This window comes from Polaribacter sp. NJDZ03, assembly GCF_019263805.1.
In the GTDB taxonomy this organism is placed as follows: domain Bacteria; phylum Bacteroidota; class Bacteroidia; order Flavobacteriales; family Flavobacteriaceae; genus Polaribacter.
This window is the reverse complement of sequence record NZ_CP079195.1, coordinates 3,385,415-3,443,085: the sequence shown is the minus strand read 5'-3', so window position 1 is coordinate 3,443,085 and position 57,671 is coordinate 3,385,415. Positions and strand designations below refer to the sequence as shown.

The following is a 57,671-nucleotide window of genomic DNA, read 5'->3' as shown; positions in this document are numbered from 1 at the left end:
TGCAACTAATCTACATAAACCATATTTTTCTTCTTTGATTGATAATTGCTCATACATATCTTTCATAGAGTCAAAAACAACTATATCATATTTCTCAGGAGTATAAAAACTTTTGTTTTCTCGTTTAATATTTAGCAAATCGTCTACAAATGTGATGTAATCATTACCACCATTAGAACGCATTTGAGATTTAAGTTCTATTTCAATGGTATTAGGTTCATTTAATAATTTATCAAAATGAGAAGAAGGAATATCAGATGGTTTAACTGATTGTGCTGAATCGTAAAAGAATATTTGATTTGTACTATTTGCAATTATCCAATCTAATTCAGTCCCAGTATTATCTAGACCCAGTTTTTGATTATTTTTCTTGAAAACCCCCATCCATCCAATATTTTTATATTGTCTTAGACGATGAGCTTCATCAATAATTAGTAAATCGTACTTTTTCCTGAAAGTATCTGAAGGACTAATTATCATTGATGATTTTAATTCTGGTATTTTCCTAAATACATTTTGCAAAGTCTTTCGTAAAGAACTCATTGCGACAACAAACCCAATTTCTGCTTTTGGGTACTTGATTTTATATGCTCGTAATAGATTTATTTCTTGAATTTCATTATCACTAAAATCATCCATATTAGTGTCAGAAATATCAGAGCCAAGGAGTTTTATTAAATAGGTGGCGAGAATTGTTTTTCCTGTTCCTGCACTTCCTTTAATGAAAATTTTACTAGATTTTTTCTTTGTTAGAGCTTCAATAATTTCTAATACAGAATTATATTGGTCTTCATTAAGTGATTTGTATGGAGAATATTTAAATAGTTCTGTGTTTTCAATTTCTTCTAAAGATTTGCTGACAATTTTATTCTCTATTAGTTTGCCCCAAATATCTTTGAATAGGTTTTTATATAAGTCTTGTTGGTAATAATTATGATTAATTAATCCGTGATTTCCGTTATGTAATTCATAAGTACCTTCAGAGGAAATGTATTGAATCAATTTTGATTCGATATCAAGTGTCGCTGATTTATTAAATTTATCAGAACCAATTATTGATATTTGATTGAATGCATTAGCTTTTTTAGGATTTGCTAAATGATTTTTAATTCGGTTTGAAAAATTTGTTGATTCACCTACATAAGCAACTCGTTTTCCTTCATTCTGTATAAAATAGACTAGAGGCCATTGGTTTTTCACCCAAGGATTTTCATTTATTTTATCTAACGATTTTTTATTGAAATCATATCGTTCAGAAACTTCCACTGATAACTCAAAGGATAAATTCATAGATCACTATACTTTTTAGCAGTTCCTTTTGCTTTATCAATTGGGTATTTTTTTCCGTTACTTTTTATTTTATCAAGAACTATTTCTTTAACATCAAAATCAAATTTTTCAGCAAGTAAAAAAGCATAGGCAAAGACATCTGACAATTCTTCTTTTACCCTATCTTTTTTTGCATCTTGATAGCTCTTCCATAAGAACTCTTCTAAAAGCTCCCCAGCTTCAATATTTATAGCTAATGCTAAATCTTTTGGATTATGAAATTGTTCCCAATCTCTTTCATCCCTAAACTTTAAAAGTGCATCAGTTATTTCTTTAATATCTGACATATCTACTTTTTTTTATGTATTGTTCTAGCTAATTTATATTCTTCATCATAAGGTAAATGTAACTGTGAGAGCATTTCGGGTATAGCTAAAGACCAACTAACATAATAATATGAAAGAATATGATAACCAGAAAACAACTTACCTTTTATAGCACTAATACGATAATCTTTATTTTCGGGATTATAACCTTGAGTTCCTTGCATAGCAATTTCAAACGCTATTTTCTTAATTTCTTCTTTAGACTGATTTTCAAAAAACTGAAGAGCATCTACCATAAACATAACAACAGCCATGTTTAAACCTATATCAGCCTGAGATTTTTGAAAAGTTTCCATTTCACTAACTTTTTCGGAGTTCTCTTCATTAAGACCAAAAGGATCTTTTTCTAAATCATCAATAAAATCATCTACATTATCACCTTTACGATATTTAGTCTCTTCCACTAATTCAAAGTTTTTTTCTAACTTCAAATCTTCTGCCCAATGCAAAAGTAATTCATACTCTTCACCAGCTTCTTTATCGTCTTTATACTCTAAAAACTCTTTATAAAAATCATTAGCAAGTGTTAACTCACTTTTAGATGCTTTAAAATCCTTAATTAAATCTACACCATATAAAGATTTGAACTGTATTGCATTTAATAAATTGTAGATTTTACTTTTTGAAATAATATGAGAGGGAGAAACTTCTAATACCTTTTTGTCAGTAACCGCTTTAACACTTTCTTGAATCATATTAAAAAGTGATAAAAACTGATAAGGTCTTAATTCTGCGAATTCCTCATAAAGAAAATTCTCAATAAACAAATCTATTGGTGTATTAAATGTTTGACTATTAATACCATCAAAAAGACCTGAACAATAATTTGAAATATTTTCTTTAGAAACCCCCATCTTAGTTAATTTTCTACTTGTTGCACCTATATCATTTATAAAATTAGATTTATGATTTTGATTAGAAATAAAAAGTTGATTTACATCTTTTTTTCTAGCTTCAATTACAAAATCTAAATGAACTAATTCATGCATAATAAGATGCTCAATTGCAGGGTAATTAGGTTTGTACTTTACAATATGTTTTGCTCTATTATAGTTTTCTGCAAATTCAAATTTCGCAGCAGTAGGAATATTAGAATCAGCAATAACTCCAATTTCTTTACCTCCATCAGATACTAGTTTAGCTAAATAATCTTTATAAATATTTGAACCTATATCTGATACAGCAATTTTATTTGCTATTGAAAAAGCTTGTTTGACAGAGTTTTGCAAAAGTACATCCTCAGCTTTATTTAATTTAATTGCTTGGATTGTACTATAAAAAGCAGAAGAAAAATCTTCTTCTTGTTCTGCAATCATGCCTAATGCAAAATGAGAATTTGGATAATTATTATCAATCCTAAGTGCTTCCCAAAAATACTTTTTCGCTTCTTCTAATTTACCTAATTGCATAAGGTTAGCTGCAATATTATTTATTGTAATATTCTCATTAGGGTTAACAATTAGAACTTGATTATAATACTTAATAGCAGTATCAATATCTTGTTTATATTTTGAAAAAATATTCCCCATCATTAATAAGGCATATTCATTCTTAGGATTCCACCTTAAGGCATCTATTAAACAATTTATTGCTCCTTCTTGATTACCTAGTTCTGAAAGAATTTGCCCTAGAACTCTATGATATTCAGATATATTTGGTGATTTCTGTATTAGCTCTTGAGCCAAAGATTTAGCTTCTTTAAAGTTTCCTTTTTCACATAAATTTACCAATTTTTCATATAATGGTTTGTCTTCAATAATTTTGCTTGTGTCGACATCAATGGTAATTAAACTCTCAGACACTTCAATTTTAGGTTCAAAAGGACCATCTGTATAAAAATTATTTAAATATTCTTTTAACTGAACTAAGTTATTTTTTTCAACAGGAAATAACTCATATAGGAATTCATTAATTTGAAATATTATAGTCATAGAATCTTTAATATATTATTGAGTAAAAATATAAATCTTTTTGTAAACAAAACAATAACCGCGATAGAAATACATTTAATTCGTGTATAAATGCTAGTGAATTGTCTGGATTGTCTTTTTTAATTTCATCGAACAAGCGCGCCATTTTAACGGCTGCTTTAACATCTGCAGGGTTTTCTTCTTGATGTGCTGCTTTTTCCATTCCTGCCCAAGGCAAAAAGAAATCGTAATTTTTAGGAAGGTCTTTAAAAGGAATATCAAGTCCTGCACCTGTTTTGGTATCCATTGCCAAAAAGGTTTTATAATCGGTAACAATTACAAACCGCTGGTCGTGCTTTATTTTTTTTGTTATTTTAGAAATAGTAAGATGTAAATCTTCTTTATATTCTTCTCTAAAAAACAACTTTTTCTTTAAAGAGACTTCGCCTTCATTTTTAGATAAATTAGCCGTTCCTTTTTGCAATCTTGTAATGGTTGCTTTTGGCAAATTATACACTAACAATAACTTGTATATAAAGGTTTCTTTGTTAAAGTTACTAATTAAGTCTAGAAGTTTCTTTTCTATTTCTGATGCGTTCATTAATGTCTAAATAATAGTAACTATAAAAATATAACTATAATTTGGTTTTACATTATGGTTATCCGTATTTCTATTAGGTTTCTATCTTAAAAACAAACCTTAGCTGCAAGCAAACAAAGATTATATATTTATGTAAAACATATTGCTATTTTTTTACCTAAATTGAGTAAATAAAAAAGACCTTGAACAAATGTTCAAGGCCTTTTCGTCTAACCAAACTTAGTATAAAACTAACTACTACTATCTTTAAGGATCTTTTTAGAACCGTATATTAAACCTAAACTTATTAAAAATGACAAACCAATTAAATTATCTATAGGTAAACCTGGAGGTGGTGGTGGCCCTGCAGGAGCAGGTACATTTTGACCAAACACAATAACCGGAATAATAATAAAAAGTACTAATAGAATATTTTTTTTAACCATCATTTATTTATCTCTTATCTATATGACACCAATTTGTTTAAAAGGTCACTGCAAATAAAAAATAAAATAGGTATTTCTAAAAAATTATTCGGTAAGAGGTACTTTAATGAAGATACTGCTTAATCATTATACGGTGAGCGGGAATACTTTTATCGTAGTTTTCTACTAATAACTCTAATATTTCTGGTGTATTCACTCCAATATCTTTTTTGTTAAGATATCTTGATACATATAAATTATATGCATCATTATTTTTTTCAAAAATTAAAAAATGAGTATCATTTAATTCAGAATAACAAATTTGATGTCCAGAAAAACTATCTGATGTATCTAAAAAGAAAGGTGAAAACTCGTAATACTTAAAAACATTTTCCATAAACTACAATTTTTCAATTATACTAATTCTGCAGACAAACCTAACTGTAACAACTTAGAACATCTTGGTTCTAAATCTTTAAGCTCACCAGATTTAACAGTACATTTTCCTTTATAATGTACTAAAGTTGCACATTGCTCTGCTTGCTCAAATGAGTGCTCACAAACATTTACAAGAGAATCTATTACATGATCAAAAGTATTAACATCATCATTATGTAACACTATTTCATGCTGAAAAACTTCTTGCTCTAAAACATCAACGTCTTCTTGTACTTTTTCTTTTGTGCTCATAATTACAAAATTACAATTTATTGTATTTTAATGCAACCCAATTATTCCTTTCTATAACAGTATCTAATTTTAAATTGTACTTAGAAACTTCTGCATCTATAATTGGTATATCTTCTTGGTAAAAACCACTTAATAAAAGCACTCCATTATCATTTAAACAATTAGTATACGCCTGCATATCCATCAACAAAATATTTCTATTGATGTTGGCAATAATAACATCATACTTTTTATTGATTAAAAGTGCCGCTTCTCCTTCAAAAACAGAAATATTTTTACAATTATTTCTCTCAACATTCTCTATAGAATTTTCATAACACCAATTATCAATATCGATAGCATCAATAGGGTTTGCTCCTTTCATTTCAGCAAAAATTGCTAAAATACCAGTTCCACATCCCATATCTAATGTTTTTTTACCTTCTAAATCTAATTGTAATAAATGTTGTACCATCATGTGTGTAGTTTCATGATGACCTGTACCAAAACTCATTTTTGGCTCAATTACAATATCATACTTTAAATGAGGATTTTCATGAAATGGTGCTCTAATGCTAACCAAATCTTCCACCTGAATAGGTGAAAAATTCTTTTCCCATTCTGCATTCCAATTTGTTTGTGCTATTTCGCTATGGTTGTATTCAATAGAAAACTCTTCAGAATTTAAAACAAAGATGTCCTCTAAAACGCTAGCGTTCCAATCATCTTTTTGAATGTAAGCGGTTACTCCGTTTTCATTTTCAACAAAACTCTCAAAACCAACTTCTCCTAATTCTGCAATTAAAATTTCTGTTCCAGGTACTTTTGGTGTAACTGTAAAATTGTATTCTATATATATATTGTCCATAAACTTCTTGTAAAAAAAATGCATCGAGATTTTAAAATCTCGATGCAAATTTATTGTAAATATCTTTAAGTACGATGCTTAAATAGCTTTAATAATTCCTGTAAAATCATCTACATTTAAAGCAGCTCCACCAATTAACCCACCATCTACATCTGGTTTAGAGAAAATTTCTTCTGCGTTTGCAGGTTTTACACTACCACCATATAAAATAGAAACAGCATCTGCAACTTCTTGATTGTATTTTTTAGCTACAATACTTCTAATAAAAGCATGCATTTCTTGCGCTTGTTCTGCACTTGCAGTTTCTCCCGTACCAATTGCCCAAACTGGCTCGTAAGCTAAAATAATGCTTTTCCAAGCATCTGCTCCTAAATGGAATAATGCATTAGAAATTTGGCTTTCTACTACTGCAAAATGGTTTTCAGATTTTCTGTCTTCTAATAATTCTCCAAAACAAAAAATTGTTTCTAAATCATTTTCTAAAATAGCATCTACTTTTGCTGCTAATGACGCATCTGTTTCATTAAAATAAGTTCTTCTTTCCGAGTGTCCTAAAATAACCGTTTTAATTCCGATTGCTTTTAACATATCTGCAGAAATTTCTCCTGTATAAGCACCATTTTTAGCTTGGTGCATATTTTGAGCAACTACCTCTATAGCAGAATCTTTCGCTGCTTTTAAAGAAGCTGATAAGTTTACAAAAGTAGGAGCAACAATAACACGAGTGTTTTTTAATTTCTCATTTTTAATTGCTTTTTTTAAATCTTTGATAAGTTTTTTACTTTCTTTCTTATCATTATTCATTTTCCAGTTACCTGCTACTATTTTTGTTCTCATAATTCTTATTTTATCACCTAAAAGGTTCTTGTTAATGTTTTTATTAATTTGGATGTAAATTTAAGAAATGGAAAGACAAAAATCACCTAGAAAAGCAAATAGTTACGATAACGTTTTATATGTTTTTTTTTAATGGTATAAATAGGCCTTTAAACCGCTATCGCTGATAAAAAAAACACACACTCAATTATGATTACTATTAAAGTATTTATTCTTTTAATGCTTCAATTATATTTTCATCAGAAGCATCTGTTGCATTAAATAACGCTATTTTTCCGTTTTCATCAACTACAACATATCTAGGAATCCAATTAAGGTTTAAGAAATTAACCAAATCTCCTTTTTTCATTCCTTGTGGTAAATTGTAGTGCTCACCAATAACATCATAACGCTTTACACCTCTTTTCCACGAGCCCTTTTTTTCATCAACCGATAAAAATAAATACACAACTTCTGGAAACTCCTTTTGCAGTTCTTTTACTTTTGGCATTCCTACCAAACAATCTCTACACCAAGAAGCCCAAACATCAATGAATATCTTTTTCCCTTTATGTAGATTAATTACTTCTTTAAACGTACTTACTTCGTCGTTTAAATTATATACTTTTTCATTCAGTGCTTTTTCTGAAAATTCAGATTGAGATTCTAAACTACAACTCGTTAAAAACGATACAAAAACTAAGATTATTATTTTTTTGAACATTACTTATTTTTTCTTTTTTGTCATCTAAAAACCCCAAAACTTACAATTAGACGCTTTATTTAAAAACAAAAATACCTACTTTTGCGTAACTTTTAGAAAACAAATGACAACACAAGAACTTATTGCCCAAATTAAACAGAAAAAATCATTTTTATGTATCGGATTGGATGTGGATTTAAACAAAATTCCGCAGCATCTTTTAAAAGAAGAAGATCCTATTTTTGCATTTAACAAAGCAATTATCGATGCTACGCATCATTTGTGTGTTGCCTATAAACCAAATACCGCTTTTTACGAAGCATACGGAATAAAAGGATGGCAATCACTTGAAAAAACGATTCAGTATTTAAATACAAATTACCCAGAAATCTACACAATTGCAGATGCAAAACGTGGCGATATTGGTAATACCTCAACTATGTATGCAAAAGCATTTTTAGAAGATTTAGCATTCGACTCTGTAACTGTTGCTCCTTATATGGGTAAAGATTCTGTAGAGCCTTTTTTAGCCTTTAAAAACAAGCATACTATTATGTTAGCATTAACATCTAACGAAGGTGCTTTCGATTTTCAGACAAAAGAAGTAAATGGTAGAGAATTATATAAAGAGGTTTTAGAGACTTCTAAAGGATGGAAAAATTCTGAAAACTTAATGTATGTTGTAGGCGCTACAAAGGCAGAATATTTTACAGAAATTAGAAAAATTGTTCCTAATTCTTTCCTACTAGTTCCTGGTGTTGGCGCTCAAGGAGGTAATTTACAAGATGTTTGTAAATATGGTTTATCAGAAAATATTGGTTTATTAATCAATTCGTCTAGAGGAATTATTTACGCTTCTAAAGATGAAAATTTTGCTCAAAACGCTGCTTTAAAAGCCGAAGAATTACAACAAGAAATGGCGACTATTTTAGCGCAATAAGTTCATGGAATTTCAAGATCAAATAGGGCGGATTTTAACGTTTGATAAAACGCCGAAACGTATTATTAGTCTTGTACCAAGTTTAACAGAATTATTAGTCGACTTAGGTTTAGAAGACTCAATTGTTGGTGTTACAAAATTTTGCGTTCATCCCAATCATTTAAAAGAAACTAAAACGATTGTTGGTGGTACAAAAAATATTCACATTGATAAAATAAAGGCTTTACAGCCTGATATCATTCTTTGTAATAAAGAAGAAAATACTAAACAAATTGTTGGGAGCTGCGAAAAAATTGCGCCAACACATGTTTCTGATATTTTTACAATTGATGATAATTTAGAACTGATAAAACAATATGGAATGTTGTTTTCCGTAGAAAATAAAGCCTCAGAAATTATTCTAAAAATTAATTCTGAATTAGCAATTTTTAAAGAATTTATCAAAAATAAAAAAGCAAAAAAAGTAGTTTATTTTATTTGGAAAACTCCTTGGATGGCTGTCGGAAACTCTACGTTCATAAATCATTTACTGCTTTTAAACAAGTTTGATAATATTTATCAGCATAAAGAACGTTACCCAGAAATTGATTTGGAAGAAATGAAATTACATGAAGAACTAGATTTCGTGTTTTTATCTTCCGAACCTTATCCTTTTAAAGAAACACATCTTCTAGAAATAGAAAAACATACCCAACAAGCAAAAGCAGTTCTTGTTGATGGAGAAATGTTTTCTTGGTACGGAAGTCGGTTAATAAAAGCATTTGACTACTTTAAAACGCTTCATTAAAAAAAGAACTTTTAAAATAAAATCACAACAAAAAAAACTCTTTGCTTTACAAACAAAGAGTTTTTTAATATCTATTAAGCTTTAATCATAAAAAACCACCTTAAAAAAGGTGGTTTTAAATATTTAATAAAGTTAAAAATAACTTCTTAATTTTGATCTGCTTCCGTTAAATTTGGGTTTGCATCAATTTCATCTTGTGGAATTTTCCAAATCCAAGCATCATTTAAAGAAGGCTTTTCTTGAATAAAACCATCTCTATATAAATTATCATCAGCTCCAGAATTTGTTAAATCGATTCCTTCATCCCAACGGATGTGATCATGGAAACTAAATCCTTCTCCATAAAGCTCTACTCTTCTTTGCCATTTAATATGCGCCATTAAAGCTTCTTTAGAAGTATATACAGAAGCATCATAAGCAGTATCTCTACTAGCTCCAAAAACCTGAAGAACAGCTTGTGCTCCAGTTACATCATCTAACATCGCCTTAGCCTCTGCTTCTATTAAATACATTTCTGAAGAACGCATGTAAAGAACATCATCTGGATCTATTGATCCTGGATTCTTTTGTAAAAATTTAACTGCCATATACGGATGAGTATTATGTGCAGAAGTCATACCATATTTCTCTAAAACTTCTGTTTTAGCTGCAAAAAACTCTTCTGCTGAAGTATAATTTGGATCAGTCTCAAAACTACCACCTTCTCCGTTAGATGCAGAAGAATTTGTATTTGGAGCCAATGGTAATGCCATGTTAACTCTAAAATCTGTAGACGGTATTGCATCGTAAACCTCTTTATTAATTAACTTAGGGTTTGATCTATTTTGACTACCATTAAAAGTTGGTCCAATAAAATAAAATAAAGATTGAAAAAAGTTTGATTCTGCCTCAATAACAGTACCTCCCCAAATTACTTCAGAAAGTTCTACCGTATTAAAACCAGATAACCATTTAGTTTCATCTAACAATGGAAAACCTTCACGTGCTGCTATTGCAGCATCTGCTGCACCTTGCCACTTACCTTGCGTTAAATCTATTCTAGCTTTTAAACCTTGAGCTGCATTTATAGATAAATGAGATTTATTATCTGGTTTAGAGGCACCATCAAAAAAGCTTATAGAATTTGCTATATCTGCATTTATTTGATCATAAACAACCTGAACTGTAGATCTAGGAGCACTTGTATAAGGAGCTCCAGTAATTAACAACAAAGGAACACCAGCATCTGTAGCAGGACTACCTATTAAATACCCTTTTGCAAATGTTGAAATTAATTGATGATATGCCCAAGCTCTATACGCATACGCTTGACCTAGAATATTTCTTACATCTTCATCTGATTCAGAAAAACCTTTTTCTTCAATTAAATTAATTAGATTGTTAGAAGTAGCTATAATATGGTAACGCATATACCAAAAGTTATTTACTGTTGTAAAGTTTGCGTTTGTATGTGTTAACCACCTTAATTCACTTCTCATCCAACCATTTCCTGGTGATGAGTGAATCATTTGTCCACCCATAGCATCTAAAGCCGGGATATAAAAACTCTGTCCACTTCTACTTGATGTCCCTCCTGATATAGGATTTTGAGCATACATTACTCTATGCAAACCATTTAACACCAAAAACATATTGTCTACATTTGCAAAAGCTTCTACTTCTGCAATAGAATCTGTTGGTGTTGTTTCTAAAAAGTCATCTTCACAACTGGTAATTAGCATTACTAGTAATCCTAAAATTAATAGGTTAATTTTTCGTAACATAATATAATGTTTTTATTTAATAATTTATATAATTTAATGACTTCTAGAAAGATAGATTTACTCCTAAAGTTACTGTTCTAGAAGGACTATAGTCAGATGCAGTTTGTGTTCCTGATAAACTATATTGAGGATTTAACCCAGTTCTTTCCGTGTTGATAAAAATATTCTCACCAGAAAGAGAAACGCGTAAATTACTTAAACCTAACTTCTCTGCAACATCCTTATCAAAACTATATCCTAGGTTTACATTTTTTAAAGCCACATAAGATGCATCTGTTAAAAAACGAGTAGAACCTGCAACTGTTTGGTTAGGGTTTCCGTTTTCTAAACGAGGTACATCTGTAACATCTCCAGGAACTCTCCAAGCATTTTTTGCATCTACATGTAAAGCATTCCCAAAAGTTCCTGGGTGCATTAATGAAGTATATCCACTATCTAAAATCTCTCCTCCAATACCAAAAGTAAATAATAAGTCTAGTGTAAATTGTTTATATCTAAATGAGTTAGAAACAGACCCTAATAAATCTGGAATACTACTAGTATCTGTAAACGCCTCTCCGGCATCCTGAAAATCGTTAGTAGTGGCTTGTGTACCATCTGCGTTTAAAACAGCTACTCTTCCACCATCAACTGCATCTTCAAACATATAATATAGTGCATCTCCATTATCTACATCTACTCCTGCATAATGATAAATATAGTAATCATATATAGACCTACCTTCTTCCCAACGTTTTGAATCGTTATCTGCAGGACTATCAATTTTTGTAATTTCATTTTTAAAAGTACTAGCCTGTACACTTAAATCCCAATTAAAATCTTTTGTTCTTAATAAGTGACCTGTTAAACTAACCTCTATACCTTGGTTGTAAAGATCTCCTAAATTTGTAGGGAATACATCTAATCCTTCTGAAAGAGGAATACCTAATTCATATAATAAATCTTGAGAAGATTTTTTGTAAAATTCTACAGAACCATCTAATACATTATTAAACATACTAAACTCTAAAGCAACATCCCAACTAACTTGGTTTTCCCACTCTAAATCTACATTCCCTGTATTACTCCAAATAATACCAGGTGTACCAGCATTTGGTATTATTTCATATAATGCTTGAGAAGCATAAAAAGAACCTACTCTTTCATTACCAATTTCACCGTAAGATGCTCTTAATTTTAATCTATCTATAAAAGAAATATTTTCCATAAATTTCTCTTGGTCAATTCTCCAAGAACCACCTACTGAATAAAAAGTTCCCCAACGTGCATCTTTAGAAAACCTAGATGTACCATCTCTTCTTGCAGAAGCACTTAAGTAATATTTGCTATCAAAGTTGTAGTTTAATCTTGCAAAATAACCTTCAATTCTATGATCTGTACTATTTCCATTTACATTATCTCCTGCAGCAAAATTATCAAATTCATAAATGCCTGCAGCAGCTTGCGTATTAGCAATACCTCCTAATGTAGAAAAACTTCTATCAAAACTTTCATGACCTAAAGTAACATCTATATTATGAATATCCTTAATAGAAGTATTATAAGTTAAAATTTGATTAAAATTCTCTACAACTCTCCTAAATCTATCTTCACTATATCTACCTGTTGGTGCTCCATCTCCTACTGTTTCGTTTTCATAACCTTTAGTGATGTTATCTTGAATATCTCTACCGTAAGTTACCTTAGCCTTTAATCCTTCTGCAAGTTTTACTTCAAGGTAGTTTCTAAACCCATATAAGTTTAACTTATCTTGATCTTCATTTAAAATTAACTCTGCAATACCATGTCTTCCTGGATTATAAGGTCTTGTTTGAATATTACTATCTGGGTAACCTTCTCCTAAATCATATAAAGGATTACCTGATATATCATTTAATATTTTACCATCGATACCTACTTGATAAACTGGGTAAATAGGACCTAAATCATTAGCCCAACTAAAAGGATTTACTGTAGAGTTATCCCCTCCACTAGTTGGTCCATGAGAATTTGTAGCTGTAATATACACACTACCACCAACAGTAATATTATCGGTTGGAGAAAAATCTGCATTTAATCTATTCGTTACTCTTTCATAATCACTTTCTATAACATAGCCTTCTTCTTTTAAATAAGATGCAGAATAAAATATAGAATGATTTTCGCCACCAGAGGCAACATTTACAGAATGACTTTTTCTACTACCAGATCTTTCTAAATAATCGAACCAATCTAAAGACTCATACTTAAGTTTTGCATTAGGGTTTAATTTACCATCTGTACCTACAATTTGATCATTTGCAACATTAAATGGATTATAACCTAATTGATTAAATATTTTTGCAGAAGCTTCAATTTCTGGATTTGCACCACCAATTGTATTCTTATAACCTTCCCACATTAACTCATAATAAGAACCAGCTCCTACTCTATCATAATTAGGTACAGATCTTGTAATAACACTGTATTGAGTTGATGCACTTACAGTTGTTTTATTATTTCTTCCTTTTTTTGTTGTAATAATAACTACACCATTTGCTGCTCTAGAACCATACAATGACGTTGAAGCTGCATCTTTTAAAACTGTCATAGAAGCAATATCATCTTGATTGATAGAACTTAATGAACCATCAAACTGTATTCCATCTACAATGTATAATGGAGTTGAACTACCGTTAAGAGTACCAACACCACGAATTACAATTTCTGGAGAAGAACCTGGTTGACCTGATGCCGCAACAAACTGAACACCAGTTGCCTTACCTTCAATAGCTCCAATTGGTGATGTTACAGATCTAAGTGCTAAATCTTTTGCACCTACAACATTTGCAGAACCTGTAAAAGCTTCTTTGGTTGTTGTACCAAAGGCCACAACTATAACCTCTTCTAAGACACTACTATCTTCTTGTAAAACTACATTAATAACAGCCGAAGCTCCTACTTTCTTTTGTGTAGACTTGAAGCCTAAGTAACTAAATACTAACACGTCTCCACTTTTACTAGCAATTTTGTAGTTTCCATCAAAATCTGTTTCTACTCCTGTATTAGTACCTTTTACTAAAACACTTACACCAGGTAAACTCCCTGACTCATCTGAGACTGTCCCAGAAATAGTTTTCTTTTGAGCAAAAGTAACTTGCACAATCAACCCCAAAAATAGTATGAGGGATACCTTAAAAAATTTTTTCATTGTAATATCTATTTGAATTAATTATGTTCCAAAAATCTTAAAATTTTCTTAATATAAAAAAGAAAGATTAACATTTATTTATTTTTTAAATAAAAAACCATAATTTTATTGAATAATATTCAGTATATTAAACAATACCTTAAACATTACTTAACAAATAACTTTTTTTATTTAACAATAACTTAACAGATTTCACAATATTTTTATAAGAAAAGTAAGTAACCAATAATTTTAAAGTTAATTATTTAATGAATTATCGGATTGAGTATTATTATTTTTAAAACCATTAACTTCATTTTTCTCAATTAAAGCAAAAATTTCATGAACATCTTTTTTATTTCATTTTGCTAATTTCTTCTTAAACATCACAAAAAAGACTAATTAGGTTAATACTAAACAGTAACCTACTGAAAATGATAGTATTAAAAAAATATACCCCTTTTAAAATTCATTTTTATAAAGTTGAAACTAAAAGTGCTTTTTCTTTTATTATCACGAAAAAATAGAGAAAACCGCCTAAAAAACTCTTTTTAATACTTTGAAAATTAATGATATTTAGTAAAATTTAGTGATAGAATAGGCACATTATTTACAGGAAAGAAGATAAATAATAAATATGAAGAAAAAAAAAAGACTCACTATTTATAAATAGTGAGTCTTAAATGCCTTTAAAAATATAAAGGGGTATTGTTATTTATTGTCTTGTAAAGCGAATACTTGTTTTAATAAAGTAGTACTACGCAAACCTACATTTTCTCTAATTCCTTTTTCTTCTATTTCAATCATTGTATAAACTCCTTTTAAAGCTTCTGCAGTTACATACTGTGTTAAGTCTGGGTTTACACTTTTTACAAAAGGAATAGAATTATATTTTGTAATTAAATTACTCCAAATTTTATCTGCTCCTACCTTAGAAAAAGAATTTTTAATTACAGGGCTAAAACTTGCTGTTAAACTAGTAGTCGTTTTGGTTTGTAAATACGTAGTTGCTGCATTTTTATCTCCTAAAAGAATATTTTTAGCATCTGCAAAAGACATGTCTTTTACTGCATTTACAAAAATAGGCGTTGCCGTTTTAACGGCATCTTCTGCCGCTCTGTTTAAAGCTTTAATTCCTTCATCTGCTAAATTACTTAAACCAATATTACGCAAACCTTTATCTACAGCTTGTAACTCTTCTGGCAACATAATTTTTACCAACTCATTTTTATAAAATCCGTTTGTTGCAGTTAATTTAGAAACTTGATCCTTTATTCCTTTATCTAAAGCCGCACGCAAACCATTACCAATTTGTTCTTGACTTAAACCTGTACTTTGAGTTACTTGGTTTGCTACTTTTTGTAATTCTGCACATCCTGCAAACTGAATTGCAATCATTAAAATTAAAACTTTTTTTATCATTTTTTCTAAATTTATCTATTCTTATGAAACTCTTTTCTACAGAAAGTCACCTTTTTATTTAAAAGTATCTGTTTTTTTATCATATCCATAAGGACAATGTTTACAACCGCTTTTACAGCAATGACCTCTTTTTAGATGAAACTTTTCTGTAAACACTTTATAACCTTGTTCGTTTACATAAAAATCACCTTCTTCTAATGCTACTCTTTTATTATACACACTGCAAAAATAGTTTTTAATCCATTAAAAAAGCGTTCCTAAGAACGCTTTTTTAACTTTTATTTTTCTCTCTTTGGTGGAAATCTAGAAATAATCTCTTTTACAAACTCTTTAATTCTAGCCTCTTTTTTTTCTCTATTTTGAAGCTTTAAAGCTCCTGTTCCAATTCCTTGCCAAATCAATTCTTTTTGCTGTTTATCAATAAAATCTACAAACAACGTACCTTCTGTATATTGAGAAACACTTATGTTATTTCTTCCTCCCATCATCCAAGGGTTCCAGCCCCAACCGTAACCATAGCCAAAATTTCTATTCTGGTTTACGTCTACTTTTTCTCTAGATTTAGTAAAAATACTCACTAACATATCTGGATTCTCAGATTTTGTGAATCCTTGTACTAGTAATTCTGATTCTATGGCACGTAAAATTCGTTTTTTATCTAAATCAGAAATCTCTGCTTTATCGATTCCTGGTTTATAAAAAGCAAACGTTTTATATTGAGTAAAATCTACTTTATTATCATAATCGGTTGTAACCTTTATAGCACTACAAGATGCTAAAAGTACAGTACTAAACAAAAGTAAAAATGTTTTTTTCATGAGATTTGTTTTATATTATTAATTCAATTAAAGCACTGTCTGCAAAATTAAAAAATAGACCAAACAAGTGTTTTACAACTTGCATTACCTTTCAAATGATGTACAAGACTACTTTTTTTTCACCTAACATCTTCTTAATACCACATTGTTTCCTTTCAAAAAAAATGTAATTTCTAAATGCTTCTACACTTCTTATAATCTGCAATAAACATGCCAAAAGAATCGTAAAACTCTTATTAACAAGCAAAAATGAATCTTATAACAAATAGAAATACATTCATTGTAAAAAAAATCTGCTTCTAAGTTTGATTGATAATTGCAAAATAAGATTTAAAAAACTCCTTACTTCATTATCTTATGTGAAGAAATTTATCCAAATATATTTACTTTGTAATGAATATTGTTTAACTTTAATTAATGATTCTAATTGCTAAATATTTAATACCAAAAGGTTTTGTGGGCATCACTTTGTTTCCTTTTATTTTTCTAAAAAAGAAAGATTTAAAAGATGATCAAGTTTTAGTAAACCATGAAAAAATACATTTAAAACAGCAAGCTGAATTGTTACTGATATTCTTCTACATTTTTTATAGCCTAGAGTGGGTTTTTAAAATTTTAAGACATAAAAACAGTTACCTTGCTTATAAAAATATAAGTTTCGAACGTGAAGCTTATCAAAATGAAAATAATTTTAACTACATAAAAAAACGGAAATTTTGGGCATTTATAAAGTACCTTTAAAACTAATAGGTATTCTTTTTCTCTTCGGATGTTTTAATGGTTGTAAGCCTACACCAAAGAAAATTGCAATACAAACTACTGAAGTTGTTGAGGAAAAAAAATCCATTCCTATATATCCAAAATATCTAAACACAAATTATGTTTTAGGAAAATTTAATTACACAGAAAATTCAGATTTTACAACGGTACCAAAAGAAAACTCATCAAAAAAAATATACTTAAGAAAAGACGTTTTAGAGGCTTTTTTACAAATGAATAATGCCGCTTTAAAAGAAGATATTTCATTTACCATACTATCAGGAACCAGAAATTTTAATCATCAAAAACGTATTTGGGATTACAAATGGAATGATAAATATAAAAGTTTACCTCCATTAAATAGAGCAAAAAAGATTTTAGAATTTAGTTCTATGCCTTCCACTTCTCGTCATCATTGGGGAACGGATATAGACATTAACAGTCTTAATAATGCTTATTTCGGAAATGGAAAAGGACTAAAAGAATACAATTGGTTGTTTCAAAATGCACATATATTTGGTTTTTATCAAGTGTATACTTCCAAAGAAAATGGAAGAACAGGTTATAGTGAAGAAAAATGGCATTGGACTTATTTACCACTGTCATCACTCTATTTAACATATTATAATGCAACAGTTCGCCTAGAAAACATCAATGGATTTGAAGGTTGTTCTTATGCAAAGGAACTGAACGTAGTTAAAGAGTATGTAAATGGAATTAACTCTAAAATCCTTGAAAAACAATAATACATTAAAAAAATATGTATTTTTTTAATAATTCACTAAATTGCAGTACTAATTTTATATAAATTTTACGAATGAAACAAATTACATCTTATAAACCAAAACACAAAGTACGTATTGTTACTGCTGCTGCTCTTTTTGATGGGCATGATGCTTCTATAAATATTATGCGTAGAATTATTCAGGCCACAGGTGTAGAAGTGATTCACTTAGGTCATGATAGATCTGTGGAAGAGGTGGTAAATTGTGCCATACAAGAAGATGTTAATGCCATTGCAATTACTTCTTACCAAGGAGGACATAATGAGTATTTTAAATACATGTTTGATTTATTGAAAGAAAAAGGTGCTGGACATATTAAAATTTTTGGCGGCGGTGGTGGCGTAATCCTTCCTAAAGAAATAAAGGAGCTGATGGATTATGGAGTAACAAAAATTTATTCTCCAGATGATGGTAGAGCTTTAGGTTTGCAAGGAATGATTAACGATTTGGTACAAATTTCTGACTTTGCTGTTGGAGATGAATTAAATGTGGATCTAAAAGAATTAGCAAATAAAGAAATTGGTAAAATTGCAAGAGTAATTTCTTCTGCAGAAAATTTTCCTAAAATAGCAAAAGAAACTTTAGATAAAATTCATATTAAAAATAAAGATTCTAAAACTCCTGTTCTAGGAATTACAGGAACTGGTGGTTCTGGAAAATCTTCTTTAGTAGATGAATTAGTTCGTCGATTTTTAATCGATTTTCCAGAAAAAACTATTGGTTTAATTTCTGTAGATCCATCAAAAAGAAAAACAGGTGGTGCACTTTTAGGTGATAGAATTAGAATGAATGCTATAAATGATTCTCGTGTATATATGCGTTCTTTAGCAACAAGACAATCTAATTTAGCTTTGTCTAAATATGTAAATGAAGCGGTACAAGTTTTAAAGGCTGCAGAATTCGATTTAATTATTTTAGAAACTTCTGGTATCGGACAATCCGACACCGAAATTATAGAACATTCTGATACTTCTTTATATGTTATGACACCAGAATTTGGTGCAGCAACTCAGTTAGAAAAAATTGACATGCTAGATTATGCAGATTTAGTTGCCATTAATAAGTTTGATAAACGTGGTGCTTTAGACGCCGTTAGAGATGTAAAAAAACAATATATGCGCAACAATAATTTGTGGCATATTCATCAAGATGATTTACCTGTTTATGGTACCATTGCTTCTCAGTTTAACGATCCTGGTATGAATACTTTGTACAAAAGTATTATGGACAAGTTGGTTGAAAAAACAGGTGTAGATTTAAAATCTAAAATGGAAATTACCAAAGAAATGTCTGAAAAGATCTTTGTAATTCCGCCTGCAAGAGTTCGTTATTTATCTGAAATTGCAGAAAGTAACAGAGCGTATGATAAAAAAGTAGACGACCAAGTTGTAGTTGCTCAGAAGTTATACGGAATTTATCAAACGATACTTTCTTTAGGAGAAAATGTCTGGTCGAGCACAGTCGAGACCTCTTTATTAATAAAAACAGGACTTGATAATGATGAGATTCTGAAACAAGTTCAGAATGACAAGTTAAATGTCATTCCGACAGAAGGAGGAACGACTGACGAGGAAACTAAAACATTCTTCTTAAAACTACTACTAGCTCAATTCGAAAAAGTAAAATTAAATCTAGATCCTTATAATTGGGAAGTTATTTTGAATTGGCAAGAAAAAGTTCAGAAATATAAAGACCCAATTTACACGTTTAAAGTGCGTGATAAAGAAATTAACATAGAAACACACAGCGAATCGCTATCGCATACACAAATTCCTAAAGTTGCGTTACCAAAATATAAAGCTTGGGGAGATTTATTACGTTGGAATTTACAAGAAAATGTCCCCGGAGAATTCCCGTACACAGCAGGTTTGTATCCGTTTAAAAGAACAGGTGAAGACCCAACAAGAATGTTTGCTGGTGAAGGTGGACCAGAAAGAACAAACAGACGTTTTCATTATGTAAGTTTAGGAATGGACGCAAAACGTCTTTCTACGGCGTTTGATTCTGTTACATTATATGGTAACGATCCTGGTAAAAGACCAGATGTTTATGGGAAAATTGGTAATGCAGGGGTTTCAATTTGTTGTTTAGACGATGCTAAAAAATTGTATTCTGGTTTCGATTTAAGTCATCATATGACTTCTGTTTCTATGACTATAAATGGACCAGCGCCTATGTTGTTAGGTTTCTTTATGAATGCTGCCATTGATCAAAATTGTGAGAAATATATTATAGAAAACAAGTTAGAAAAACGTGTTGAAGCTACTTTTTTAGAAGTTTATGATTTAAAAGGATTAGAAAGACCAACATATCAAGGTGAATTGCCTGAAGGAAATAATGGTTTAGGGTTAATGCTTTTAGGTTTAACTGGGGACTTAGTTTTACCATCAGATGTTTATCAACAAATAAAAAAAGACACACTAGCACAAGTTAGAGGAACGGTACAGGCGGATATTTTAAAAGAAGATCAGGCACAAAATACGTGTATTTTTTCTACGGAATTTGCGTTGCGTTTAATGGGTGATGTACAAGAATATTTCATCGAAAAACAAGTAAGAAATTTTTATTCAGTTTCTATTTCTGGATATCATATTGCAGAAGCAGGTGCAAACCCAATTACGCAATTAGCCTTGACATTGTCTAACGGATTTACTTATGTTGAGTATTATTTAAGCCGTGGAATGGATATTAATAAATTCGGACCAAACTTATCTTTCTTTTTCTCAAACGGAATTGACCCCGAATATTCTGTAATCGGAAGAGTTGCGCGTAAAATTTGGGCAAAAGCGATGAAAAATAAATATGGCGCAAACCCAAGAGCACAAATGTTAAAGTATCATATTCAGACTTCTGGTCGTTCTTTACACGCGCAAGAAATCGATTTTAATGATATTAGAACTACGTTGCAAGCATTGTATGCAATTAACGATAACTGTAATTCTTTACACACAAATGCGTATGACGAAGCAATTACAACACCTACAGAAGAGTCGGTAAGAAGAGCTATGGCTATTCAGTTAATTATTAATAAAGAATTAGGTTTAACGAAGAATGAAAACCCAATACAAGGTGCATTTATTATTGAAGAATTAACCGATTTGGTTGAAACTGCAGTATTAGATGAATTTGATAGAATTACAGAACGTGGTGGTGTTTTAGGAGCCATGGAAACGATGTATCAGCGTTCTAAAATACAAGAAGAAAGTTTGTATTATGAAACCTTAAAACACAATGGAGAATTCCCAATTATTGGTGTAAATACTTTTTTAAGTTCTAAAGGCTCTCCAACGGTTCAGCCTGCAGAAATTATTAGAGCAACGGAAGAAGAGAAACAATTTCAAATTAAGACGAAAGATTTATTGAATAATGCAAACCCTACTGAAGTTGCTGCTCAAATTGCAATTTTACAGGAAGCTGCAATTCAAAATAAAAACTTGTTTGATATATTAATGGAAGCTACAAAAGTTTGTACTTTAGGGCAAATTACAGAAGCGTTGTTTAAAGTTGGCGGACAATATAGAAGAAATATGTAGAAGGCCATTTTTCTATAATTTATAAAAATCCACATATAATTTATGTGGATTTTTTGATTTAAATAAATAAAATAAATCTGCCATTTTTGTTGATAGTATGTTCAGCAGAAAATTACTCAAACAAGAAGTTTCAGTCGATTTAGGGTTAAAAAAAAGGCAGTAATATAAAATCACCACCTTTCTAACTAACTGTAATAAGGATCCCCCAACCCTTAAACAGTGTTTATTAATTATGTATTAAACTCATTATGCATCATCAATAATAGGGTCTATAACAACCAAAATTAAATATATTAGAAGCATAAAAGTCTTTAAAAAAGGCAGTAATATAAAGTCACTACCTTTCTAATTAACTGTAATAAAAGTTCCCCAACTCTTAAACAGTAACTATTTATTTTTTATTAAATACCTTGTGCATCACCAATAACACGATCTATGAAATCTGTATTGATATATAAAAGCCTTGCTAAATTGTACAAAACATTTACTTCACTATCATCTATTTCTCCATCAGCATAAGAAATAATAGATAAATCTCTTAAAATGTTTAACTTTTGCATCACAGATAACACAACATCTAAGTCTTTAGTAAGCTGTTGTACTTCGCTAATCATTTCATCTTCTGTAAGCCCTTTTATGGTCATCATACAATTGGCAAAAACTTTAGGAGCCACAATACTACTTAAAGCTTGTATTTCAGAATCGTCTACTACACCATCTGCATTCGAAATTAAATATCCTCCTAAAAACATTAAACGTTGTATTTTCTCAGAATGTTCACCTTCATCCTCTAAATTCTCAGGTTCCATTAAAGACATAATTCGCTTAATTTCTACCTCCATTGCTTCCTCTGTAATTTCACCAGAAATAGACTCATTAAAAGCTGCATACGTTTCACTTTTATTAAAAAGCTCTAAAGCTTTAATTCTTAACGGACTAAAAGGGTGAGTACTATACCAATCTGAAGGATCTAAATTAGAATCGTTTAAAACCTCTTCTAAATCTACAAACTGTTCTATGTAAGCATTTAATTGAAAATCTAATGAATCTGTAGTTACGCCGGATGATAATTTAAAGAAAGTACGACCAACAGCTTCAAAATTCTGGCAACATAACAAGCCTGCTCTATCTGCACTTATTTCTGCATTTCTATTCCAAGCATACAATTTCATTGCGTGAATTGGCGCTAAATCATTTTCACCGGTATCTAAAATTTGTCTTACAGGATAATCAAAATGTTCAAAAAGAACATGTCCTATTTCATGACCAACAACAAAAGTTAATTCCTCTTTAGAGAAACGCTCTAAAATTCCGGATGATAAAATAATGTATAATTTATTATCGTCTGGCGGATAACAAGAAGCGTTAAAAGTATCTCCTTGATACACAAAAAACTCTATATCTGCTTTAAGCTTTAATGTTTTTTTACAATGCTCTCCTATTTCATGAAGCATTGGTGCTAAAGTCTTTGTCAACCTTAAACTAGATTTTAACAAATGCTTTCTAGACTTAAATTTACCACTATTCTTATTTACTTTTTCTAACGTTTTTTGTATTAAATCGTCTTGTTGAAAAGCGATCACATAATCTCTATCACCATCATAAACTAATAGGTTTAGGTCGATATCAGCTCTATTATTTGTATAGATTCCTTCTACGGTTTCTACTTCTGCTTTATGATTTAAAGCATTTATCTCTTCAATACGTTTGGTATATTCTGCCGCTAGTTCTGTTGTTAAATTTTGAAAAACAATACTAGCTTCTTGTATTTTATCGAAATTTCCTGATGCTTGTGCATCATTTAAATCGGTTAACATTTTTTCTTGCGCCGTATTTAAAGCCGCTTGATGTTCTTTTTCTAAATCTGAAAGTGTTTCTGCTATATATGACATACTTTTTAGGCTTGAACTGTTATTTTTGAATTAGAAACTTTCATCAATCGTCCTTTTAAATCAAATATTCCTAAAATTTGATCTTCTCCTTTTTTCGCTACAAGATTATTACCTGGCAACGCTACATCGTAACCTTTAGCTGTTAGATAAAAGTACAGGCTAAACTTCTGCGGAAAAGTATATTCAGATGTTACCTTTAAAATATGAGAACATATTGATTCTGCTGTATTTTTAGCTTTACTATCTGCTTCTTCAGATTTTATGGTTACATAAACTATTACACCTTTAAAAGCTAAGGGTACATAGCAGCTTTCACCTATAGATGCAGTTGCGATGGTAGCGAAAAAAGCACCAGGATCACTTTCCACCTCAAACTTAGGAGTAGTAAAATCAGTTATATTTAATGCTTTACCAAATGCTTTTACTGCTAATGAGGTCTGTAAAAATGTTTCAGATATTCCGCTTTGGGTATTTGCCCATGCCCACATCCAACTTTTTTCATTCTCAGAATACGTACCAAATATTTGAATATCAAACACCTTATCTTCACCGAAAGTCAGTTTACCTTCAGCCATATCACAGCTCCAGTCCAACCCTGATACCATTTCGTTAAAAATCTCTTGTTTCTCCTTTGATGTTACAAAAGATCGGTTGTACATTTCATTAATGTCGATTGTTTTCTTTTGAGAACTTTCAGTGGTTTTATTTTCTGAGCTCTCGGCAGATTCCGAAGTAGTATTTGTACTTCCATTCTCAGCAAATTCCTCTAACTTATCTTCTAATAAAGAAATAATACGAGCAGATCTACGATCTACTTGATCTGCATTAACAACAGGACTATGGTCAATTTTTAAAACACCATCTTCAAAAGTAATTGCACGCTCTAAATTATGTTCGTCGTTTTCATTAACGATAATCACTTCTTTTAATCCAGCTTTTAAAAGCTCCACTCCCATATCATCTACACAAATAGCTTTAAAAGCTTCTATTAATGGCAGAAAATAGATTTTAGGAAACGTATCATTATATAAATGAGAAAATCGATCTTCCATTAAAGTGTTCCAAGAAATATTTAAAGGAACAGAAAAACCTGCTGCCGTATTAATTTCTGTTTCTAATGCTGGAAATAATTCTTTTTGAAATGCTTGGATAATTCTTTTTTCTTTAAGTCCCATAATTGTATTGTTTTAATTTTATTAATTTTTTATTTACTTTATAATATTTGAAGTAGTTTTTCTTCTAAAATAGTCGCTAATTTTTCTGGTAAAGCTTTATCAATATTTATTGATATGGTTAGTGTTTCTCCCTGATATTTAAGACCTAATTTATCTGCTTGTTGTAGAATAATAATTTCTACACCTTGCCAAGCTTCTTTACCTAATTCGTCTGTTATAACTTGATGTATCGCACTTTTTAATGCTGTAAAAACATCCTGAATATTCAGTCTGGTATTTATTTCACTTAGAGAAATATCATTTATATCAAATTCTTTTATATGACTTCCAAGTAAACTTTTTTCACTTTGCAACCAACGTTTTAGTTGCAAAGCAGTTAAATCTTCGTTTTCTGATGATAAAGGCCTGCTTATAGTTCCTTTAGATAGTTCTACAACCATTTTTTTAGGTTGTTTTACAGTAATCATTGTAATATTATGCAGGTTAAAAAAACTTATTTCTTCCTGCTGAGAAAGCATACAAACCGATTTTTGATGGTTATTGTCTTCTTTAAAATCTAGAATTATACCTTCTACATAGCCTCCATTGTTTAATGAAATAGCAATTAAAATGTCTTCTTCTTTCTTAAAAACAGAGCGTAAGATTTCCTCTGGCGTCTGGGCTACAAACGCTTTATAGTATTGTGTGTGTTTCATGATAAAAAAGGGTGTTATAAATCTGCTATGAGATATTGGTAATCTTGTGGTAATTGTTTTATTAAATAAAGGTAAATACCATCTCTATCTGTAGTTTTGTAATCATAATAGGTTAAAGTTTTCTTTTTTAAATTAGGGTAATTCATTTCAATCAAATACATACCTACTACTTCAGTTAAAGACTTATTTTTTTCTTGAATTTTTCGTGGTTCATGCTTTTCGAAAGCGATGTAAAAAGAATTTAAATCTTTTTGATTGACCCAAATGTTACTTAAAAAAACAGGTGAATTTGGTTTCGAAAATTCTTTTCTTATAACATAATCTATAGTTGCTGCTTTTTCAGATCCATAATTATTTGCAACAATAGCATTTTGCTTATACCTAAATGATTCTATACTGTCATTAAAGATACTAGGCTTTACAATCAATTCGTAAAAACCCTTTGACTCTCTTTCAATTTTAAAATCTACATGCGCTTCTCTTGTCCAGGTATTTGGATATTTATCTAAAACACTACCTATTTTATTTGAAAAATATTGAAACTTATTAAATGTAGGTTCAGATTCTAAACCAATACTAATAGAGTGATTAAAGACATTTACATCCATACTAAAAACATCATTATCTAACACTTCGTACAGTTCTTCTCTCAATACAATTTCTTGTTTTTGATAATCTGTTAACGCCTCAATACTCCTATCTTCAGAATCATGAAACGGAAGATAAACTGATTTGTCTTTAGCATTCCATTCAAAATTAATAACAATTTTAGAATTTTCTTTAAGCGCTAATTCTACTCTGTATAAATTAGGATTCATATTGGCAGTATTAAAATTTCTTTTAAAAGTTAGAATTTCATACTTGTTATTATGGTGCTCTCTTAAATACGTTACAAACCCCTTTTTTGCGTTCGTATTAGAAACTCCACAACCAACAAACAAAAATAAAATTCCGATGAAAACACTATATAAAATGATTTTATACATACCAATATCTTTTACCAATTACACTAATTTTAAACGCTGCTTATAAATTATTCTCTAATAACTCTACAAGCACTTTAATTCTACTATTAACGTCTGGTGCATTTATAATAGGACTATGATCTATCGTTAAAACTCCATTAGAAAATGTAAATCCATTAGCAGGATTGTGGTGGTCTTTGGTATTTAATATGTGTATTTCTTTTAAGCCTTCAGATAAAGCTTCTTTTCCCATATCGTCTGTAGCAATAGACTTAAAGGCTTCAATAATTGGTAAGAAATATATTTTTGGATACGAATCTGCATAAAGATGTAAAAAGCGATCTTCAAACAAAGTACTCCATTCAACATTTAAAGTAACATCGAAACCTGCAGCTTCATTTATTTGTGCTTTTAATTGAGGTAATTGTTCTTCTTGAAATGTTTTTGTAAATCTGTTTTCTTTTAATCCCATGATATTTTAATTTAAAGGTTATTTCTTTGTATACCTCAAAACTAAGATTTGATTAGGATGTTTTTAAAACCGTTTTACATTTGCTATTTTTCGTTTTGTATTTGCACTTATAAGGTGTCTAAAACCTGTTTTAAGTACGATTTTTTACGGGTCGCAACAGGAATTATTTCACCGTTTGTTAAGTAAACAGTGTTGTTGGCGTTAATGGTTTTTATGTATTTTATATTTACTAAATGCGATTGATGTATGCGCACAAAGGTGTGTTCACTTAAAATATTCTCGTAATATTTTAGATTACGAGCACTCATTATTTTTTTATCAACCGTATGAAAAATGGTATACGCACCATCAGACTGACAACGAACAATGTCTTTTGTTTGAAGAAAATATTGTGCATCTGCGGTTTTTATCAATAAGGTTTTATCAATTTCCTTTTTATTAATTTCAGACACTTTGTCTAATGCATTTTTATAAATCTGTTCTTTTTTAAAACCAACTCTAAAACGATCTATACACTCTGATAATTCTTCTGAATCTATCGGTTTTAGTAAATAATCTATCGTATCAAACTTTATTGCTTTTATTGCAAACTCATCATAAGCAGTTGTAAAAATTATTTTAAAATCGATACTATCTAAAGCTTCTAATATCTGAAATGCATTACCACCAATCAACTCTATATCTAAAAAAACTAAATCTGGCGTCTGCTCTTTTAAAAATGAAATAGCATCTGTAACATTGTCTATTTTAGCCACAACCTCAATGTCTTTTTGAGTATAGGTAATCAATTTATCTAATGTATTTAATGCATTAAATTCGTCTTCTATTATAACTGCTTTTATCATTAAATTTTTAATTTAAATACTACTTTTGTTCCTGAAGGTGTGTTGTTTTCATCAAATAAATCTTGGAGTTTAAATGATTTTTCTTCTCCCTTTTTTCTCATTTTTAACCGCTCTTTAAAAATAGTTGTTGCATGCAGATCTTCCGTAACCTCTTCTTGTTTTGCTTTTGCAGACCTACCTACTCCATTATCTAAAATAACAAATAGTAATTCTTGTGCATCCTTTTCTATTTTAAGTTGAAGTTTTCCTCCTTCTTTTTTCTCTTTTAAACCATATTCAATTGCATTTTCTAGAAATGGCTGTAACAACATTGGTGGTACTTGAATTCTAGAAGTATCAATTGAATCATCAATTTCTACGGAATACGTAAAAACATTATTAAAGCGTAATTGTTGTGTTTCTATATAGTTAGAAATCATAGAAATTTCTTTATCAAGTGAAATAGATTCTTTTCTAACATAATCGAAATTTTGTCTAATCAACTTAGAAAACTTAGCAATATAATTAGAAGATTTTATAGCATTTCCTTCTAAAGTTATATTCTGAATAGCAGCCAATGTGTTAAATATAAAATGAGGATTCATTTGAACACGCAACAAACTTTGTTCTAAATTTGAGGCTTTATTTGCCGCTCTTAATTTGGTGTTATATACATAAAAAGCCGTTGCAATACCTAATAATACAAACAACAAAATAGTACTTATTAAAAGCCATTGATTTCGTGTATTTATTTCTTTTTGATGGTTAATTTCTGTCTCCTTTTTCTTTACTTCATAATTAACATTCGAAAAATTTAAAAGTCTATCTTTTTCTAAACGACTCACTTTTAACTGCAAACTATCTCTAATTATCTGGTTATCTAATGCTTTCACATAATCTTCTTCTAAAATAGAAATAGCAATAAGCTTATCTCTAACCTCTATTTCGTCTTTTACATTTTTATTAGCAACATAAATATCTAAAGCCTTTTTATAATTAACTGCTGCAGAATCATATTCAGATTTCAATAAAAATAAATTCCCTAAACCTTTATATGGAGCAGCATTTATTGCTTTAATATTCTTATTTAAAGTAGCAGCTCCTCTTAAAAATTTTTCTGCATTTTCATATTTTACTGCATCAATATAAGTGTAACCTATATTATTTAAAATACTTGCTAATAAAACAGGGTTCCGTATAGATTGACTTAAACTCATCGCTTCAGAATAACTATTTAAAGCTTTGTTATAATCCTTTAGCTGTAAATAAACACTGGCTTTGTTATTTTTTATTGAAATAATAGAAGTCGTATCAATTCCTTTAGAAAACAAGCTATCTGTTATTTTTATATAAGACAAAGCTTTGTTGTAATCTTTTAATTTAAAATGAAGATTAAATAGTTGATTATAAGCTTTACCTTCTATTCTTTTATCTTCTATTAACTGTGCCAAATGCAATGCTTTAAGCGCATATATTTGAGATGTTTCTACATCTCCCATATGCAGTGCGGCGCCACTTAATGTTATTAAACTACGCCCTTGATTATAAACATCTTTTAAATCAACAAATAAATTATAACACTTTAAATGCGTATTAAATGCTTCTTGATATTTAAAATTTAGATATAAAACCTCTCCTTTTTTAAACAGCACCATAGCATGTTCTAAGGTTGTTAAATCTTTACTCTTTTGTAACAAACTATCTAATTCTAAAAAAAAGACTTCTGGTTGCATTGGCGCAATACTATCTAAGCTAGCAAGTTTATTTTTTATATTCGGGTGAATAATATCTTGTTTAGAGCAGGCTAAAAACAATAGTAATAAAGACATCGCAAAACTTAATTGCCATAATCTTTTCTTTTTTAAAATCATAAAAGCTAAAATAGTAAATGTTAGAATAAGCTAAAATAAGCAATCGTCAATACTCTAATAAAAAAATCGTTTTATTTTTGTAAAAACGAACCATTTTATTGGAGCAAAATTGGCTTGGTAATAATAGTTTTTTGTGATTTTCTGCATCTTTATAAATAATGCTTTGTCTATTAGAAAAACATGAGGCTTCAAAAATTAAAATCAGAATTCTATAAACAATTAAACATCGCAAAAATAGCACTAGCTAAAAAGGAATATAAAACAGCTTTTTATCATTTAGAAAACGCACATGTTTTAGGTCAAAATAATTTGTACAAACATACTTTAAGCCACTATTACATGCTTATATTTGGTATTAAAACCAAAAACAGTAAAGAAATTATTGGGCAAGTCTTAAGAATATTTGCAGCTATTTTATTTACAGTAATCTGGGTTCCAAAAGGTAACACAGGGGGCACCAATATATCTCCTGTAAAAATAATACCTATTAGAAAAGAATTAAAAAAATTTTATTAAATTAATGCATCTTTTTAAATAAAACTCAGTCTATTAGATGAACATTAAAATATAATATTATGAAAAATACAAATTGTAACTGTAATTGTGATGGTTGTAAAACCGGAGATTGTAAGAATTGTACTTGTACAAACTGTACATGTAATAATTGTAACTGTTAAATAATAGTCATTCCGAATTAATTTTGAGAAGGAATTTCATCAAAAAAACTTCAATCATTCTTTAATTCGGAATGTCTTTTTAGAAATTAAAACACTGCATGACTACAAAAGAAGTTTGGACTTTATATTCTGAAGATTTAAAACGATTTATTATCAGCAAAGTAAAAGACACTGCTATTACTGATGATATTTTGCAGGATACTTTTATTAAAATTCACACAAAACTGCATACTTTAAAAGATATTACAAAACTAAAACCTTGGTGTTTTACAGTGGCTAGAAATTCTATTTTAGATTATTGGAAATCTAACAATAAAACTTTTGAAATAGCCAATTTTGAAGCAGAAACGACTATTCTAAAAGAAGAACATACAGAAAAAGATTGTTTAAGAGGCATACTAGAACATTTACCAAAAAAGTACAGAGATCCTTTATTTCTTTCGGATATAAAAGGGATGAAACAACAAGAAGTTGCAGATCAATTAAAACAATCTTTACCAACTACAAAATCTCAAATTCAGCGTGCAAGAAAATTAATAGCACAAGGTTTTATGGATTGCTGTGGTTTTGTTTTAAATGAAAAAGGTAATTTGGTTGGTGAAATTAAAGAAAAAGGAGATTGCAAAGTTTGTAAGTAATTTAACGACAAATTTCATCTTATTATTTATCTTAGTTGAAATTATAATAGCAAAAAACGTACAAAATGGCAGCACTTAAAAAAGAAGATATTAGTCAAGAAGTATTTGACTTATATGATGATTATGCGCATAACAAAATAGACCGAAAACAATTTCTAAAAAAATTATCATTATATGCTGTTGGGGCAATTACATTACCTGCTTTATTAAGTTTTATTTCTCCTAATTATGTAGATGCTATTTTAGTATCCCCTACAGACCCAAGATTAACTTCAGAAACCATTCATTACGAATCTCCTAAAGGTGGAAAGAAAATGACAGGTTTACTCTCCATTCCTAAAGATGCCAAAGGTAAATTACCTGGTATTATAGTTGTTCATGAAAACCGAGGCTTAAACCCATATATAAAAGATGTTGGTAGAAGAGCTGCCTTAGAAGACTTTATAACCTTAGCACCAGATGCACTTTCTCCAATGGGAGGATATCCTGGTAATGATGATGATGGTAGAGATATGCAAAATAAAAGAGACCAAGGAGAAATGTTAGAAGATTTTATTGCTGGCTACAACTACCTAAAAACGCATAAAGATTGTAACGGAAAAGTAGCTGTTGTTGGTTTTTGCTTTGGCGGATGGATTTCTAATATGATGGCAGTAAGAATACCAGAATTAGCAGCTGCCGTTCCATATTACGGAAGACAACCAGAAAAAGAAGATGCTGCAAAAATTAAAGCTCCACTGTTACTTCAATATGCCGCATTAGATAAAAGAGTAAATGAGGGGTGGCCAGATTTTGAAGCAGTTTTAAATGAAAATAATATTGAACACGAAGCTTATTTTTATCCAGATGTAAACCATGGGTTTCATAACAATACAACACCTAGATATAACGAAGCTGCTGCTGATTTATCTTGGAAAAGAACCATCGATTTTTTTAACAAGCATTTAAAAGGATAATTTTATCATTGCTAGCAATAATAGCAAAGCAATATATTTATACACAACCATTTCTCAATTTATATTGAGAAATGATTGATACCTCTGTTTTTTAAATAGATTTCTCTTCATTCTTTCTTTAGAATGACAATTTAATGTTTATAATTATTTACTTTTATCTTTTAAACATTTAAAGTGAAAAACAAAACTCTTATCAGTAAAGAATTAGACAATTTTTACAACAAAGCATCAGAAGAAACCAGACTAGAAAAAGGTATGGGTATTTTTGAATTTGAGCGTATAAAAGACCTCATACAGTTACATATTTCTAACCCAAAATCTAAAATTATTGATGTTGGTGGTGGAACCGGTAAATATTCTGAATGGTTGGCAAAAAATAACCATACCGTTCATTTAGTAGAACCTGTTTTAAAGCACATAAAATTGGCCGAAAAAAGATCCAAAAAATTAAAAAATCCTTTTTCTGTTGCCATAGGTGAAGCTAAAAATTTACCTTTTGAAGACAATGTTGCAGATTTGGTAATTTTACACGGACCTTTATATCATTTACAAAAAAGAGAAGACAGAGTTGCAGCTATTATTGAAGCGAAAAGAGTCTTAAAAAAAGGCGGAATTATTTTAGGCTTTGCTATTAACGCAACAGCTTCTACTGTTGTTGGTCTAATGAATGGGATGATACATGCCAACTCTTTTTTTAATATGTGTAAAGAAGAATTGACTACAGGAGTTCATGATGCGCCAAAAGATTTTCCTTTTTTATTAGCTGATGCTTTTTACCACAAACCAGCAGGACTAAAAGCAGAGTTTTTAGAGCAAAACCTCAACTTTATAAACCTTTTTGCTGTTGAGGGAATGATCTGGTTAGACAATGAGTATTTTGCAAATATGTTAGATAAGAAAAAATCGAAAACATTAAAAGCATTGCAAAATCTTACTCAAAATGATGAGTATTTACTACCTTTTAGTCCACACATGATGATTGCTGTAAAAAAATAGTGGAAAGTACTGAACACATAAATAATTATTGGAATACTTGCAAAAACTGTAAAGGCACAGGTAAAAAAAGGAAAAGTCTTCCTAAAAAAACACGACTCATTTATAAAAACTCATTAGAACAATTTGAAAAATCTAATGGAAAAATACCCACTCCAGTTTTACCTAAGGGACAACTACAAACGTGCGGTAAATGTAAAGGAACCGGACTTATGAAATCAAATAATCTTCCGGTTGTTGACACAAAAAACTACCCACATATAGCTATTATTGGTGGTGGAATCGGAGGCGTTGCACTCGCTGTTGCATGTTTACATCGAGGAATTCCTTTTACACTTTATGAACGAGATGTTAATTTTGATACTCGCTCACAAGGTTACGGACTTACTTTACAACAAGCAAGCAAAGCAATGGCAGGTTTAGGTATTGTAAATCTAAAAGACGGAATTACATCTACCAGACACGTAGTTCATACTACTAAAGGAGAAATAATTGGCGAATGGGGAATTAGAAAATGGGGACGATCAGAAACAAAAGTAGCACCAAAACGAACCAATATTCACATTGCAAGACAATCTTTACGTTTGGCTTTGCTAGAGCAGTTGGGCAATACCGATAGCCTAAAATGGGGACATCAATTATTAGATTACAAAGAGCAAGAAGATGGAAACATTCTTCTAAACTTTAACGTAAATGACAAAATTATAACAGAAAAAGCAGACCTAATTGTTGGTGCAGACGGAATTAGAAGTACTGTAAGAAAACTGTTAATTGGTGACAATATTTCTCCTTTACGCTACTTAGACTGTATTGTTATTTTAGGCATTTGTCCTCTAAAAAATCTATCAGGAATTGAAAGCCCTTTATTAGATTCCGCTACCGTTTTTCAAACGGCTAATGGTAATGAGCGCATCTACGTGATGCCTTTCGATTCAGAAAGTATTATGTGGCAACTTAGCTTTCCTTTATCAGAAGAAAAAGCAAAAGAACTTAATGTTAAAGGAACAAAAGCGTTAAAGGAAGAAGCGTGTAAAAGAACGCAATGGCACAGCCCTATTCCTCAAATTGTTGCTGCCACGAATGAAGCTCAAATATCTGGTTACCCTGTATACGATAGAGAATTACTAAATGCTAAATTGTTAGAAAAAGAAACTAAAGTAACACTAATTGGAGATGCAGCTCACCCAATGAGCCCCTTTAAAGGACAAGGTGCAAACCAAGCTTTGTTAGATGCACTTTCACTTGCAAGAAGCGTTACTAAAAACTGCAAATTATCATCTAAATGGAAAGAAGTTGGAATACGAAAAAGTGTACTCATTAAATTTGAAGATGAAATGTTAACACGTAGTACTTCTAAAGTAAAAAGTTCTGCAGACGCGGCACAATTACTACATTCTAAAATTGTACTTTATAAAGGTGATGGGCCTAGAGGCAAACATAGAAAGGAAAAAGAAGTATAATATTCAACTTTAAAACAGGTTTTATTGCTGATTTTCAACCTCTTGTAAAATTCTTCTAATAAACATGATTCCTTATTCTATTTATTAAAGAAGCTTTCCGTTGCTCACATTTAAATTACCGCTTATCATATTATTAAATTAAAAAGGAACTGTCTTATCTACATTTACAATATCATTAAAAAATAATAAATTATGATTATAATTGTAACAGCAGTAATAGAAATAGTTGAAACAACAATTCAATTCGTTTTTCAAATATTAATCTAATACATCTATTAAAGATGGAAATAATAAATTAGAAGAAAATAATCTTTAATTTAAAATTGTAAGTTTGATTAACAGAACTCATAATACATGAATTTATCTTTAAAAAGATTTTATATACTATTCAACCTCATTGGATGGTTCCTTTTGTTTACCTCTACATTAGCAGGACCAAAACTATTTCTTTCTGGAGAAGTACTGCCACCAGAACGTGTCTTATTTTATTGGCTAGAAACTATTGCATGTACTATATTAGCCTTTATATTTTCATTTACAATCTCTTTTTTTATTGATAAAAAAATAAATTTTAATAGCAACTGGAAAAGAATCACTTGGAAAATTTTTATAATCTTCACAATTGTACAAGCTTTGTATTCATTGTTTATTTGGCCTATACTAGATTTTGTAAAAGCATACACAAAGTATCAACCTACTTCAGAAGTAACTTTTACTGGTAAAATTTATAATGTATTTTATTTTGCAACCTTATTTGTTATCTGGCTGTTTATTTTTTTAACCATTAAGATTTACCATCAATTAAAAACAGTGCAGATTAAACAACTGCAATTAAAAGCCACCTTAAAAGAATCTCAATTAAACACTTTAAAAGGACAAATAAACCCACATTTTATGTTTAACAGCTTAAATAATATACGTGGACTTATGTTAGAAGATGTTACTAAAGCTAGAAATATGCTTACTAGTTTATCTGAAACGTTACGCTATTCACTTACAAAAAGTGATCTAAACGCTATTTCTTTAGAAGATGAATTAGAAATGGTAGAAAATTATATTGCTATTTCTAAAATTCAGTTCGAAGATCGTTTACAGTTCGAAACTCATATTGATAAAGATTCTTTAAGCAAACAAATTCCACCAATGATTATTCAAATGTTAATTGAAAACGCATTGAAACACGGAATTTCTAATTTAAAACAAGGAGGCTCTATAAGCTTATCGACTGCTATAGAAAGTAGTCAATTGCAAATTGAAGTTATAAATTCTGGAACCTTACAAAAAGGTGAAAAAGGAACTCAATTAGGTATAAAAAACATTAAAAAGAGGTTAAAACTACTCTATGGTGAAGCCGCTAATTTTAGATTAGTAGAAGTAGACAATCAGGTCATTGCAACGATTAAGATTCCATTAATATGATAAAGTTAAAAGCAGTTATTGTAGAAGATTCTCGTTTGGCTCGTAATGAGTTAAAAGAGCTCATGAAAGTACACAAAGAAATTGAAATTTTAGGAGAAGCAGAAAATGTAGATGACGGTTTTAAGCTGATAAATGAAACAAAACCCAACTTACTCTTTTTAGATATAAATATGCCTGAAAAAGATGGTTTTGAACTCTTAGAAATGTTAGATGAAGTTCCTCTTACTATTTTTACCACTGCTTTTGATGAGTATGCAATTAAATCTTTTGAATACAATGCTTTTGATTACCTATTAAAACCAATTAATCAAAAACGTTTTTCTAAAAGTATTGAGAAAATATTTGAAAGTATCAATAACAACGCAACACCTATCATTAAAAATGAAAATGCCTTAAGTTTAGATAAACAAATTTTTATTAAAGACGGAGAAAATTGTTGGTTGGTAAAGTTAAAATATATTTCGTTATTTGAAATTGTTGGCAATTACACACGAGTCTACTTTGAAGACAAAAAGCCATTAATTTATAAATCTCTAGCACAAGTAGAAGAAAAACTACCAACTGAAGTATTTTTTAGAGCTAACAGACAACAAATAATTAACATTAATCATGTTAAAAAAGTAGTTTCTTGGTTTAACGGAAAGTTAAAAATAGAAATGAATTCTGGCGAAGAAATCGAAATTTCTAGAAGACAATCCTATTTATTTAAAGAACAATTGAGTTTCTAAAAAAAAACTCCAAAAAAAAGCTCTATTTTTTTTTAAAAAAAAAGTTTTAAATAGGTTCTTTTTCTTAACCTTTTATTAAAGGAGTAGTATTTGCTATAATTAATAAACTAATTTTCAGCACAATTAGAAAAAAGATTACAAACATCTAAACTATCTTTATGTTTTTATGTTACTTTTTATTATTTTATGTGTCTAATAAGTAACAGACATAAAATACAATTATGAAAAAAATACAATCCCTATTAATTTTAATATCTCTTTTTTTAGCAGCAACCTCTTATGCACAAGAAGTAGTCTATAAAGACACCACTTATACTGTTAAAAGGAAATCTATTTATTTATCAAAAATTGATGTAACAAAAACTTTAAAACCAGAAAAGGTAAATGAAATTTTTGCTATTCATAAAATAAATGAAGATAAAATAGATGCTATAAAAAAAACAGCCAAAGAAAAAAAGGCGTCAGAAAAGAAACTTAAAAAAGCTGAAAAAGCTTTAAAAAACAAGGTAAAGGCACAAAAGAAGTTAAGTAAAGCAAACGACAACTTAAAAAGTGGTATCAAAAAATTTAATAAACTTAAAAAGAAAGGTGACTTATCTCCTAACGACAACCAGAAATGGTTAGAAAAAATAGAGAAACTAAAAAAGAAAGTAGCCAAAGCAGAAAAGAACTTTAAAAAATCATAAGTTCTTCTAATGTTTTAGTCATAATAAAAAAAGGGCACTGTCTCATAAAGTGTGTAGGTTTTAAAATCTCAGGTTAATTAATTAACCTGAGATTTTTTTATTAATTTTAAATTTCACATACTTATGAAATCAGAAAATATTTTAAAAGCAGATTTTTTAAAGCAATTTAAAAGCAGATCAAAACTTCACTAATTTTCTAGAATAGTTTCATAAACAAGGCACAGAAAAGATCCTTGAAGGAGAATTAAATGCTCACCTAGATTATGATAGACATCAAAAAAGTATATCAACTAATCTTAGAAATGGGTATCCGAAAAAGAAACTAAAAACAACTTTACGAGACACAGAAATAAATGTTCCAAAAGACCGTGAAACTTGCTTTAACCCAATGGTTGTTAAAAACAAAAAAAAGAGAAAGTACTACAGAAAGTATAGAAAACATTATAATTTCCCTTTATGCAAAACGGATGAGTAATAGTGATATAGAAAATACACTCTCATTCCCAACCGATGAAGCTGTCATGAAATCTGTTTTTTTAGACCTGAGAGAAAGTACTAAAAAGTGGACAATGCCAATTAGAAATTGGGGAGTTATACTTAATCAAATTTCAGCTATATTTGAAAATAGGATTAAACTATAAATAATTTAACCCTGAGTTTTAACTTACACAGATTTTAGGATAGTGTCATTATAATTATCCTATTTTAACTAATCTTCCTTTTTAAAATACACATACACAGGAAAATGGTCTGAAAAACCTCCTTGATACCAAGGTCCAATATAAGTTCTAAACGGACTGCCTTTTAACTTCCCTTTAAATATTTTTAACCATTTTTTATTAAAAACTTCGGCATGTTTAAAATAGATTTTTCCCTCTTTTTTATCTAAAAAATTTTTGGTAATAATTATCTGATCAAATAAATTCCATTTTCCTTCATAGGTTAAAGAACCAATAGCATCTCTATCCAATATTTTTTCCATAGGATTGTAAAAATCATCTGTCATTAAATATTCTTTAATAGATTTATTTGTTGGGTCGTCATTAAAATCGCCCATAATTATAATTTTTGCATCAAAATTTCTGGCTTGTAATCCTTCTATAATAGTTCTTGCTAATTTTGCTGCATCAATTCTTTTTGGCTCAGATTCTTCTATTCCTTCTCTTCTAGATGGCCAATGATTTACCAAAACATGGACTAATTCTCCGTTTAAATTACCAGAAACCACTAAAATATCTCTTGTATAATCTCTCTTTCCTTCTTCATCTTCTAAATACAAAGGAAAATGTTCTGAGTCTATTAATTCAAATAATTCTTTATTGTATAAAAGTGCTACATCAATACCTCTATCATCCGGAGAATCATAATGTACAAAACCATAATGGTGCTTTTTTAGATCTTTTGAGTTAGCCAAGTCTTTTACCACTTTTGCATTTTCTACTTCTACCAAACCAACAAGTGCTGGCACAGTATAAGATCTTTCTTTACCTAATTGAGAAATTACAGAACCTAATTTTTTAATTTTATCTCTGTAACGTTTATTATTCCAATGATTTTTTCCGTTGGTGGTAAAGTCATCATCAAATGTTTTAGGATCGTTTACCGTATCAAATAAATTCTCTACGTTATAAAATCCTACAGTAAAAATATTTTTACTCCTTTTTGATGATGAAAAAAATGATTGCATGTATCTTTTTTATTATGAAAAGTAAAAATAAGGAAATAAACCTTTTTTACTGGTAACTTAAATTATATGTTTTGTTAACGTTTACTTATAATCTATTCCTTTTTTCTAATCTAAGTTTGCAATGATAAAAATCTAAACTAATAATAAACCTTTAAAACCATTGCTATAAGAAGAAAGAGTATTGAATTTAAATTTGAATTAATTATTAAAATCCTTAATTTTATTGAGGATTTTTTTGTGCATTTACAAATCAAATCTTTGTATTTTTGTAGTCTATGATAGACGAACGCGAAGTAATATCGGAAAAAGCTGTTTTAATTGGAATTATATCTCAGAAACAAGATGAAACTCAATCTACAGAATACTTAGATGAATTAGAGTTTTTAACGCTTACTGCAGGTGGAGTTGCCGTTAAACGTTTTGTCCAAAAGATGGAAAAACCAAATCCTAAAACTTTTTTAGGTGTTGGTAAATTAGAAGAAGTTAGAGATTATATTGAATCGAATCATATTGGAACTGCCATTTTTGATGATGAATTATCTCCTGCTCAAATACGTAATATTGAAAAGGTTTTAGATTGTAAAATCTTAGATAGAACCAACTTAATCTTAGATATTTTTGCACAAAGAGCACAAACAAGCTCTGCAAAAACACAAGTAGAATTAGCTCAATGTCAATACTTATTACCACGTTTAACAAGATTGTGGACACACCTTGACAAGCAAAAAGGTGGTATTGGTATGCGTGGACCTGGAGAAACAGAAATAGAAACAGATAGACGTATAATTAGAGATAAGATTTTTCTTTTAAAGCAAAAATTAAAAACCATTGACAAACAGATGGGTGTGCAACGTAAAAACCGTGGAAAAATGGTTAGAGTTGCTTTAGTTGGTTACACAAATGTTGGTAAATCTACCTTAATGAATGTAATTAGCAAGAGTGATGTATTTGCAGAAAACAAGTTGTTTGCAACCTTAGATACTACTGTTAGAAAAGTAGTAATTAAGAACATCCCTTTCTTATTAACAGACACTGTTGGTTTTATTAGAAAGTTACCTACACAATTGGTAGAATCTTTTAAATCTACTTTAGATGAAGTACGTGAAGCAGATTTGTTGTTACATGTGGTAGATATTTCTCATCCTAATTTTGAAGATCATATTGCCTCTGTAAATTCTATTTTAGCTGATATAAAATGTGCAGACAAACCAACTTTAATGGTTTTTAATAAGATTGATGCATATGCTCATGAAACAATAGATGAAGATGATATTGTTACAGAAAGAGAGAAAAAACATTATACTTTACAAGATTGGGAAAAAACTTGGATGAATGATTATGAGGTAGAATCTATCTTTATATCTGCTTTAAACAAAGATAATTTAGAAGATTTTAAAGAAAAGGCTTACCAAGAAATAAAGAAAATTCACATTCAGCGTTTTCCTTATAATGACTTTTTATATTATGAATATAAAGAGGAAGAGTAAATAATTATGATTTGATAAAATAAACTTCAAAGAAATGAACAAGAGCTCCACAGAATTAGTAGACCATTTAGACAAACACTATATACATAGAAGTAATTGGTTAAGGGCAACTGTTTTAGGAGCAAATGACGGAATTTTATCTACCGCAAGTTTAGCTATTGGAGTTGCTGCTGCAAGCGATTTAAGAGAACCTGTAATTCTAGCAACTTTAGCTGGCTTAGTTGCTGGGGCATTATCTATGGCAGCAGGAGAATATGTTTCGGTAAGTTCCCAAACAGATATAGAGACTGCAGATATTGAAAGAGAAAAAAAAGAACTAGAAGAAATGCCAGAACTTGAGTTACTAATGTTGGCAAGAATCTACGAAGAGAGAGGTCTTAAAAAAGAAACAGCTTTACTTGTTGCTAAAGAATTAACAGAAAAAGATGCGTTAGCCGCGCATATTAGAGATGAATTAGGTATTAATGAAATTAGTCAAGCAAATCCTATACAAGCTGCAGTAGCATCGGGAGCTGCTTTTACAATTGGCGGATTACTTCCTTTTTTAGTAACTCTTTTTCTACCTTTAGAAAGCTTAGAATACTCCATTTATGCTTCCTCAATATTATTTCTGATGCTTTTAGGAGCCTTAGCTGCAAAAGCAGGTGGTTCTAATATTGGAATAGCAATTTTAAGAATTACTTTTTGGGGTACTGCCGCAATGGGTTTAACTGCTTTTGCAGGATACTTATTTAATGTAAATATCTAAAAAACTATCAAAAAAAAAATTAAAATACGTTAAAACAGAAGACTATTCCTCCTTGTTATCATCATTAATTCCCATTTTTTTAACTCGATTTTTCCAAGATTTTTTAGCATGAGCTTGTAAGTCTGCCACAGAATCGCTTTCATCCATTATCTCTAAACCTAATAAAGTTTCTATTACATCTTCTTGAGAAACAAGTCCGCTTACAGAACCATATTCATCTACAACCAAAGCAATATGTTCTTTCTCTTTAATTAATTTTTCAAATAAATCAGGAATCGTTAAATCTCTATCTGTAATTATTATATTTCTTTTTATAGAAGCTAAAGGCTCTGCTCCTTTTCCACTAATTATAGCTTCAAATAAATGGTCTTTTAAAAAATACCCTGTAATTTCATCTGGGTTTTCCGCAAAAACAGGAATCCTAGAATAACGTAATCTTTTATGTTCTTTATAAAAAGCTTCTATCGTTTGGCTTTCATCTGCTATTTCTAGTACAGACCTAGGCGTCATTACATCATTTACTTTAATCTCTTTAAAACCTAATAAATTTCTAATAACCTTACCTTCGCTTTCATGAAAAACACCATCTTTTTCAGCCATTTCTGTCATCACCAAAAACCCTTCTCTACTTAAAATACTACCATGTCCTTTGCCTCCAATTAATTTTGTAGTTAATTGTAAAACCCAAATAAAACCTGTCCATTTTAATGGAAAAATCATAATATTTAAAGTCTTAGAAGTAAAGTTTGCTAACTGTCTCCAATAAGTGGCTCCAATTGTTTTAGGTATTATTTCTGATGCTACTAAAATTAAAATAGTCATTATTGTAGACACAACACCCACCATAACATCTTCTGTTAATTTAATACCCAAAATAGTTTTAGTAGAAGTACCATACATTTCTGCATAAGCTACTTTTGCTTGTACACCAACTAAAATAGCACCAACTGTATGTGCAACTGTATTAATTGTTAAAATTGCTATTAAAGGTTTGTCTACATCTTTCTTTAACGCTTCTAATTGTATTGCATATTCAAGCCCTTCTTTCTTTTTTAGATTGATAAAAGTTGGCGTAATACTCAATAAAACTGCTTCTAGAATAGAACATAAAAATGAAAAGAAAACAGAAACGGTAGCGAAAATTATTAATAATGTCATCAACAAAGATTTAGAGTGTAAAAGTAAGCAAAATAAAAAACCTCAAGAATTTCTTCTTGAGGTTTAAATAAAATATTATTTGATACTACTTAAAAAGCATAACTCAAACCTAGTAAATAGTAAGATTGTAATTTGTTATCTATATTGTCAAAAGTAGCTGTAGGAACAACAGCATTATCTAAAGCATTGTTTAAAGCTTCTTGTTTATTTTGACGTAAACCTAACTCAAAACCAACTCCAATTCCTTTCCAAATTTTATAAGCAAAAGAGTTTGTAAAAGTCCAGTTAGATAAATCTGATGTCTCATAGCTTTGAAACATAGATAAATTAGACTTTACACTTAGTTTACCATATTTCTGTGTGTAATCTGCTACAACTTTAGCACCTAAAGAAGATTCGAAAACTGTATCTCCACTACTAAAAACAAAATTGTAGTTTCCTGGATGTATAACAACCACTAAATTATTTGTAGGTGTCCAAGTTGTACCAATACCTAAATCTAAATATCCAGGGTCGTTAAAATTGTCTATAATAGTGGTTCTATATTCTGCTAAACCAGAAAGTGCCCATTTTTTATTTAATCGCTTACCATATAAAGAGCTAATTGTAAATACATCTGTAGTAGCTTCAAAATCTTCATCTCCAGGAACTCCTTCTTCATCTAGTTTTACCCAACCTAAATTAACCGCAGCAGAGTTTCTCCAGAAAAAATCTTCTTTAATTAAATTAGCAAAACCATTTACTGTAATACCTATATTACCAGCAGTTGCTGTAGGTGCAGTTCTAGAATACCAGTTATTAAAACCAGAAAAACTACCTCCAATGGTACCAAAAGCACCTTTTCTCCATCCTGGAAGTGCATCTATTTTTGCTTGTAAAGCTTTTACTTCTCCATTTAATTTAGCAATTTCTGCTTTTTTAGGAGCTTGTTCTTTTTTTAATTCTTCTGCTGTTTGTCCGTTAATAGATAAACTAGCCAATACCAATAAAAATAAAATTGATAACTTCTTCATTTTTTTGTTTTTTAAATTTAAGCGTGCAAAAATACACCTTTTCTTCTTTAGACCATAAAAAAATTAATAAGTCACTTTTTGGTGGAAACTATAATTTAATCCTAAACCAAATAGTTGTCTAAATTGCACTTTACTAGAAGCATTATCATCTACAATAGTATGAAAAGTCATTTGCATTTTAATATTATTATTTACTTTAAAGCGAATGTTTGTTTGGTTTTCTACATCTACATTTTCTGGCTGATCTAGGTAATCTGAGTAGAGTGCAACAATATTTTCCATTTCTACATTCTCCATTATACTAAACTTAAAATAACCAGATAGGTTAAAACCTAAACTAAAATTGGTATTATCCCCTTCATCTACACCAAATTGACCAGAAAAGAAATCGCTAACCATGGTTAATCTAGCTGTAGCCGGAGCTATATTTATATTTGAATTATCAGACTTTTTCCATAACATACCAGTACCTAAGCTTAAATAGGCTGGTGAAAAAAGATCTGAAACAGGCAATGCAGGTTCTACTTTATAATTATAACCTCTAGAATATTGCGTCTTAAAATTAATAAATTGTGATAAAAACCAATTATTACCCGATTTTATCCCTAAAAGAGAATTTAATTCGAATCTATCATTTGTTTTTCGATACCCTTTGTCATTTAAATGGCTAGATCCATAAGCAGTTACTATTCTAGTATCCCAATTGACATTATTTTTTTTGTAATTAAAATCGTAGTTTACATTTATGTCTCCTGCAACCGTGTTTTCTCCCCCAGATGTCCAATTAGAGAAGGTAGATTGATTGAAAATAAAACCAAACTTTCCATTAATTTTCCATTTAGGAATAGGTAACGTATCTTTTTTCTTTTTTTGTGCATAAAAAGAAGTGGATAAAATAAGGAACAAAAGAAGTAATACTCTTCTCATTTTAAAGTTATTTTATAAAGACAATCTACCCAATAAAGTAAAATTATCTTTTAGTTTTATATAAAGGCACTGTAGAGCAAGCTTCTCCAAACATGATAGACCTTGCTACTGGTTGTAATTTTTCTATTAAAAAGACATACGCAGAATTAGGGATTGGTTTATTTGCGCACCCTTTTATAATAACAGGTGCATCTATAAATTCTTTAAAATCTAAAAAACCAATTAATTCTTGATAAAGTACAGTTTCTAGCAATTCTAAATTACCAATAACCACTTTATTTGCAAACGGAATTAATTCTGATGCAACTAACATAAAAGCCCAAGAAGGAATTATTGCATCTACAGAACAAGAAATAGCTACAAAAGTATTTTTGTACTGAGACCAATCATGGTTTTGTACAGATTCTCTAAAGTCTTTTTCTTTTAAGATTAACTCTTGAAACAACCAATCTTTCACATCAAATTCAACTCTTTTCCCTTCCGGATAGATTTCTTCTAAATCAAAGGTTTTAAGTTTACTATTTGTAACTCTATTTATAATTTCTTCTTGCATTTTTAAAGTTTCAAAGTTGAGATTTCTCAATCGCTTAAAAAAGCTCATTTAGAAATGACATTGGTTGTTTTATTCTAAAATTGGTACTAATAACAGAGAACTGTTTTACAGCATTCCTAATTCTAATTTTGCTTCTTCACTCATCATATCTTGTGTCCAAGTAGGATCGAAAGTAATTTCTACTTCACAGTTTGCAATTTCTTCTAAAGTTTTTACTTTATCTTCAATCTCAACTGGCAAACTTTCTGCTACCGGACAATTAGGTGAGGTTAATGTCATTAATATTTTTGCATTATTATCTTCAGATACAAAAACGTCATAAATTAAACCTAATTCGTAAATATCTACTGGTATTTCTGGATCGTAGATTGTTTTTAAAACATTTACAATTTTATCTCCTATTACTTCTAACTCTTTATCTGTCATTATATTTCATTTAACAATTAGTTTTAACCAATTGTATTTTAATTTGCTAATTTAGTTTGTTGCGCAATGGCATACATTTTTATGTACTTTACCATAGAAACTAACCCATTTGCTCTGGTTGGCGATAAATGCTCTTTTAAACCTATTTCATCAATAAAATCTGTAGAGGCACCTAAAATATCTACTGGTTTTTGATTTGAATAAACCCTCAATAACAATGCCACAATACCTTTGGTTAAGATAGCATCACTATCCGCAGAAAACTTAATAATATCTCCCTGTAATTCAGAAAATAACCAAACTTTAGACTGACAACCTTTTATTAAATTTTCATCTAACTTATTTGCTTCCTCTATAATTGGCAACGATTTCCCTAACTCTATAATGTACTCATAGCGTTCCATCCAATCATCAAACATAGAAAACTCATCAATAATTTCTTCTTGTATTTCTTTGATAGTCATTTTTAAAACTTATTTTTGCACTTTTTAAAAAGCATTTTATAAAATGCAAAATTACGTATAAAATCTAAGAAATGAGTAAATTATTAGCAGTTGGTACAGTAGCTTTTGATGCAATTGAAACCCCTTTTGGGAAAACTGACAAAATATTAGGTGGATCTGGAACCTATGTAGGTTTAGCTGCAAGTCAATTTGGAGTAAAAACAGGCGTTGTTTCTGTAGTTGGTGGAGATTTTCCTGCATCCTACTTAGAAATGATGAATGATAAAGGAATTAATACCGATGGAATTGAGGTAGATAAAGAAGGTAAAACTTTTTTCTGGAGTGGTAAATATCATAATGATATGAACTCTAGAGATACTTTAATTACAGAATTAAACGTGTTAGAGACTTTTACACCTGTTGTACCAGAAAACTTTAAAGATGCTGGCATTGTAATGTTAGGTAATTTACACCCGTTAACACAGGCATCTGTATTAGATCAAATGACAGAAAGACCAAAATTAGTAGTTTTAGATACTATGAATTTTTGGATGGACATTGCTTTAGATGATTTACATACTGTTTTAAAAAGAGTAGATGTAGTAACTATTAATGATGAAGAAGCACGTCAGTTATCCGGAGAATATTCTTTGGTAAATGCGGCTAAAAAGATTCATGAAATGGGTCCTAAATATGTAGTGATTAAAAAAGGAGAACATGGTGCTTTGTTATTTAATGAAGGAGATATGTTTTATGCGCCTGCATTACCTTTAGCAGAAGTTTTCGATCCTACTGGAGCTGGAGATACATTTGCGGGTGGTTTTTGTGGTTATTTAGCAAAAACAGAAGATATTTCTTTTAACAACATGAAAAATGCAATTATCTACGGTTCCAACCTAGCATCTTTCTGTGTAGAGAAATTTGGTACAGAGCGCATGCAAAACCTTACAAAAGAAGACGTTAAAAAGCGATTACAAGCTTTTAAAGATTTAACACAATTTGATATAAAAATATCTTAATTTTAATCCGCGGTTTTTTGCTGCGGATTTTTTTTTTACAACAACACAACAAAAAAACTATAAATACCAATGAGTGATGCTATTAAACATGAATGTGGAATTGCACTTGTTAGATTAAAGAAACCGTTACAGTTTTATAAAGACAAATACGGTACTGCTTTTTACGGAATTAATAAAATGTATTTATTAATGGAAAAACAGCACAATCGTGGACAAGACGGTGCAGGTTTTGCCAGCGTAAAATTTAATGTAGAACCAGGTACAAGATACATTAGTAGAGTGCGTTCTAACCAATCGCAACCAATACAAGATGTTTTTGCTCAAATTAACCAACGTTTAAATAGTGTTTTAGAACAAAACCCTGATAAAAAAGACGATGTTGCTTGGCAAGAAGAAAACATGCCCTATGTAGGAAATCTATTTTTAGGACACGTACGTTATGGTACTTTTGGTAAAAATAGTATAGAAAGTGTACACCCGTTTTTACGCCAAAGTAACTGGAAACATAAAAACTTAATAGTTGCTGGTAACTTTAACATGACTAACTCTAATCAAATACTTGAAGAATTAGTTGAGTTAGGGCAACATCCTAAAGAGTTTACAGACACTGTAACTGTAATGGAAAAGATTGGCCATTTCTTAGAGGACGAAGTTGGAAAATTATACCAAGAAGCAAAGAAAAAAGGACTTAATAAAAGAGATGCTTCTCCTTATATAGAAGAAAACTTAAAGCTTAAAAAAGTATTAAAAAGATCTTCTAGAAACTGGGATGGTGGTTATGCAATGGCTGGTATAGTTGGTCATGGTGATGCTTTTGTTTTAAGAGACCCGAACGGAATTAGACCTACTTATTTTTATGAAGATGAAGAAGTTGTCGTTGTTGCTTCAGAAAGACCAGTTATTCAAACTGTTTTTAATGTAAAGATAGAAGACGTTCAAGAATTAGAAAGAGGACATGCTTTAATTATTAAGAAAAGTGGCGTAACTTCAATTAAGAAAATTATAGAGCCTAGAGAAAAACTAGCTTGTTCTTTTGAACGTATTTATTTTTCTAGAGGTAGTGATGCTTCTATATATAAAGAACGAAAAGACTTAGGAAAAATAGTGTTTCCAAAAATTTTAGACTCTATTAATAGTGATATTTCTAACACTGTGTTTTCTTTTATACCAAACACTGCAGAAACTTCTTTCTACGGAATGGTAGAAGCTGCTGAAGATTTATTAAACCAACAAAAAACAGCAAAAATTTTAGCTGGTGGAACAAAATTATCAGCACAAAAAGTTACAGAAATTTTATCTGAAAGACCTCGTTTTGAAAAAATAGCGATTAAAGATGCTAAATTAAGAACTTTTATTGCAGATGATAGTAGTAGAGATGATTTAGTAGAGCATGTTTATGACATTACCTATGGTGTTGTAAAACCTACTGATAACCTGGTTATTATTGATGATAGCATTGTTCGTGGAACTACTTTAAAGAAAAGTATTATTAGAATTTTAGATCGATTAAAACCTAAAAAAATAGTAGTAGTTTCTTCTGCTCCACAAATTAGATACCCAGATTGCTATGGTATTGATATGGCAAGAATTGATGATTTTATTGCTTTTAAAGCAGCTTTAGAATTATTAAAAGATACTAACCAATATCATATTATAGACGAAGTTTACAAGAAATCTAAAGAGCAACAAGGTAAACCAGACACAGAAATTATAAATCACGTAAAAGAAATTTACAGTCCTTTTAAAGCTGAAGAGATTTCTGCTAAAATAGCAGAAATGCTAAAAACAAAAGATATTAAAGCAGAGGTAGAAGTAATTTATCAATCTATAGAAGGCTTGCATAAAGCATGTCCAGACAATTTAGGAGATTGGTATTTTACAGGAAACTACCCTACTCCTGGAGGACATAGGGTTGTAAACCAAGCTTTCATTAATTTCTATGAAGGTAATAGCGAAAGAGCGTACTAAATAAATTTCATCACACTTGTGTGATAAAACACTTATCAATAATATCTTGATTCTAGTAATATTTTAATACTAAAGTCAAGATATTATTTTTTTCTTTAACTTCACTTTAACTAAAAGTAACATTTACCATTTCTCTTTAACATCTAAGAAAAATCAGTTAAAAGCACATTTAAACACATTTCCCTTTAACATATCTTTAAGTTTTCTTTAAGACTCCTTTTTTATTGTTTCCCTAAATTGGTCCGTAATTCAAATAACATTTTAATGATGACAAAAAAATTACTTACTAAATTATTTTTAGTTGCTTTTGTTTTTGGTTTTACAACTCAAACAGAAGCCCAATTTTGGAAGAAAAAAAAGGACGAAACTCCTAAAGAAACTCCCAAAAAGAAACCCGAAAAAGGAGACATTCAACCTTACAGCAAAGTAGTAACCAAAGATTATAAAACAGACGAAGGTTTATTTAAAGTTCACACAAAAGGTGATTCTTATCTTTTTGAAATACCAGATTCTCTTTTAACAAGAGAAATGTTAATGGTAACAAGAATAGCAAAAACAGCAACCGGAATTGGTTTTGGTGGCGGAAAAACAAATACGCAAGTATTACGTTGGGAAAGAAAAAATAAACAAATTCTACTAAGAATTGTTTCTCATGACATTGTTGCAGATACTGTTTTACCAGTTCATAAAGCCGTTGTAAACTCTAACTTAGAGCCTATTCTATTTTCTTTTCCTATAAAAGCAATCAGTAAAGATTCTACAGCTACAGTAATAGATGCTACTCCTTTATTTGCTACAGATATAAAACCTTTAGGTTTTCCTGGTTTTTATAGAAAAGCGTATGGTGTTACAAGAATGGATAAGGACCGTTCTTACATAGAAAGAGTTAGTAGTTATCCGAAAAATATAGAAACGAGACATGTAAAAACATACTCGGCAAGCAAAGCTCCTTCTAATAGTGCATTGGGTTCTATTACTTTAGAAATGAGTAATTCTATGGTTTTACTTCCTAAAGTACCTATGAAACGTCGTTATTTTGACGAACGTGTTGGTTGGTTTGCTCGCGGACAAGTAGATTATGGTTTAGATGCTCAAAAAAGTAAAACAGTTACGTATCTAGACAGATATCGTTTAGAAGTAAAAGATGAAGATATTGAAAAATTTAAAAGAGGAGAATTAGTAGAACCTAAAAAACAAATTGTTTATTATGTAGATAGCGCAACTCCAGAAGAGTGGGTTCCTTATATTATACAAGGTGTAAATGATTGGCAAGTTGCTTTTGAAGCAGCAGGTTTTAAAAATGCAATTGTGGGTAAAAGAGCACCTACTAAAGAAGAAGATCCAGAGTACAGCCCAGAAGATATTCGTTATTCTGTAATTAGATATTTAGCATCACCAATTCCTAATGCAAACGGTCCTCACGTTAGTGACCCTCGTTCTGGAGAAATTTTAGAATCAGATGTTAACTGGTATCACAATGTAATGTCTTTATTACATAATTGGTACTTTATTCAAACTGCAGCCATTAATACTGAAGCAAGAAGCAATAATTTTAAGACAGAAATAATGGGTGAATTAATCAAATTTGTGTCTTCTCATGAGCTAGGTCACACATTAGGTTTACCACATAACATGGGGAGTTCTGCGGCATATCCTGTAGATTCTTTGCGTTCTGCATCTTTTACTAAAAAATACGGAACAGCTCCTTCTATTATGGATTATGCTCGTTTTAATTATGTTGCACAACCAGAAGATAAAGGTGTTGCTTTAATGCCAAATATTGGTGTGTATGATAAATATGCAATCTCATGGGGGTATAGACCTATTTTAGATACAGATGCTAAAGATGAAAAAACAGTTTTAGATGCTTGGATTTTAAAACATGCTGGAGACCCAATGTACAGATTCGGACATCAGCAAGCAGGTAGTGTTGTAGACCCTAGTTCTCAAACAGAAGATTTAGGAGACAATGCAATGAAGGCTTCTATGTATGGAATTAAAAACTTACAAAGAATTTTACCAAGATTAGAAGAATGGACTTCTGAAAAAGGTAAAAATTATGACGATTTATCTACGATGTACGGACAAGTTTTAGGTCAGTTTAATAGATATATGGGGCATGTAACAGCTAATGTTGGTGGTGTATATGAAAACTATAAAACTACAGACCAAGAAGGAGCTGTTTATACTTATGTAGACAAAGCAACTCAAAAAGAAGCGTTACAATTTGTTATTGATGAGTTATTTAAAACTCCTAATTGGATGTTAGATAAAAACATTTTTAGCAAAACAGAGTTTTCTGGTTCTGTAGAAAGAGTTCGTGGTTTACAAGCAAGAACTTTAAATAATATATTAGATGCTGGTAGAATGGCTCGTATGATAGAAAATGAAACGGCTAACACAACGAGTGCATACACCTTAATTAGCATGATGAGCGATTTAAGAAAAGGTGTTTGGAGTGAAATCTACACTGGTAAATCTATTGATACTTACAGAAGAAATTTACAAAGAGCTTATTTAGATAGGTTAGATTATCTTTTAAACAAAGCTTCAGACCAAAGAGGTGTAAACAGTGGCTATAGAAAAAGTACTGCTATTAACATCAATCAATCTGATGTAAAATCTGTTGCTAGAGGAGAGTTGAAACGTTTACAACGTGATGCTAAATCTGCTTCTAACAGAGGAAACACTTTAACACGTTACCACTTACAGGATGTTGTAGATAGAATTGAGACTATTTTAGACCCTAAATAATATAAACATTATTTTATATATATTTAAAACCTCATCTTAATTGATGAGGTTTTTTTTATGCGTATTAATTTGGATTGTTTCTAAACCCAAAAAACACTAATTTCGTTATCGTCTGATATATCGAATTAAAACTCGTCATATCAATAAAGTTGGCAATAATTATGAAAAAACTACTACTAACAACTTTTTTACTAATATTTACAATTCAATTCTTCGCTCAATCTGACGAGGGGAAAATTGTAAATCAAAAGTTTAATTCAGAATCTTTTGGAACTGAAAGAGAAATAAAAATATTTCTACCAATTGAGTATGAATTAGAACCTGATATGGAATTTCCTGTAATATATTTACTTGATGCTCAAAATGAATCTCTATTTAATTTAGCAAAATCAACAATAGATTATTTAATAGGCTCAAATGAAATACAACCATCAATATTAGTTGGAATTATTTCAGAAAATAGACAATTTGAATTTTTATCAAAAAACGAAAATAAAGAAACTTTGGAAAGATATGAAAAAGTTGGTGGTTCGATTAACTTAATGGAAAGTTTAAAAAATGAAGTGTTTCCCTATATAGATAAAAACTACAGAGTGAAATCCAATCGAATTGGAATTGGACATTCTCTTGGCGGAACATTTCTCACAGAAACATTAATAGACAAACCAAAACTATTTAATGCATTAATTCTTATTAGCCCAAACTATGTTTATGACAATGAGAAAATACTTAAATCTATAGATAAAATTTCTATCAACATAAAAAGCAATAACAATTATATCTACTCAATTAGTGGAACTATTGGAAAGTTTGAGAATGAATTTAATCCTGTCACAAAAAAAGTAGACTCATTATTTAAACTAAACAAATTAAAATCAACACAGTGGAGTTATAGAAAAATTGATAATTATAATCACGGTACTATTTTACTGGAAGGCATACAAAAAGGGTTAATTGATTATTCAAATAATTTCGACTTATCAAAAATCAATAATAATGGATACGAACAATTATCAGTTAATAATTATGAAAAAGCTTTTGAGATTTTTCAACGTGGTATCGAATTATTTCCGAATGACTCTAATATTTATGATAGTTTTGCCGAAGCTAAAGAAAAAAGCGGAAATCGAAAAGAAGCTAAAGAACTTTATTTAATCGCTTTAGCAAATTTGAAAAAGGAGAAAAAAAAATACAAAGAAAAAGAATTTTTGAGACGAAAAAATATTTATAAGAAGAATATAAAACGTGTGAGCAATTAACTATTGCCAACACCGTGTAAAAAAAATTGCTAAATTAGTGCTTTACTAAAGGCAGTTGCTTTTTTGCAAACAACAATTTTCCTACGGAAAATAGCCGTTCACAAAAATCGCAACTTTCATTATACAACAACGATAACGAAACCATAATCCCTAATCAACTTAAAATAAAAAAAGTCAACAAACAAATTGTACGTATTAATGATAATATCTACAACTATGTTTATCAAACGCATTAAAAAGTATTCTATATTTGCAGCACAATATTTTTTATGAGTCAGACACTTTTATCATCTCCTTTACAAGGCTTTACAGATTACAAATTTAGAAACGCATTCAATCATTTTTTTGGTGGAATAGACACTTTTTATTCGCCATACATCCGTTTAAACGGAAAATTAGTGATTAAGAATTCTTACAAAAAAGACATTGAACTCGAGAATAATACTGATTTAGAAGTAATTCCGCAAATTATTACCAATGATGTAGAAGAATTTTTGTTTGTTTCTAAATACGTAAGAGAGTTAGGTTACAAAGAATTAAACTGGAATTTAGGCTGCCCCTACCCGATGGTTACCAAACGCGGAATGGGTTCTGGACTAATTGCAGATCCGGAGAAAATAAATAGTATTCTTCATAAAATTCATAATGAATCTGATATTTTAGTTTCTATGAAAATGAGAATGGGCTATGATACTCCTGAAGAAATTTTAGAGGTTTTGCCTGTTTTAGATAACTATCCATTAAAAAACATTGCTATTCATGCAAGAATAGGAAAACAATTATACAAAGGCGGAACAGATTTAGATTCGTTTCAAAAATGTGTAGACAATACAAAACACAAATTATATTACAATGGAGATGTTACTTCTGTTGCAGCATATAAAAAGCTACAAGAACGTTTTCCGTCTATAGATCATTGGATGATTGGTAGAGGACTAATTGCAGATCCTTTTTTACCAAGTATGATAAAAGCAGAAACTACTGAATACCCGAAAAATAGGTTCGATATTTTTAACGAATTTCACGATCGTATTTTTACTGAATATGACGCAGCACTTTCTGGTCCAACGCCTATTAAAATGAAGATGCTTGGTTTTTGGGAATATTTTTCTCAAAGTTTTTCAAATCCTCAGAAAACCTATAAAAAAATTAAAAAAGCAGGTAGTGTAAAAAATTACGAAATAGCTGTTAGAGAAATTTTTAAAGAGGCTAAAAACGGTTAAATAAATTCGTTATTGCGAGGTACGAAGCAATCTGTTTAATTAAAAAGTAGACTGCTTTATGAACACGTAATGAGATTCCTTTTCGTTCCTCAGTCGGAATGACACTCGTTCTAAAATTAACTTCTAAGATTGAGGATGCTAAGCTCTAAACAAATCGTAAAAAGGGATAAATTAGATAGAATACATCGCTATATAATATTCCTCCTTGTTCCTCATTCGGAATGACATTCGTTTTAAAATTGATTTTTTTAATTGGCAAAATACACTCAAAGTATATCATATTAAGTGATAATTTATACAAAACTATCACTTAATATGATTTCTCTCATCCCTCATTAGGAATGAAAAATCGTTTTAAAATTAAAGTGCCTTAAGAAACAGTTTCATTAGGATTTTCTTTATTAAAATCACTTACAACTTTAGCAATCACTGTATCTATTCTTTCTTTACTAATATCATATTTAGGATTTAATCCTTTTTTCTCTGGAAAATTCTCGATAGTAACCGTTGTAGAAGGAAATGCAAAATCTACACCTAACTCTTTTGCTAATTTTACAATAGCAATATGCAATCTGTGTTTAGAAGATTGCTCTACACCCCAAGTTAAGCTCTTAAAATAGACATTAACCATTACCAATAAGGCCGAATCTCCAAAACCTGTAAACTCTACATTATAAGAATCAGATCGTGTTTCTGGGTGTGCAATAATAATTTCTCTAACCCCTTTTACAAAAGCTTCAATTAATTCTGGAGGTGTATCATAACGCAAACCTAAGTTTGTATTATATCGTCTAAATAAACGCAATCCTTTATTATTGATCACCAATTCAGACAATCTACTATTCGGAATTTGAAAGATAGAAGTATCTGCTGCACGTACTTGTGTAGACCTAAACCCTACTCTTTCTACAGTACCTACTACTTCTCCTGCCTCAATCCAATCATCTATATGAAATGGTTTGTCAAGAAAAATCATAATGGTACCAATCAAGTTTTTTACCGTGTCTTGAGAAGCCAAAGCAAATGCCAAACCTCCAATTGTTGCACCAGCTATCATTGTTGTTGTATCTACACCAAAAAGCACTAACAATCTTAAAGCCCCACCCACAAGAACCACACCTGTTAAGAAGCTGTGTAAAATAGGCACTAATTGATCATCTAACCTGCCATGAGTTCTTTCTGTAAACTCACCATAAATACGCATTATAACTTGTACCAATTTTAAGAAAACGTAAATCCAGAAAACAGTTTCTGCAATATTTAAAGTTAAAAATACCCACGTATTTGTGGTTAAACCAAATTGTAATGAAGGAAAAGCTTTATCTATAAAAGTTAATGCAACCAATAAACTTATTGGATGTGCCAATTTTTTTATCACTTTATTAACCTCTAAATTGGTGTTCTTTGTAATTTGTTGTTGTAACTTTAATAAAATAAAAAATGCAATCCTCTTTACAATTAAGAAAATAAGATAGGCTATAATAAATAGGATTAACAATCCTATAATTTTCCACAATTCTATATTCAGTATCTTTTTATACCCAGAAAGAGGTATTATATCTTGTATTTTTTGAATATACCAAGGATATACAGATTTGTATAAACCTTCTATTTTAGTAATTGTTTCTGTAGAATAATACCAATTTTCTCCAATTTTTTCTACATAAATTTGTGGCATTCTTTCTGGAAACAATACATATTTAGAATAAGAAGAATAGCCAACTGTATCTTTATAATTAGCATCGGTAGGTATTTTGTCTAAATCTACATACAAACCTTTACCGTCTAAAACCTGCTTTATTTTTATTGCTTTTTCAATAGCTTTCTCTTCAGAGAGACCTAAAATAGTTTTTGCCGCTTTTTTAGGTTCATAAGAATCCGATTGCAAAAAGTATAAATGTGTATAAACAGTAGCGTGAGGGTTACTCATATCTACACGTATACTATCTTGTGCTATGGTACATATTGGTAATAATAAAAGGAGCCACAAAAAATTTTTCATCTTTATTTCTTAAAATCGTGTTAAATAGAAATGCAAATTTAAACCTTTTCATTTTTTAAGAGTCCAAGAAGCGTAATTAAAAAATAACAAAACAAAAAAAATGAAAAACATAGTAACAATTTTAGTACTTGTAATCGCTTTTACATTTACTACACAAGCACAACAAAGAGGCGGACAACAAAGAGGTGGACAAGTTTCTACTGAAAAGATGTTAGAAAAAATGACAACCGATTTGAATTTAACAGAAGATCAGCAAAATAAAATTAAACCTTTATTAGAAAATCAAAAAGCAGAGAAAAAAGCCTCTATGGAAGCAAGAAAAGCTGCAAGAGAATCTGGAGTAAGACCAAGCAAAGAAGAACGCGAACAACTTAACGCTGATAGTAAAGAAAAAGCAACTGCTTTTAATACAGAAATGAAAAATATTCTAGACGAAGAGCAATTTGCTAAGTTTGAAGCAATGGCTAACGAGAAAAAAGGAAATACTGAAAACAGAGGTAAAAAGAAAAAAAGTTAATAACATATAGTTTAGGTTAATTTGTTTATTAAAACTCGGTTTCTTTATAGAGACCGAGTTTTTTTTTAACACACACTCACACACTCTATGTTAAATACATGTTAAACAAAAATTTACATTAAACCATTCTATTTTAGAACTGTCAAAGAAGTATACAAAAAAACATTAAAATTATATAAATATGAAAAAATTAGCAAGCATTTTAGTATTAGTATTTGCAATTACATTTACTACACAGGCACAGAAAAGAAGAGGAGGAAACGGAGAAAGAGATTTTAAATTAACAACAGAACAACACGCTACTTTAGCCGTTAAAAAAATGACTTTGGCTCTCGATTTATCTGAAAAGCAGCAAAACCAAATTAAGCCTATTTTAATGGCTCAAATGGCAGAAAGAAAAACTATTATGGCAGAGAGAAAAGCAAATAGAACTGATAAGAAAAGACCTACTGCAGATGAAATGTACGCAATGCAAAACAAAAGATTAGATAACAAAATTGCAATGAAAAACAGAATGAAAGACATTTTAAGCAAAGAGCAATTTGTACAGTTTGATAAAATGCAAAAAAACAGAAGCAAAATGGGAATGCATAAAATGAAAGAAAAAAAAGGATCAAAAAACAACAAGGAAGATCAAAGAGGTGGTAGATCTAAAAAATAAAAGTAAACTAGTTTTGGTTGATTAGTTGATTAAAAAAACCCGATTTCTTAATTGAAATCGGGTTTTTGATTTTATAACGAATTGGTTAGCGTTAGGGATTGAGCGGTCTGTTTGAGCTCTTTTTTGTGTTTACAAAAAAAGCGAGTAGCGAAAGCCCGACCTTGTGTAACGCCCAAACCTTATTCTTTAAACCAACTAGAGTATTTTAAATAATTATTGGCAATTCTATCAATCTCTCCAGAAATTAATTCTTGCGAAATATCTTTTACTTTTTTAGCTGGTACTCCTGCATAAATACTTCCACTTTCTACTCTTGTATTCTTAGTAACTACTGCTCCTGCTGCAATTATGGAGTTAGATTCTATAACACAATCGTCCATAATAATAGAACCCATACCTACCAAAACATTGTCGTGAATAGTGCAACCATGTACAATTGCATTGTGGCCAATGGATACATTATTGCCAATGGTTGTAGGTGATTTTTGATACGTTGCATGGATAACCGCGCCATCTTGAATGTTGACTTTATTACCTATTTTTATGTAATGCACATCGCCTCTTAGCACTGCATTAAACCAAATACTACATTCTTTTCCTAATGAAACTTCACCAACAATAGTAGCGTTTTCCGCCACGTAACAATCTTCTGGTATTTGTGGATGGTTTCCTCTTACTGCTTTTATAATTGCCATAATTTATAAATTTAAATTGTATTTTTTAGTATTATAACATTGTATTACATATAACTTCTTAGAAAAAATTGAAGTTACACCTCAATAGAAACCACCAAA

54 protein-coding genes (2 of these 54 running past the window's edge) are annotated in these 57,671 nt (G+C 30.0%); 22 read left to right on the top strand and 32 right to left on the bottom strand.

Annotated elements, in window-relative coordinates; all coding sequences use genetic code 11:
* The 10 genes from KV700_RS14600 to KV700_RS14555 all read right to left on the bottom strand — a co-directional run.
* Positions 1-1,290, bottom strand: partial view of a DNA/RNA helicase domain-containing protein gene (locus KV700_RS14600; RefSeq protein ID WP_218598318.1) — the 5' portion only. The gene continues 930 nt to the left of window position 1, outside the view; only the first 1,290 of its 2,220 coding nucleotides appear in the window; the start codon lies at positions 1,288-1,290; its stop codon lies off the left edge, out of view.
* Positions 1,287-1,616: a nucleotide pyrophosphohydrolase gene (locus KV700_RS14595; protein WP_218598317.1), complete on the bottom strand. Its 330-nt coding sequence runs from the start codon at positions 1,614-1,616 to the stop codon at positions 1,287-1,289. Before KV700_RS14595 ends, KV700_RS14600 begins: the two co-directional genes overlap by 4 nt.
* 2 nt (positions 1,617-1,618) lie before the next feature.
* A complete protein-coding gene (locus KV700_RS14590; protein WP_218598316.1) occupies positions 1,619-3,586 on the bottom strand; it encodes a tetratricopeptide repeat protein in 1,968 nt (655 codons plus the stop codon).
* Between the two features lie 7 nt (positions 3,587-3,593).
* A complete protein-coding gene (locus tag KV700_RS14585) occupies positions 3,594-4,166 on the bottom strand; it encodes a type IIL restriction-modification enzyme MmeI (RefSeq protein WP_218598315.1) in 573 nt (190 codons plus the stop codon).
* A 230-nt stretch (positions 4,167-4,396) separates the two neighbouring features.
* The gene (locus tag KV700_RS14580; RefSeq protein WP_240914592.1) at positions 4,397-4,594 is read right to left on the bottom strand and encodes a hypothetical protein; all 198 of its coding nucleotides are present in this window, start codon (positions 4,592-4,594) and stop codon (positions 4,397-4,399) included.
* Between the two features lie 100 nt (positions 4,595-4,694).
* Positions 4,695-4,967 carry a hypothetical protein gene (locus KV700_RS14575; RefSeq protein WP_218598314.1) on the bottom strand — a complete coding sequence of 91 codons (273 nt, stop codon included), beginning with the start codon at positions 4,965-4,967 and terminating at the stop codon, positions 4,695-4,697.
* A gap of 17 nt (positions 4,968-4,984) precedes the next feature.
* On the bottom strand, positions 4,985-5,260 hold the full coding sequence (locus tag KV700_RS14570; RefSeq protein WP_218598313.1) for an ATP-dependent Clp protease adaptor ClpS: 276 nt from the start codon (positions 5,258-5,260) through the stop codon (positions 4,985-4,987).
* Positions 5,261-5,270: 10 nt separating this feature from the next.
* On the bottom strand, positions 5,271-6,107 hold the full coding sequence (prmA, locus tag KV700_RS14565; RefSeq protein WP_218598312.1) for a 50S ribosomal protein L11 methyltransferase: 837 nt from the start codon (positions 6,105-6,107) through the stop codon (positions 5,271-5,273).
* A 78-nt stretch (positions 6,108-6,185) separates the two neighbouring features.
* A complete protein-coding gene (gene tpiA / locus KV700_RS14560) occupies positions 6,186-6,944 on the bottom strand; it encodes a triose-phosphate isomerase (RefSeq protein ID WP_166385589.1) in 759 nt (252 codons plus the stop codon).
* A gap of 208 nt (positions 6,945-7,152) precedes the next feature.
* Positions 7,153-7,647 (bottom strand): TlpA disulfide reductase family protein, encoded by a 495-nt coding sequence (locus KV700_RS14555; protein WP_218598311.1) that lies wholly within the window; start codon positions 7,645-7,647, stop codon positions 7,153-7,155.
* Positions 7,648-7,750: 103 nt separating this feature from the next.
* Between KV700_RS14555 and pyrF the strand changes: the two genes are divergently transcribed.
* Together pyrF and KV700_RS14545 are read left to right on the top strand one after the other, a co-directional pair.
* Positions 7,751-8,566, top strand: coding sequence for an orotidine-5'-phosphate decarboxylase (pyrF, locus tag KV700_RS14550; RefSeq protein ID WP_218598310.1), 816 nt, complete (start codon positions 7,751-7,753; stop codon positions 8,564-8,566).
* A 4-nt stretch (positions 8,567-8,570) separates the two neighbouring features.
* A complete protein-coding gene (locus tag KV700_RS14545) occupies positions 8,571-9,353 on the top strand; it encodes an ABC transporter substrate-binding protein (protein ID WP_218598309.1) in 783 nt (260 codons plus the stop codon).
* A gap of 146 nt (positions 9,354-9,499) precedes the next feature.
* Here the strand turns inward: KV700_RS14545 and KV700_RS14540 are convergent, their stop codons facing one another.
* From KV700_RS14540 to KV700_RS14520, 5 genes are all read right to left on the bottom strand, one after another.
* Positions 9,500-11,116, bottom strand: a complete 1,617-nt coding sequence (locus KV700_RS14540) for a RagB/SusD family nutrient uptake outer membrane protein (protein ID WP_218598308.1) — start codon at positions 11,114-11,116, stop codon at positions 9,500-9,502.
* Positions 11,117-11,159: 43 nt separating this feature from the next.
* A complete protein-coding gene (locus KV700_RS14535; RefSeq protein ID WP_218598307.1) occupies positions 11,160-14,285 on the bottom strand; it encodes a SusC/RagA family TonB-linked outer membrane protein in 3,126 nt (1,041 codons plus the stop codon).
* Between the two features lie 690 nt (positions 14,286-14,975).
* Positions 14,976-15,686, bottom strand: a complete 711-nt coding sequence (locus KV700_RS14530) for a DUF4197 domain-containing protein (RefSeq protein ID WP_218598306.1) — start codon at positions 15,684-15,686, stop codon at positions 14,976-14,978.
* 54 nt (positions 15,687-15,740) lie between these two features.
* A complete protein-coding gene (locus KV700_RS14525; RefSeq protein ID WP_166385603.1) occupies positions 15,741-15,905 on the bottom strand; it encodes a DUF5522 domain-containing protein in 165 nt (54 codons plus the stop codon).
* A 59-nt stretch (positions 15,906-15,964) separates the two neighbouring features.
* Positions 15,965-16,504, bottom strand: coding sequence for a DUF4136 domain-containing protein (locus KV700_RS14520; RefSeq protein ID WP_166385605.1), 540 nt, complete (start codon positions 16,502-16,504; stop codon positions 15,965-15,967).
* Positions 16,505-17,220: 716 nt separating this feature from the next.
* Between KV700_RS14520 and KV700_RS14515 the strand changes: the two genes are divergently transcribed.
* Together KV700_RS14515 and KV700_RS14510 are read left to right on the top strand one after the other, a co-directional pair.
* Positions 17,221-18,009 carry a M15 family metallopeptidase gene (locus KV700_RS14515; RefSeq protein ID WP_218598305.1) on the top strand — a complete coding sequence of 263 codons (789 nt, stop codon included), beginning with the start codon at positions 17,221-17,223 and terminating at the stop codon, positions 18,007-18,009.
* Between the two features lie 71 nt (positions 18,010-18,080).
* Positions 18,081-21,581, top strand: a complete 3,501-nt coding sequence (locus KV700_RS14510; RefSeq protein WP_218598304.1) for a methylmalonyl-CoA mutase family protein — start codon at positions 18,081-18,083, stop codon at positions 21,579-21,581.
* A gap of 401 nt (positions 21,582-21,982) precedes the next feature.
* Here KV700_RS14510 and KV700_RS14505 read toward each other — a convergent pair whose 3' ends face one another.
* The 7 genes from KV700_RS14505 to KV700_RS14475 all read right to left on the bottom strand — a co-directional run bounded on the left by KV700_RS14505 (position 21,983) and on the right by KV700_RS14475 (position 29,433).
* Positions 21,983-23,473, bottom strand: coding sequence for a M48 family metallopeptidase (locus tag KV700_RS14505; protein WP_218598303.1), 1,491 nt, complete (start codon positions 23,471-23,473; stop codon positions 21,983-21,985).
* Between the two features lie 5 nt (positions 23,474-23,478).
* Positions 23,479-24,648: a DUF6882 domain-containing protein gene (locus KV700_RS14500; RefSeq protein ID WP_218598302.1), complete on the bottom strand. Its 1,170-nt coding sequence runs from the start codon at positions 24,646-24,648 to the stop codon at positions 23,479-23,481.
* Between the two features lie 38 nt (positions 24,649-24,686).
* Entirely contained in the window at positions 24,687-25,343 is a 657-nt protein-coding gene (locus tag KV700_RS14495; protein WP_218598301.1) for a hypothetical protein, read from the bottom strand.
* 14 nt (positions 25,344-25,357) lie between these two features.
* Positions 25,358-26,347, bottom strand: a complete 990-nt coding sequence (locus KV700_RS14490; RefSeq protein WP_218598300.1) for a hypothetical protein — start codon at positions 26,345-26,347, stop codon at positions 25,358-25,360.
* A 22-nt stretch (positions 26,348-26,369) separates the two neighbouring features.
* Entirely contained in the window at positions 26,370-26,780 is a 411-nt protein-coding gene (locus KV700_RS14485; RefSeq protein WP_218598299.1) for a hypothetical protein, read from the bottom strand.
* Between the two features lie 107 nt (positions 26,781-26,887).
* Positions 26,888-27,625, bottom strand: a complete 738-nt coding sequence (locus KV700_RS14480; protein ID WP_166385618.1) for a LytTR family DNA-binding domain-containing protein — start codon at positions 27,623-27,625, stop codon at positions 26,888-26,890.
* Positions 27,625-29,433, bottom strand: coding sequence for a histidine kinase (locus tag KV700_RS14475; protein ID WP_254712924.1), 1,809 nt, complete (start codon positions 29,431-29,433; stop codon positions 27,625-27,627). The genes KV700_RS14480 and KV700_RS14475 overlap by 1 nt, the downstream gene beginning before the upstream one ends.
* A gap of 222 nt (positions 29,434-29,655) precedes the next feature.
* Between KV700_RS14475 and KV700_RS14470 the strand changes: the two genes are divergently transcribed.
* The 9 genes from KV700_RS14470 (at position 29,656) to KV700_RS17310 (ending at position 37,507) form a co-directional block, all read left to right on the top strand.
* Positions 29,656-29,991, top strand: coding sequence for a DUF3703 domain-containing protein (locus tag KV700_RS14470; RefSeq protein ID WP_218598297.1), 336 nt, complete (start codon positions 29,656-29,658; stop codon positions 29,989-29,991).
* Positions 29,992-30,250: 259 nt separating this feature from the next.
* On the top strand, positions 30,251-30,790 hold the full coding sequence (locus KV700_RS14465) for a sigma-70 family RNA polymerase sigma factor (RefSeq protein ID WP_218598296.1): 540 nt from the start codon (positions 30,251-30,253) through the stop codon (positions 30,788-30,790).
* A 65-nt stretch (positions 30,791-30,855) separates the two neighbouring features.
* Positions 30,856-31,746, top strand: coding sequence for a dienelactone hydrolase family protein (locus KV700_RS14460; protein WP_218598295.1), 891 nt, complete (start codon positions 30,856-30,858; stop codon positions 31,744-31,746).
* Positions 31,747-31,920: 174 nt separating this feature from the next.
* Positions 31,921-32,742 (top strand): class I SAM-dependent methyltransferase, encoded by an 822-nt coding sequence (locus KV700_RS14455; RefSeq protein WP_218598294.1) that lies wholly within the window; start codon positions 31,921-31,923, stop codon positions 32,740-32,742.
* 209 nt (positions 32,743-32,951) lie between these two features.
* On the top strand, positions 32,952-34,199 hold the full coding sequence (locus KV700_RS14450) for an FAD-dependent oxidoreductase (RefSeq protein WP_368384759.1): 1,248 nt from the start codon (positions 32,952-32,954) through the stop codon (positions 34,197-34,199).
* 354 nt (positions 34,200-34,553) lie between these two features.
* Positions 34,554-35,618, top strand: a complete 1,065-nt coding sequence (locus tag KV700_RS14445) for a sensor histidine kinase (protein ID WP_166385632.1) — start codon at positions 34,554-34,556, stop codon at positions 35,616-35,618.
* On the top strand, positions 35,615-36,346 hold the full coding sequence (locus tag KV700_RS14440; RefSeq protein WP_218598292.1) for a LytTR family DNA-binding domain-containing protein: 732 nt from the start codon (positions 35,615-35,617) through the stop codon (positions 36,344-36,346). Before KV700_RS14445 ends, KV700_RS14440 begins: the two co-directional genes overlap by 4 nt.
* Positions 36,347-36,567: 221 nt before the next feature.
* Complete coding sequence (locus KV700_RS14435; protein WP_218598291.1) at positions 36,568-37,032, top strand: glycine--tRNA ligase subunit alpha; 465 nt, start codon at positions 36,568-36,570, stop codon at positions 37,030-37,032.
* Positions 37,033-37,261: 229 nt separating this feature from the next.
* Positions 37,262-37,507 (top strand): transposase, encoded by a 246-nt coding sequence (locus KV700_RS17310; RefSeq protein WP_302849998.1) that lies wholly within the window; start codon positions 37,262-37,264, stop codon positions 37,505-37,507.
* 234 nt (positions 37,508-37,741) lie between these two features.
* Here KV700_RS17310 and KV700_RS14425 read toward each other — a convergent pair whose 3' ends face one another.
* On the bottom strand, positions 37,742-38,719 hold the full coding sequence (locus KV700_RS14425) for an endonuclease/exonuclease/phosphatase family protein (RefSeq protein WP_218598290.1): 978 nt from the start codon (positions 38,717-38,719) through the stop codon (positions 37,742-37,744).
* A 275-nt stretch (positions 38,720-38,994) separates the two neighbouring features.
* Here KV700_RS14425 and hflX point away from each other — a divergent pair, with 275 nt between their 5' ends.
* Positions 38,995-40,206 carry a GTPase HflX gene (hflX, locus tag KV700_RS14420; protein ID WP_166385641.1) on the top strand — a complete coding sequence of 404 codons (1,212 nt, stop codon included), beginning with the start codon at positions 38,995-38,997 and terminating at the stop codon, positions 40,204-40,206.
* A 34-nt stretch (positions 40,207-40,240) separates the two neighbouring features.
* Positions 40,241-40,954, top strand: coding sequence for a VIT family protein (locus KV700_RS14415; RefSeq protein WP_166385643.1), 714 nt, complete (start codon positions 40,241-40,243; stop codon positions 40,952-40,954).
* Positions 40,955-40,996: 42 nt separating this feature from the next.
* Here KV700_RS14415 and KV700_RS14410 read toward each other — a convergent pair whose 3' ends face one another.
* From KV700_RS14410 to KV700_RS14385, 6 genes are all read right to left on the bottom strand, one after another.
* Positions 40,997-42,112, bottom strand: coding sequence for a CNNM domain-containing protein (locus KV700_RS14410; protein ID WP_218598289.1), 1,116 nt, complete (start codon positions 42,110-42,112; stop codon positions 40,997-40,999).
* Between the two features lie 89 nt (positions 42,113-42,201).
* Positions 42,202-43,125, bottom strand: coding sequence for a DUF3078 domain-containing protein (locus KV700_RS14405; RefSeq protein WP_218598288.1), 924 nt, complete (start codon positions 43,123-43,125; stop codon positions 42,202-42,204).
* A gap of 63 nt (positions 43,126-43,188) precedes the next feature.
* On the bottom strand, positions 43,189-44,052 hold the full coding sequence (locus tag KV700_RS14400) for a DUF3078 domain-containing protein (RefSeq protein WP_166385649.1): 864 nt from the start codon (positions 44,050-44,052) through the stop codon (positions 43,189-43,191).
* A 43-nt stretch (positions 44,053-44,095) separates the two neighbouring features.
* Positions 44,096-44,605 carry a DUF2480 family protein gene (locus KV700_RS14395; RefSeq protein WP_166385651.1) on the bottom strand — a complete coding sequence of 170 codons (510 nt, stop codon included), beginning with the start codon at positions 44,603-44,605 and terminating at the stop codon, positions 44,096-44,098.
* Between the two features lie 105 nt (positions 44,606-44,710).
* Positions 44,711-45,031 carry a DUF59 domain-containing protein gene (locus KV700_RS14390; protein ID WP_166385653.1) on the bottom strand — a complete coding sequence of 107 codons (321 nt, stop codon included), beginning with the start codon at positions 45,029-45,031 and terminating at the stop codon, positions 44,711-44,713.
* Positions 45,032-45,069: 38 nt separating this feature from the next.
* Complete coding sequence (locus KV700_RS14385) at positions 45,070-45,495, bottom strand: SufE family protein (protein ID WP_218598287.1); 426 nt, start codon at positions 45,493-45,495, stop codon at positions 45,070-45,072.
* A 71-nt stretch (positions 45,496-45,566) separates the two neighbouring features.
* Between KV700_RS14385 and KV700_RS14380 the strand changes: the two genes are divergently transcribed.
* From KV700_RS14380 to KV700_RS14360, 5 genes are all read left to right on the top strand, one after another.
* Entirely contained in the window at positions 45,567-46,493 is a 927-nt protein-coding gene (locus tag KV700_RS14380) for a PfkB family carbohydrate kinase (RefSeq protein WP_218598286.1), read from the top strand.
* A 69-nt stretch (positions 46,494-46,562) separates the two neighbouring features.
* A complete protein-coding gene (locus tag KV700_RS14375; RefSeq protein ID WP_218598285.1) occupies positions 46,563-48,461 on the top strand; it encodes an amidophosphoribosyltransferase in 1,899 nt (632 codons plus the stop codon).
* Between the two features lie 267 nt (positions 48,462-48,728).
* Positions 48,729-51,215, top strand: a complete 2,487-nt coding sequence (locus tag KV700_RS14370) for a zinc-dependent metalloprotease (protein ID WP_218599864.1) — start codon at positions 48,729-48,731, stop codon at positions 51,213-51,215.
* A 161-nt stretch (positions 51,216-51,376) separates the two neighbouring features.
* Positions 51,377-52,474, top strand: a complete 1,098-nt coding sequence (locus tag KV700_RS14365; protein WP_166385661.1) for an alpha/beta hydrolase-fold protein — start codon at positions 51,377-51,379, stop codon at positions 52,472-52,474.
* Positions 52,475-52,743: 269 nt separating this feature from the next.
* The gene (locus tag KV700_RS14360; RefSeq protein ID WP_218598284.1) at positions 52,744-53,697 is read left to right on the top strand and encodes a tRNA-dihydrouridine synthase; all 954 of its coding nucleotides are present in this window, start codon (positions 52,744-52,746) and stop codon (positions 53,695-53,697) included.
* Between the two features lie 370 nt (positions 53,698-54,067).
* On the opposite strand, the gene KV700_RS14355 is transcribed toward KV700_RS14360, so the two are convergent.
* Positions 54,068-55,699: a mechanosensitive ion channel family protein gene (locus KV700_RS14355; RefSeq protein WP_218598283.1), complete on the bottom strand. Its 1,632-nt coding sequence runs from the start codon at positions 55,697-55,699 to the stop codon at positions 54,068-54,070.
* A gap of 100 nt (positions 55,700-55,799) precedes the next feature.
* On the opposite strand from KV700_RS14355, the gene KV700_RS14350 reads away from it, so the two are divergent.
* Complete coding sequence (locus KV700_RS14350; protein WP_218598282.1) at positions 55,800-56,216, top strand: Spy/CpxP family protein refolding chaperone; 417 nt, start codon at positions 55,800-55,802, stop codon at positions 56,214-56,216.
* 181 nt (positions 56,217-56,397) lie between these two features.
* The gene (locus tag KV700_RS14345) at positions 56,398-56,877 is read left to right on the top strand and encodes a hypothetical protein (protein WP_218598281.1); all 480 of its coding nucleotides are present in this window, start codon (positions 56,398-56,400) and stop codon (positions 56,875-56,877) included.
* 179 nt (positions 56,878-57,056) lie between these two features.
* Here the strand turns inward: KV700_RS14345 and KV700_RS14340 are convergent, their stop codons facing one another.
* On the bottom strand, positions 57,057-57,572 hold the full coding sequence (locus tag KV700_RS14340; protein WP_218598280.1) for a gamma carbonic anhydrase family protein: 516 nt from the start codon (positions 57,570-57,572) through the stop codon (positions 57,057-57,059).
* Positions 57,573-57,646: 74 nt separating this feature from the next.
* Positions 57,647-57,671, bottom strand: the final stretch of a protein-coding gene (locus KV700_RS14335; protein ID WP_166385673.1) for a DUF2797 domain-containing protein. Its footprint extends 767 nt past the window's final position; the window shows 25 of its 792 coding nt (coding positions 768-792); its start codon lies off the right edge, out of view; it ends in the stop codon at positions 57,647-57,649.

Excerpts from the sequence above, each read along its gene's own strand:
- KV700_RS14595 (WP_218598317.1), bottom strand. The coding sequence starts at position 1,616 with ATGTCAGATATTAAAGAAATAACTGATGCACTTTTAAAGTTTAGGGAT.
- KV700_RS14590 (WP_218598316.1), bottom strand. The coding sequence starts at position 3,586 with ATGACTATAATATTTCAAATTAATGAATTCCTATATGAGTTATTTCCT.
- KV700_RS14585 (WP_218598315.1), bottom strand. The coding sequence starts at position 4,166 with ATGAACGCATCAGAAATAGAAAAGAAACTTCTAGACTTAATTAGTAAC.
- KV700_RS14580 (WP_240914592.1), bottom strand. The coding sequence starts at position 4,594 with ATGATGGTTAAAAAAAATATTCTATTAGTACTTTTTATTATTATTCCG.
- KV700_RS14575 (WP_218598314.1), bottom strand. The coding sequence starts at position 4,967 with ATGGAAAATGTTTTTAAGTATTACGAGTTTTCACCTTTCTTTTTAGAT.
- KV700_RS14570 (WP_218598313.1), bottom strand. The coding sequence starts at position 5,260 with ATGAGCACAAAAGAAAAAGTACAAGAAGACGTTGATGTTTTAGAGCAA.
- prmA (WP_218598312.1), bottom strand. The coding sequence starts at position 6,107 with ATGGACAATATATATATAGAATACAATTTTACAGTTACACCAAAAGTA.
- tpiA (WP_166385589.1), bottom strand. The coding sequence starts at position 6,944 with ATGAGAACAAAAATAGTAGCAGGTAACTGGAAAATGAATAATGATAAG.
- KV700_RS14555 (WP_218598311.1), bottom strand. The coding sequence starts at position 7,647 with ATGTTCAAAAAAATAATAATCTTAGTTTTTGTATCGTTTTTAACGAGT.
- pyrF (WP_218598310.1), top strand. The coding sequence starts at position 7,751 with ATGACAACACAAGAACTTATTGCCCAAATTAAACAGAAAAAATCATTT.
- KV700_RS14545 (WP_218598309.1), top strand. The coding sequence starts at position 8,571 with ATGGAATTTCAAGATCAAATAGGGCGGATTTTAACGTTTGATAAAACG.
- KV700_RS14540 (WP_218598308.1), bottom strand. The coding sequence starts at position 11,116 with ATGTTACGAAAAATTAACCTATTAATTTTAGGATTACTAGTAATGCTA.
- KV700_RS14535 (WP_218598307.1), bottom strand. The coding sequence starts at position 14,285 with ATGAAAAAATTTTTTAAGGTATCCCTCATACTATTTTTGGGGTTGATT.
- KV700_RS14530 (WP_218598306.1), bottom strand. The coding sequence starts at position 15,686 with ATGATAAAAAAAGTTTTAATTTTAATGATTGCAATTCAGTTTGCAGGA.
- KV700_RS14520 (WP_166385605.1), bottom strand. The coding sequence starts at position 16,504 with ATGAAAAAAACATTTTTACTTTTGTTTAGTACTGTACTTTTAGCATCT.
- KV700_RS14510 (WP_218598304.1), top strand. The coding sequence starts at position 18,081 with ATGAAACAAATTACATCTTATAAACCAAAACACAAAGTACGTATTGTT.
- KV700_RS14505 (WP_218598303.1), bottom strand. The coding sequence starts at position 23,473 with ATGTCATATATAGCAGAAACACTTTCAGATTTAGAAAAAGAACATCAA.
- KV700_RS14500 (WP_218598302.1), bottom strand. The coding sequence starts at position 24,648 with ATGGGACTTAAAGAAAAAAGAATTATCCAAGCATTTCAAAAAGAATTA.
- KV700_RS14495 (WP_218598301.1), bottom strand. The coding sequence starts at position 25,343 with ATGAAACACACACAATACTATAAAGCGTTTGTAGCCCAGACGCCAGAG.
- KV700_RS14485 (WP_218598299.1), bottom strand. The coding sequence starts at position 26,780 with ATGGGATTAAAAGAAAACAGATTTACAAAAACATTTCAAGAAGAACAA.
- KV700_RS14480 (WP_166385618.1), bottom strand. The coding sequence starts at position 27,625 with ATGATAAAAGCAGTTATAATAGAAGACGAATTTAATGCATTAAATACA.
- KV700_RS14475 (WP_254712924.1), bottom strand. The coding sequence starts at position 29,433 with ATGTCTTTATTACTATTGTTTTTAGCCTGCTCTAAACAAGATATTATT.
- KV700_RS14470 (WP_218598297.1), top strand. The coding sequence starts at position 29,656 with ATGAGGCTTCAAAAATTAAAATCAGAATTCTATAAACAATTAAACATC.
- KV700_RS14465 (WP_218598296.1), top strand. The coding sequence starts at position 30,251 with ATGACTACAAAAGAAGTTTGGACTTTATATTCTGAAGATTTAAAACGA.
- KV700_RS14460 (WP_218598295.1), top strand. The coding sequence starts at position 30,856 with ATGGCAGCACTTAAAAAAGAAGATATTAGTCAAGAAGTATTTGACTTA.
- KV700_RS14450 (WP_368384759.1), top strand. The coding sequence starts at position 32,952 with ATGAAATCAAATAATCTTCCGGTTGTTGACACAAAAAACTACCCACAT.
- KV700_RS14445 (WP_166385632.1), top strand. The coding sequence starts at position 34,554 with ATGAATTTATCTTTAAAAAGATTTTATATACTATTCAACCTCATTGGA.
- KV700_RS14440 (WP_218598292.1), top strand. The coding sequence starts at position 35,615 with ATGATAAAGTTAAAAGCAGTTATTGTAGAAGATTCTCGTTTGGCTCGT.
- KV700_RS14435 (WP_218598291.1), top strand. The coding sequence starts at position 36,568 with ATGAAAAAAATACAATCCCTATTAATTTTAATATCTCTTTTTTTAGCA.
- KV700_RS14425 (WP_218598290.1), bottom strand. The coding sequence starts at position 38,719 with ATGCAATCATTTTTTTCATCATCAAAAAGGAGTAAAAATATTTTTACT.
- hflX (WP_166385641.1), top strand. The coding sequence starts at position 38,995 with ATGATAGACGAACGCGAAGTAATATCGGAAAAAGCTGTTTTAATTGGA.
- KV700_RS14415 (WP_166385643.1), top strand. The coding sequence starts at position 40,241 with ATGAACAAGAGCTCCACAGAATTAGTAGACCATTTAGACAAACACTAT.
- KV700_RS14410 (WP_218598289.1), bottom strand. The coding sequence starts at position 42,112 with ATGACATTATTAATAATTTTCGCTACCGTTTCTGTTTTCTTTTCATTT.
- KV700_RS14405 (WP_218598288.1), bottom strand. The coding sequence starts at position 43,125 with ATGAAGAAGTTATCAATTTTATTTTTATTGGTATTGGCTAGTTTATCT.
- KV700_RS14400 (WP_166385649.1), bottom strand. The coding sequence starts at position 44,052 with ATGAGAAGAGTATTACTTCTTTTGTTCCTTATTTTATCCACTTCTTTT.
- KV700_RS14395 (WP_166385651.1), bottom strand. The coding sequence starts at position 44,605 with ATGCAAGAAGAAATTATAAATAGAGTTACAAATAGTAAACTTAAAACC.
- KV700_RS14390 (WP_166385653.1), bottom strand. The coding sequence starts at position 45,031 with ATGACAGATAAAGAGTTAGAAGTAATAGGAGATAAAATTGTAAATGTT.
- KV700_RS14385 (WP_218598287.1), bottom strand. The coding sequence starts at position 45,495 with ATGACTATCAAAGAAATACAAGAAGAAATTATTGATGAGTTTTCTATG.
- KV700_RS14380 (WP_218598286.1), top strand. The coding sequence starts at position 45,567 with ATGAGTAAATTATTAGCAGTTGGTACAGTAGCTTTTGATGCAATTGAA.
- KV700_RS14375 (WP_218598285.1), top strand. The coding sequence starts at position 46,563 with ATGAGTGATGCTATTAAACATGAATGTGGAATTGCACTTGTTAGATTA.
- KV700_RS14370 (WP_218599864.1), top strand. The coding sequence starts at position 48,729 with ATGACAAAAAAATTACTTACTAAATTATTTTTAGTTGCTTTTGTTTTT.
- KV700_RS14365 (WP_166385661.1), top strand. The coding sequence starts at position 51,377 with ATGAAAAAACTACTACTAACAACTTTTTTACTAATATTTACAATTCAA.
- KV700_RS14360 (WP_218598284.1), top strand. The coding sequence starts at position 52,744 with ATGAGTCAGACACTTTTATCATCTCCTTTACAAGGCTTTACAGATTAC.
- KV700_RS14355 (WP_218598283.1), bottom strand. The coding sequence starts at position 55,699 with ATGAAAAATTTTTTGTGGCTCCTTTTATTATTACCAATATGTACCATA.
- KV700_RS14350 (WP_218598282.1), top strand. The coding sequence starts at position 55,800 with ATGAAAAACATAGTAACAATTTTAGTACTTGTAATCGCTTTTACATTT.
- KV700_RS14345 (WP_218598281.1), top strand. The coding sequence starts at position 56,398 with ATGAAAAAATTAGCAAGCATTTTAGTATTAGTATTTGCAATTACATTT.
- KV700_RS14340 (WP_218598280.1), bottom strand. The coding sequence starts at position 57,572 with ATGGCAATTATAAAAGCAGTAAGAGGAAACCATCCACAAATACCAGAA.